This window comes from Pelagibacterium montanilacus (assembly GCF_003992665.1).
Lineage (GTDB): Bacteria > Pseudomonadota > Alphaproteobacteria > Rhizobiales > Devosiaceae > Pelagibacterium > Pelagibacterium montanilacus.
This window is the reverse complement of the sequence record NZ_RZMX01000008.1, coordinates 1-54460: the sequence shown is the minus strand read 5'-3', so window position 1 is coordinate 54460 and position 54460 is coordinate 1. Positions and strand designations below refer to the sequence as shown.

General features: G+C 64.5%; 61 protein-coding genes, 1 tRNA gene and 1 pseudogene (1 of these 63 cut by a window edge). 45 read left to right on the top strand and 18 right to left on the bottom strand.

The features are described from left to right. The 4 genes from EO136_RS02435 to EO136_RS02420 all read left to right on the top strand — a co-directional run. Positions 1–642, top strand: partial view of a pyridoxine 5'-phosphate synthase gene (locus tag EO136_RS02435; protein WP_127142884.1) — the 3' portion only. It extends 102 nt beyond the left edge of the window; only the last 642 of its 744 coding nucleotides appear in the window; the start codon falls outside the window, past its left edge; the stop codon is at positions 640–642. 33 nt (positions 643–675) lie between these two features. Further along, the gene (locus EO136_RS02430) at positions 676–2019 is read left to right on the top strand and encodes an MFS transporter (protein WP_127142883.1); all 1344 of its coding nucleotides are present in this window, start codon (positions 676–678) and stop codon (positions 2017–2019) included. A 56-nt stretch (positions 2020–2075) separates the two neighbouring features. Beyond that, positions 2076–2471: a hypothetical protein gene (locus EO136_RS02425; protein ID WP_246018245.1), complete on the top strand. Its 396-nt coding sequence runs from the start codon at positions 2076–2078 to the stop codon at positions 2469–2471. A gap of 226 nt (positions 2472–2697) precedes the next feature. Continuing rightward, on the top strand, positions 2698–3306 hold the full coding sequence (locus EO136_RS02420; protein ID WP_127142882.1) for an NADPH-dependent FMN reductase: 609 nt from the start codon (positions 2698–2700) through the stop codon (positions 3304–3306). 71 nt (positions 3307–3377) lie between these two features. On the opposite strand, the gene EO136_RS02415 is transcribed toward EO136_RS02420, so the two are convergent. After that, positions 3378–4691 carry a DUF2254 domain-containing protein gene (locus EO136_RS02415; RefSeq protein WP_127142881.1) on the bottom strand — a complete coding sequence of 438 codons (1314 nt, stop codon included), beginning with the start codon at positions 4689–4691 and terminating at the stop codon, positions 3378–3380. Between the two features lie 44 nt (positions 4692–4735). Beyond that, entirely contained in the window at positions 4736–5149 is a 414-nt protein-coding gene (locus EO136_RS02410; RefSeq protein WP_127142880.1) for a hypothetical protein, read from the bottom strand. A gap of 188 nt (positions 5150–5337) precedes the next feature. Here EO136_RS02410 and EO136_RS02405 point away from each other — a divergent pair, with 188 nt between their 5' ends. The 6 genes from EO136_RS02405 (at position 5338) to EO136_RS02380 (ending at position 10880) form a co-directional block, all read left to right on the top strand. After that, a complete protein-coding gene (locus tag EO136_RS02405) occupies positions 5338–5961 on the top strand; it encodes a TetR/AcrR family transcriptional regulator (protein WP_127142879.1) in 624 nt (207 codons plus the stop codon). A 35-nt stretch (positions 5962–5996) separates the two neighbouring features. Then, positions 5997–7016 carry a ketol-acid reductoisomerase gene (gene ilvC / locus EO136_RS02400; protein ID WP_127142878.1) on the top strand — a complete coding sequence of 340 codons (1020 nt, stop codon included), beginning with the start codon at positions 5997–5999 and terminating at the stop codon, positions 7014–7016. A 121-nt stretch (positions 7017–7137) separates the two neighbouring features. Next, on the top strand, positions 7138–7641 hold the full coding sequence (locus tag EO136_RS02395; RefSeq protein WP_127142877.1) for a heme-degrading domain-containing protein: 504 nt from the start codon (positions 7138–7140) through the stop codon (positions 7639–7641). After that, entirely contained in the window at positions 7638–8531 is an 894-nt protein-coding gene (locus EO136_RS02390) for a PhzF family phenazine biosynthesis protein (RefSeq protein WP_127142876.1), read from the top strand. Before EO136_RS02395 ends, EO136_RS02390 begins: the two co-directional genes overlap by 4 nt. Positions 8532–8549: 18 nt before the next feature. Next, positions 8550–8978, top strand: a complete 429-nt coding sequence (locus tag EO136_RS02385; protein ID WP_127142875.1) for a hypothetical protein — start codon at positions 8550–8552, stop codon at positions 8976–8978. A 339-nt stretch (positions 8979–9317) separates the two neighbouring features. After that, complete coding sequence (locus tag EO136_RS02380) at positions 9318–10880, top strand: 2-isopropylmalate synthase (protein ID WP_127142874.1); 1563 nt, start codon at positions 9318–9320, stop codon at positions 10878–10880. Between the two features lie 21 nt (positions 10881–10901). Here EO136_RS02380 and aat read toward each other — a convergent pair whose 3' ends face one another. Next, complete coding sequence (gene aat / locus EO136_RS02375) at positions 10902–11807, bottom strand: leucyl/phenylalanyl-tRNA--protein transferase (RefSeq protein ID WP_164730405.1); 906 nt, start codon at positions 11805–11807, stop codon at positions 10902–10904. A 162-nt stretch (positions 11808–11969) separates the two neighbouring features. Between aat and msrA the strand changes: the two genes are divergently transcribed. Both msrA and EO136_RS02365 read left to right on the top strand, forming a co-directional pair. After that, a complete protein-coding gene (msrA, locus tag EO136_RS02370) occupies positions 11970–12581 on the top strand; it encodes a peptide-methionine (S)-S-oxide reductase MsrA (protein WP_127142872.1) in 612 nt (203 codons plus the stop codon). Positions 12582–12700: 119 nt separating this feature from the next. After that, positions 12701–12776: transfer RNA gene (locus tag EO136_RS02365), tRNA-Lys, on the top strand. Positions 12777–12832: 56 nt separating this feature from the next. Here the strand turns inward: EO136_RS02365 and EO136_RS02360 are convergent. The 5 genes from EO136_RS02360 to EO136_RS02345 all read right to left on the bottom strand — a co-directional run bounded on the left by EO136_RS02360 (position 12833) and on the right by EO136_RS02345 (position 15167). Beyond that, positions 12833–13870 carry a tyrosine-type recombinase/integrase gene (locus tag EO136_RS02360; protein WP_127142871.1) on the bottom strand — a complete coding sequence of 346 codons (1038 nt, stop codon included), beginning with the start codon at positions 13868–13870 and terminating at the stop codon, positions 12833–12835. Positions 13871–14099: 229 nt separating this feature from the next. Further along, the gene (locus tag EO136_RS02355; RefSeq protein ID WP_127142870.1) at positions 14100–14348 is read right to left on the bottom strand and encodes a hypothetical protein; all 249 of its coding nucleotides are present in this window, start codon (positions 14346–14348) and stop codon (positions 14100–14102) included. Then, positions 14345–14512: a hypothetical protein gene (locus EO136_RS18515; RefSeq protein ID WP_164730404.1), complete on the bottom strand. Its 168-nt coding sequence runs from the start codon at positions 14510–14512 to the stop codon at positions 14345–14347. Before EO136_RS18515 ends, EO136_RS02355 begins: the two co-directional genes overlap by 4 nt. Next, positions 14509–14772, bottom strand: coding sequence for a hypothetical protein (locus tag EO136_RS02350; RefSeq protein ID WP_127142869.1), 264 nt, complete (start codon positions 14770–14772; stop codon positions 14509–14511). The genes EO136_RS18515 and EO136_RS02350 overlap by 4 nt, the downstream gene beginning before the upstream one ends. Beyond that, positions 14769–15167 carry a hypothetical protein gene (locus tag EO136_RS02345; protein ID WP_127142868.1) on the bottom strand — a complete coding sequence of 133 codons (399 nt, stop codon included), beginning with the start codon at positions 15165–15167 and terminating at the stop codon, positions 14769–14771. The genes EO136_RS02350 and EO136_RS02345 overlap by 4 nt, the downstream gene beginning before the upstream one ends. Positions 15168–15325: 158 nt before the next feature. On the opposite strand from EO136_RS02345, the gene EO136_RS19075 reads away from it, so the two are divergent. Then, positions 15326–15502 (top strand): superinfection immunity protein, encoded by a 177-nt coding sequence (locus EO136_RS19075; RefSeq protein WP_206513254.1) that lies wholly within the window; start codon positions 15326–15328, stop codon positions 15500–15502. A 4-nt stretch (positions 15503–15506) separates the two neighbouring features. Here the strand turns inward: EO136_RS19075 and EO136_RS02335 are convergent, their stop codons facing one another. Continuing rightward, the gene (locus EO136_RS02335; RefSeq protein WP_127142867.1) at positions 15507–16232 is read right to left on the bottom strand and encodes an XRE family transcriptional regulator; all 726 of its coding nucleotides are present in this window, start codon (positions 16230–16232) and stop codon (positions 15507–15509) included. Between the two features lie 1122 nt (positions 16233–17354). On the opposite strand from EO136_RS02335, the gene EO136_RS02330 reads away from it, so the two are divergent. From EO136_RS02330 to EO136_RS02315, 4 genes are all read left to right on the top strand, one after another. Continuing rightward, complete coding sequence (locus EO136_RS02330) at positions 17355–17855, top strand: phage regulatory CII family protein (protein ID WP_127142866.1); 501 nt, start codon at positions 17355–17357, stop codon at positions 17853–17855. Then, a complete protein-coding gene (locus EO136_RS02325) occupies positions 17852–18130 on the top strand; it encodes a hypothetical protein (RefSeq protein WP_127142865.1) in 279 nt (92 codons plus the stop codon). Before EO136_RS02330 ends, EO136_RS02325 begins: the two co-directional genes overlap by 4 nt. Then, positions 18130–19686, top strand: coding sequence for a Spo0J and IME4 domain-containing protein (locus EO136_RS02320; protein ID WP_127142864.1), 1557 nt, complete (start codon positions 18130–18132; stop codon positions 19684–19686). The genes EO136_RS02325 and EO136_RS02320 overlap by 1 nt, the downstream gene beginning before the upstream one ends. 579 nt (positions 19687–20265) lie before the next feature. Beyond that, a complete protein-coding gene (locus EO136_RS02315) occupies positions 20266–20748 on the top strand; it encodes a hypothetical protein (RefSeq protein ID WP_127142863.1) in 483 nt (160 codons plus the stop codon). Positions 20749–20777: 29 nt separating this feature from the next. On the opposite strand, the gene EO136_RS02310 is transcribed toward EO136_RS02315, so the two are convergent. After that, the gene (locus EO136_RS02310) at positions 20778–21866 is read right to left on the bottom strand and encodes a pentapeptide repeat-containing protein (RefSeq protein ID WP_246018253.1); all 1089 of its coding nucleotides are present in this window, start codon (positions 21864–21866) and stop codon (positions 20778–20780) included. Positions 21867–21976: 110 nt separating this feature from the next. Between EO136_RS02310 and EO136_RS02305 the strand changes: the two are divergent. From EO136_RS02305 to EO136_RS02295, 3 genes and pseudogenes are all read left to right on the top strand, one after another. After that, a pseudogene (locus tag EO136_RS02305) lies at positions 21977–22219 on the top strand (DUF2312 domain-containing protein); the annotation flags it as partial. 124 nt (positions 22220–22343) lie between these two features. Next, on the top strand, positions 22344–22751 hold the full coding sequence (locus tag EO136_RS02300; protein ID WP_246018252.1) for a GNAT family N-acetyltransferase: 408 nt from the start codon (positions 22344–22346) through the stop codon (positions 22749–22751). After that, positions 22748–23050 (top strand): hypothetical protein, encoded by a 303-nt coding sequence (locus EO136_RS02295; protein WP_127142859.1) that lies wholly within the window; start codon positions 22748–22750, stop codon positions 23048–23050. The genes EO136_RS02300 and EO136_RS02295 overlap by 4 nt, the downstream gene beginning before the upstream one ends. 77 nt (positions 23051–23127) lie before the next feature. Here the strand turns inward: EO136_RS02295 and EO136_RS02290 are convergent, their stop codons facing one another. Then, on the bottom strand, positions 23128–23937 hold the full coding sequence (locus tag EO136_RS02290) for a hypothetical protein (RefSeq protein WP_127142858.1): 810 nt from the start codon (positions 23935–23937) through the stop codon (positions 23128–23130). 323 nt (positions 23938–24260) lie between these two features. Here EO136_RS02290 and EO136_RS02285 point away from each other — a divergent pair, with 323 nt between their 5' ends. Together EO136_RS02285 and nusG are read left to right on the top strand one after the other, a co-directional pair. Beyond that, entirely contained in the window at positions 24261–25217 is a 957-nt protein-coding gene (locus tag EO136_RS02285; RefSeq protein WP_127142857.1) for a hypothetical protein, read from the top strand. A gap of 57 nt (positions 25218–25274) precedes the next feature. Further along, positions 25275–26042, top strand: coding sequence for a transcription termination/antitermination protein NusG (gene nusG / locus EO136_RS02280; RefSeq protein ID WP_127142856.1), 768 nt, complete (start codon positions 25275–25277; stop codon positions 26040–26042). 235 nt (positions 26043–26277) lie between these two features. On the opposite strand, the gene EO136_RS02275 is transcribed toward nusG, so the two are convergent. From EO136_RS02275 to EO136_RS02265, 3 genes are read right to left on the bottom strand one after another with little or no spacing between them, the layout of a single operon-like run. Beyond that, complete coding sequence (locus EO136_RS02275; RefSeq protein WP_127142855.1) at positions 26278–26550, bottom strand: hypothetical protein; 273 nt, start codon at positions 26548–26550, stop codon at positions 26278–26280. Positions 26551–26610: 60 nt separating this feature from the next. After that, entirely contained in the window at positions 26611–26847 is a 237-nt protein-coding gene (locus EO136_RS02270; protein WP_127142854.1) for a hypothetical protein, read from the bottom strand. 50 nt (positions 26848–26897) lie between these two features. Next, a complete protein-coding gene (locus EO136_RS02265; protein WP_127142853.1) occupies positions 26898–27146 on the bottom strand; it encodes a hypothetical protein in 249 nt (82 codons plus the stop codon). A gap of 175 nt (positions 27147–27321) precedes the next feature. Between EO136_RS02265 and EO136_RS02260 the strand changes: the two genes are divergently transcribed. The 11 genes from EO136_RS02260 to EO136_RS02210 all read left to right on the top strand — a co-directional run bounded on the left by EO136_RS02260 (position 27322) and on the right by EO136_RS02210 (position 37366). Then, positions 27322–27987, top strand: a complete 666-nt coding sequence (locus EO136_RS02260; protein ID WP_127142852.1) for a helix-turn-helix domain-containing protein — start codon at positions 27322–27324, stop codon at positions 27985–27987. Continuing rightward, the gene (locus tag EO136_RS02255) at positions 27980–30079 is read left to right on the top strand and encodes a phage terminase large subunit family protein (RefSeq protein ID WP_164730400.1); all 2100 of its coding nucleotides are present in this window, start codon (positions 27980–27982) and stop codon (positions 30077–30079) included. Before EO136_RS02260 ends, EO136_RS02255 begins: the two co-directional genes overlap by 8 nt. Before the next feature lie 9 nt (positions 30080–30088). Continuing rightward, the gene (locus EO136_RS02250; RefSeq protein ID WP_127142850.1) at positions 30089–30334 is read left to right on the top strand and encodes a hypothetical protein; all 246 of its coding nucleotides are present in this window, start codon (positions 30089–30091) and stop codon (positions 30332–30334) included. Beyond that, a complete protein-coding gene (locus EO136_RS02245) occupies positions 30331–31944 on the top strand; it encodes a phage portal protein (RefSeq protein ID WP_127142849.1) in 1614 nt (537 codons plus the stop codon). The genes EO136_RS02250 and EO136_RS02245 overlap by 4 nt, the downstream gene beginning before the upstream one ends. 12 nt (positions 31945–31956) lie before the next feature. Then, positions 31957–33546 carry a S49 family peptidase gene (locus EO136_RS02240; RefSeq protein WP_127142848.1) on the top strand — a complete coding sequence of 530 codons (1590 nt, stop codon included), beginning with the start codon at positions 31957–31959 and terminating at the stop codon, positions 33544–33546. 83 nt (positions 33547–33629) lie between these two features. After that, positions 33630–34307 carry a head decoration protein gene (locus EO136_RS02235; RefSeq protein WP_127142847.1) on the top strand — a complete coding sequence of 226 codons (678 nt, stop codon included), beginning with the start codon at positions 33630–33632 and terminating at the stop codon, positions 34305–34307. Positions 34308–34354: 47 nt separating this feature from the next. Next, complete coding sequence (locus EO136_RS02230; RefSeq protein ID WP_127142846.1) at positions 34355–35407, top strand: major capsid protein; 1053 nt, start codon at positions 34355–34357, stop codon at positions 35405–35407. A gap of 86 nt (positions 35408–35493) precedes the next feature. Next, positions 35494–35949, top strand: a complete 456-nt coding sequence (locus tag EO136_RS02225; RefSeq protein ID WP_127142845.1) for a helix-hairpin-helix domain-containing protein — start codon at positions 35494–35496, stop codon at positions 35947–35949. Positions 35950–35952: 3 nt separating this feature from the next. Then, complete coding sequence (locus tag EO136_RS02220; RefSeq protein WP_127142844.1) at positions 35953–36270, top strand: head-tail joining protein; 318 nt, start codon at positions 35953–35955, stop codon at positions 36268–36270. Next, complete coding sequence (locus EO136_RS02215; RefSeq protein ID WP_127142843.1) at positions 36270–36917, top strand: DUF6441 family protein; 648 nt, start codon at positions 36270–36272, stop codon at positions 36915–36917. The genes EO136_RS02220 and EO136_RS02215 overlap by 1 nt, the downstream gene beginning before the upstream one ends. Next, positions 36914–37366 carry a hypothetical protein gene (locus tag EO136_RS02210; protein WP_127142842.1) on the top strand — a complete coding sequence of 151 codons (453 nt, stop codon included), beginning with the start codon at positions 36914–36916 and terminating at the stop codon, positions 37364–37366. The genes EO136_RS02215 and EO136_RS02210 overlap by 4 nt, the downstream gene beginning before the upstream one ends. A 210-nt stretch (positions 37367–37576) precedes the next feature. Here the strand turns inward: EO136_RS02210 and EO136_RS02205 are convergent, their stop codons facing one another. Next, complete coding sequence (locus tag EO136_RS02205; protein WP_127142841.1) at positions 37577–37816, bottom strand: hypothetical protein; 240 nt, start codon at positions 37814–37816, stop codon at positions 37577–37579. Between the two features lie 137 nt (positions 37817–37953). On the opposite strand from EO136_RS02205, the gene EO136_RS02200 reads away from it, so the two are divergent. The 12 genes from EO136_RS02200 (at position 37954) to EO136_RS02145 (ending at position 51419) form a co-directional block, all read left to right on the top strand. Further along, complete coding sequence (locus EO136_RS02200; protein ID WP_127142840.1) at positions 37954–38934, top strand: phage tail tube protein; 981 nt, start codon at positions 37954–37956, stop codon at positions 38932–38934. Next, positions 38934–39356, top strand: a complete 423-nt coding sequence (locus EO136_RS02195) for a hypothetical protein (protein WP_127142839.1) — start codon at positions 38934–38936, stop codon at positions 39354–39356. Before EO136_RS02200 ends, EO136_RS02195 begins: the two co-directional genes overlap by 1 nt. Before the next feature lie 143 nt (positions 39357–39499). After that, a complete protein-coding gene (locus EO136_RS02190; protein WP_127142838.1) occupies positions 39500–39694 on the top strand; it encodes a hypothetical protein in 195 nt (64 codons plus the stop codon). Further along, the gene (locus EO136_RS02185; protein WP_127142837.1) at positions 39684–41933 is read left to right on the top strand and encodes a phage tail tape measure C-terminal domain-containing protein; all 2250 of its coding nucleotides are present in this window, start codon (positions 39684–39686) and stop codon (positions 41931–41933) included. The genes EO136_RS02190 and EO136_RS02185 overlap by 11 nt, the downstream gene beginning before the upstream one ends. Further along, positions 41933–42295, top strand: coding sequence for a hypothetical protein (locus tag EO136_RS02180; RefSeq protein WP_127142836.1), 363 nt, complete (start codon positions 41933–41935; stop codon positions 42293–42295). Before EO136_RS02185 ends, EO136_RS02180 begins: the two co-directional genes overlap by 1 nt. Further along, positions 42295–42867 carry a DUF1833 family protein gene (locus tag EO136_RS02175; RefSeq protein ID WP_127142835.1) on the top strand — a complete coding sequence of 191 codons (573 nt, stop codon included), beginning with the start codon at positions 42295–42297 and terminating at the stop codon, positions 42865–42867. The genes EO136_RS02180 and EO136_RS02175 overlap by 1 nt, the downstream gene beginning before the upstream one ends. Continuing rightward, the gene (locus tag EO136_RS02170) at positions 42867–43280 is read left to right on the top strand and encodes an NlpC/P60 family protein (RefSeq protein ID WP_127142834.1); all 414 of its coding nucleotides are present in this window, start codon (positions 42867–42869) and stop codon (positions 43278–43280) included. The genes EO136_RS02175 and EO136_RS02170 overlap by 1 nt, the downstream gene beginning before the upstream one ends. 15 nt (positions 43281–43295) lie before the next feature. After that, positions 43296–46589, top strand: coding sequence for a host specificity factor TipJ family phage tail protein (locus EO136_RS02165; RefSeq protein ID WP_127142833.1), 3294 nt, complete (start codon positions 43296–43298; stop codon positions 46587–46589). Continuing rightward, complete coding sequence (locus EO136_RS02160) at positions 46586–47389, top strand: hypothetical protein (protein ID WP_127142832.1); 804 nt, start codon at positions 46586–46588, stop codon at positions 47387–47389. Before EO136_RS02165 ends, EO136_RS02160 begins: the two co-directional genes overlap by 4 nt. Continuing rightward, the gene (locus EO136_RS02155; protein ID WP_127142831.1) at positions 47390–48259 is read left to right on the top strand and encodes a hypothetical protein; all 870 of its coding nucleotides are present in this window, start codon (positions 47390–47392) and stop codon (positions 48257–48259) included. It abuts the gene before it with no gap. Continuing rightward, positions 48256–50961, top strand: a complete 2706-nt coding sequence (locus EO136_RS02150; protein ID WP_127142830.1) for a LamG domain-containing protein — start codon at positions 48256–48258, stop codon at positions 50959–50961. The genes EO136_RS02155 and EO136_RS02150 overlap by 4 nt, the downstream gene beginning before the upstream one ends. Further along, positions 50961–51419: a DUF4376 domain-containing protein gene (locus EO136_RS02145; RefSeq protein ID WP_127142829.1), complete on the top strand. Its 459-nt coding sequence runs from the start codon at positions 50961–50963 to the stop codon at positions 51417–51419. The genes EO136_RS02150 and EO136_RS02145 overlap by 1 nt, the downstream gene beginning before the upstream one ends. A gap of 31 nt (positions 51420–51450) precedes the next feature. Here EO136_RS02145 and EO136_RS19070 read toward each other — a convergent pair whose 3' ends face one another. From EO136_RS19070 to EO136_RS02130, 3 genes are all read right to left on the bottom strand, one after another. After that, complete coding sequence (locus tag EO136_RS19070) at positions 51451–51849, bottom strand: class I SAM-dependent methyltransferase (protein WP_425466582.1); 399 nt, start codon at positions 51847–51849, stop codon at positions 51451–51453. 428 nt (positions 51850–52277) lie between these two features. After that, positions 52278–52985 (bottom strand): class I SAM-dependent methyltransferase, encoded by a 708-nt coding sequence (locus tag EO136_RS02135; RefSeq protein ID WP_127142827.1) that lies wholly within the window; start codon positions 52983–52985, stop codon positions 52278–52280. 206 nt (positions 52986–53191) lie between these two features. Beyond that, positions 53192–54412, bottom strand: coding sequence for an IS701 family transposase (locus EO136_RS02130; RefSeq protein WP_127142641.1), 1221 nt, complete (start codon positions 54410–54412; stop codon positions 53192–53194). Between the last annotated feature and the right edge of the window lie 48 nt (positions 54413–54460).

Genomic DNA, 54460 nt, shown 5'->3' with positions numbered 1-54460 from the left:
GCCGGAGCCGCTGGCATCACGGTCCATCCGCGCCCCGACGAGCGCCATATCCGGCGCACCGACGTCTTCGATCTCTCAGCCCTGCTCGCCGCCGATCACCCCGGCATCGAATTCAACATCGAGGGCTATCCGACCGATCAGTTCCTCGAGCTCGTCGAAACGGTCCGCCCCCATCAGGCGACGCTGGTGCCCGACGATCCGTCGCAGTCGACGTCCGACCATGGCTGGGATTTCGCTGCCCATTCCGATTTCCTCTCGGCCGTCACGGCCCGGCTCAAGGGCGCGGGCGCGCGGGTCTCGCTCTTTTGCGATCCCGATGCGGGTGTCGAGGGCATCGCGAGGGCGCAGAAGACGGGCGCCGACCGGATCGAGCTCTATACCGGCCCCTATGGCGCCTGTTATGCCGATTCCGCTGGCGCCGCGCACCAGCTTGCGCTTATGGCGGAAACCGCCGACGCAGCGCGGGCCGCAGGCCTCGGCATCAATGCCGGCCACGACCTGACGGTCTCGAACCTTCCCGCCTTCATCGCCCGCGTTGCCGGGGTCGACGAGGTGTCGATCGGCCATGGCATCACCGCCGATGCGCTGCTCATGGGCTTTCCCGAGGCCGTCCGCCGCTACAACGCAGCCCTCGGCAGTTGAGAACCGCAAGACCCTCCCGCGCGTAAGCGCTTCATGGCGGGAGATGGCAAGGCAATCGATTGGAAAGTGCTGGCGGCCTATGGCGCGCCGGCGCTGCCGATGGCCGCGCTGGCTCTTCCGCTTTATGTCATCGTGCCCACCTTCTATTCGGAAACCCTCGGGCTCTCGCTCGCGGCGGTTGGAGCTGCGCTGCTCTGGATCCGCATCGCCGACGGCTTCACCGATCCGCTGGTCGGCTGGCTGGCCGACCGGATCACGCTGCCCGCCGGGCGTCGCCGAAGCCTCTTTGCGCTCTCGCTTCCCGTCACCGCGCTCGGCGCCTTCATGCTGTTCAATCCGCCGCCCGATGCCGGCATTGCCTATCTGGTCATCTGGGGGCTCGTGGTCACGACGGGCTACACCCTGACCGGCATTCCCTTCACCGCCTGGGGCGCCGAGCTCGAAACCGCCTATGCGCGGAGAAACAGGGTGGTCGGCGTGCGCGAGGGGTTCACGGTGCTGGGAACCGTGCTGGCCATCGCCATCCCCCTTGGGGTCGGGGCGCTATCGGGCAGTGAGGCTCAGGGGCTCACCGTGCTGGGCGCAGCCGTGGCGGTGGCCCTTCTGAGCCTCGGTGCACTGGCCTTCCGTGTCGTGCCCGAACCGCGCCCGGTATCGCGGACCCGCGTCACGCTGGGCGCCGGGCTGGCGATCATGGCGGGCAACAAGCCGTTCGTCAGGCTCATCCTCGCCTATTTCGTCAACGGCCTCGCCAACGGCATTCCGGCCACTCTGTTTCTCTATTTCGTCTCGGACCGGCTGGGCGCGCCCGAGCTGCGCGGGCCGCTGCTGCTGCTCTATTTCCTGTGCGGTGTCGCGGGCATTCCTCTCGCCATTGCCGCCGCCGCACGGTTCGGCAAGCATCGGGCCTGGTGCGTGGCCATGGCTGCCGCGTGCCTCGTCTTCGCCGTGGTGCCCTTCATCGCTCCGGGCAACGTCGTGGCCTTCGCCGCCGTTTGCGTGGGCACCGGCGTGCTGCTGGGCTTTGATCTGACCTTGCCCGGATCGATGCAGGCTGACGTCATCGACGTGGACACCGATCGCAGCGGCGAGCAACGCTCGGGCCTCTATTTCGCCGCGTGGAGTCTCGCTACCAAGCTGTCCCTCGCGCTGGGCGTGGGCCTCGTCCTGCCGATCCTCGATGCCGTGGGGTTCGTGCCGGGGGCCGGGGCGCCCGACGCCCGACCGGCTGTCATTCTTGCCGGGCTCTACGCATGGTTGCCTATTGTCCTCAAGCTCGGAGCCATCGCGCTGATGTGGACGTTCCCGCTGGACGCGGCGGGTCAGGAGGCCTTGCGCCAGCGTATCGATCGGTGGAGCGAGGACGGCGAGACCTGATCCGCGGGGCGCTTCCCGCGTAGCATTACCCGACGTCGAGAAAACGGAGACCGCCAATGAACCTGTCCAGGTACAGCCCACTTCTGGCATCGCTTTGTCTCTTTCTGCTTTCTGCTGGTCCGGCGCTGGCCCAACAGCTCAGCGAGGCCGAGATCCGCTCCGAGATCATCGGCAAGCGCATCTATCTCGCCGCGCCGCTCGGGGGCGAATTCCCGCTCAATTATCTCCGATCGGGAGAGGTGAACGGGGATGGCGAGGCTCTCGGGCTCGGCGCCTTCATCCAACCGCGTGATACGGGCCGCTGGTGGATCGAGGCAGGCCGGCTCTGCCAGCAGTTCCAGACCTGGTATGATGGCCAGCCCCTGTGCTTTGTTCTGAGCTGGACCGGACCCGACAGCGTCACCTGGGTGGGCGACAATGGCGAAACCGGCACCGCCCGTATCGAGGGCTGAGTGGCCCGGACGCGTTCGGTAAAGGCAGCTTCAGTGTTTCCCATTGAACGACAGTGACGCTGACTGTTTTAGAAACCCAATTCAATACAAAGACTTGAAGGTCTTTTTGCAGTCTCTGATTCAAGCGGACGACACGGGCCTGTGTTGTCCCACCCCCTTGTGTGAGCCGGCATGCCCCACATATTCGGAACCATACCGAACACCGGCCCAGGAAGGGAATTTCAAAATGTCCAAGCCAAAAATTGGCATCATCATCTCCTCGACGCGCGACGCCCGATTTGCCGACAAGCCGGCCCAGTGGATTCTCGAAAAGGCGCGTGAGCGCAACGAGATCGAGGTCGAATTGCTCGACCTGCGCGACTTCAACCTGCCCTTCTTCAACGAGGTCGCCTCCAATGCCTGGGCCCCGACCCAGGACCCCAACGCCGTTGCGTGGCAGAAGAAGGTCGCCGAGTTCGACGGCTTCATCTTCGTGGTCGCCGAGTACAACCGCTCGATCACCGGGGCGCTCAAGAACGCGCTCGATCAGGCTTACGTCGAGTGGAACCACAAGGCAGCGGGCTTTGTCGGCTACGGATCGATGGGTGCATCGCGCGCCATCGAGCACCTGCGCACCATCATGGTCGAGCTGCAGATGGCTTCAACCCGCTCGGCAGTGCACATCGCCGGCAGCCAGTTCATGCAGGTTCACCCGATGGGCCAGAACGGCGAAATGGCGACCATCGAAGACGCTGTCGGCGGCAGTGCCAAGGACATGCTCGACCAGCTCGTCTGGTGGACCACGGCCACCAAGGCGGCCCGCGAGGGTGAGATCGCTGCCATCGCCGCCGAATAAACCGGCATTCGATTGAACTGAACAGGGAAGGGGGTCGTCCGGTGGGCGGCCCTTTTCTTTTGGTGCGCGGTCTACCGGTCGCGCCAGCGCGCGAGCTCGCCTCGGGCCGAGGCGATGCGCATGGCGATGTCTTCGCGATCGCATGGCGCAATGTTGCCAATCGATGCCGTCTGGCTGATCTTGTCGAGCTGGGACCGCAGTGCGGCGAGCGTCTGGGGCGTTCTGGCGTTTGGCGCGAGCCGTCCAATGGCATCGGCGATCCGGATCAGGATCGCCGGATGATCCACCGCGGCCTGCCGTATCGGATTGAACGCGGCGTCCACAACGCCCATGGCATCGCTTCGGTCTGCGATGACCCGCACCTCCCCGTCCTCGTCGCGCAATATGGTGGGACGGAAATGCCGGCTGAAGATCGCGTCGAGCGAAGAGGACAGCCGGTCCACCACCACTTCGGCGGTGAACGGGTCGTTGGTGCCCGGAGACAAGGCCCGTGTGCCGATTTCCACGAGCTGCCGGATCCCGAATTCCAGATCCTGCGCCGGCGTGCGCTGCTTGCCGATGGTGAAGGCCGAACGCAGAGCGCTGGCCAGTTCGCCGTCATCGGTCAGGCGCCGACCGAAAACCTCGACGTGATGGCCGCGGGTCTGGATGTAATGGCCGGGGCGCACGTTCACCATCACGATCACCTCGTGCTCGGTGGCCATGGTGCGCAGGTGGTTGTAGTCGATCACCTGCACATAGCCCTGACGGCCCAACCCGATCGGTGTGCTCGGTCCGTCCGGCCTGCCCGGATGGTGGGGTTCGTCGGCCTCTTCCACCCCTTCGAGGATCGTTGCAATATTGGCTTCCAGCTCGCCGGCGACCTCGCGCACGATGTTGTCGGCGACGATCGCATTGGCGACCTTGTGAATATAAAGCAGCAGAGCGAACAGGCAGAGCACCGTGAGCCCGCTGGCGACTGTCACGGCCAGGTGGGGCAGCCCGTCCGCGCCCAGATCCTGATCCACCGAGCGCAAGACAAGGATGAGATACAGGATCGTGCCCATGAAAAGCCCGATCACCGACTGTATCTGCCGATCCGCCACGAAGATCGAGATCAGGCGGGGCCCGAGCTGGTTGGCCGCCAGGGTCAGGATCACGAAGGTGACCGAGATCAGCAGCGAGGTCATGGTCATCATGCCCGAGAGCAGGCTCGAGAGCAGGTTGAGGGCAGTTTGGGCGTCTCCGCCATAGAGCCAGCTCAACTCGCCGGGCTCGGCCAGGAGCAATGTCTGGCCATGCACGATCATGCCATAGGCAAGCCCGGCCGCCGCGAGGCACAGGATGCCGGGCAGGAGCCAGAACTGGCCGTTCACATGCGCGATGAAATTGCGAATCCTGTCCATGATCGCCTCGATACTACATCCCGCTCAGGGACAGGGGATTAGGTTCAGCGCGGCATGTCCGGGCACACGAAGGGCACCGGCGCGGGCTCAAAGGTCAACAATGTCGTTTCCGTGGCAAGTTCGAGCTCATGTGCCATATTTGCTTCATCAAGGGTCACCACCCTCGCTGAGATCATCGCTCCATCTTCGTCCCATGACAGCCGATCATCGTCGATCAGGCGCCAACTGGAGAGGCGATATCCCTCCCAGCACGAGGTCGAGATCAGGGTGCCGTCACTGAGGAACAATTGCATCGACCCGGGAATCTGCGCCGCCTCATCGGTGCGCATCCAGATCGTGTCGGTCAGCGAAACGCCGGGTGTCGGCGCAAAGGTCGGCGCGTCCGTCTCCTGGCTCCCGGCCGGCAAGGCTACGGCGCAAGTCATTAAAATCGCTGTAAAAATCCGTGTCGTTCTCATAGCCTCAGCCTCCAACTGGGTGCCATCATAAACGCACTCCTCGCTCTGTTCGATCCCTTGTGCAAGCGAACAGTTTCAGCTTGCAAGCGCCCGAACCGTAACGTACGGTACGCCCGCTTCGGTCCGGACGGCCGCTTGCACCACCAGCCACCGCAAAAGCCCGGAAGTCGGCAACCTTGAACCCCTCGATGCTCGCCATATCAGACGACGCTCCCGGCCTCAGCGACAGGCAGCGGGATGTGCTCGACGCCGCTCTGGCCTTGCTGGTCGATGGGGGAGACGGGCTCACCATGACCGGTGTGGCGCGGCGCGCAAGTTGTTCAAAAGAAACGCTTTATAAGTGGTTCGGCGATCGCGAGGGCCTGCTGACCGCGACGGTCCAGTGGCAGGCAGCCAAGGTGCGGATGGTTCCGGTCGACCGGGAAACCATCGACATGCAGGCCCTTTCGATTGCGCTGGAGAAGTTCGCACGGGACCTCCTTGGCGTGCTGGCCGGCGATATCTCGGTTGCCCTCAACCGGCTCGCGGTCAGCCATGCGGGCCAGGAAAAGCGCAACCTCGGAAAGATCGTTCTCGAGAACGGCCGCTACGCCATGGGTCGCCGCCTCAAGCCCGTTCTCGACGCGGGACATGATGCCGGACTTCTGGTCATAGAGGATAGCGAAGAGGCCTTTCGTACCTTTTTCGGGCTTGTCGTCCGGGACGTTCAGATCAGGCTGCTGCTCGGGGACCGGATGGACCTGAGCGAGACGGTCATCGCGCGGGACGCCAGGCGCGCCCGCGAACAATTCCTTGCGCTCCACGGGGCGTAGGCAAACCAACGCACATACGACAACGGGAGAGACCAATGCGCGTTTACTACGATCGGGATGCCGATCTCAATCTCGTCAAATCACGCAAGATCGCGGTGATCGGCTATGGCAGCCAGGGCCGTGCCCATGCCCTGAACCTCAAGGATTCCGGCGTCACCGATATCGTTATCGGCCTGCGTCCGGGCTCGACGACCGCCAAGAAGGTCGAGGCCGACGGCCTCAAGGTCATGAGCGTGGCCGAAGCGGCCGGCTGGGCCGATTTCATGATGATGGCGACCCCTGACGAGCTTCAGGCCGACATCTACCGCGACGAGATCGCCCCCAATATCCGTGACGGCGCCGCACTGGCCTTCGCTCACGGCCTCAACGTCCATTTCGGGCTGATCGAGCCCAAGGATACCGTCGACGTCCTGATGATCGCGCCCAAGGGCCCGGGCCACACCGTGCGCGGCGAGTTCGAGCGGGGCGGCGGGGTGCCGTGCCTGATCGCGGTCCATCATGACGCAACCGGCAATGCCCACGACATCGGTCTGGCCTATGCGTCGGGCGTGGGTGGTGGCCGTTCGGGCATCATCGAGACGACCTTCAAGGAAGAGTGCGAAACCGACCTTTTCGGCGAGCAGGCCGTGCTCTGTGGTGGTCTGGTCGAGCTCATCCGCGCAGGCTTCGAAACGCTGGTCGAGGCCGGTTATGCACCGGAAATGGCCTATTTCGAGTGCCTGCACGAAGTGAAGCTGATCGTCGACCTGATCTACCAGGGCGGCATCGCGAACATGAACTACTCAATTTCCAACACCGCCGAGTGGGGCGAGTACGTCACCGGCCCGCGGATCATTACGCCCGACACCAAGGCGGAGATGAAGCGCGTTCTGGCTGACATCCAGTCTGGCAAGTTCACTTCCGAGTGGATGCAGGAGCACAGGTCCGGCGCCGCGCGCTTCAAGGGCATTCGCCGCAACAACGACGCCCACCAGATCGAGGACGTCGGCGCCAAGCTGCGCGACATGATGCCTTGGATCAAGGCTGGCGCCCTGGTCGATAAGTCGCGGAACTAGTGATCGGTACTTCTGCGTAGTCAGGAGCAGCGCTCATCGTTATAAATTGCTGTCGCCGCGGGGTTTCCACGCCCCGCGGCGTCGTTTATGCCAGTGGTCGGTCCATTGGTGTGGGGGCACGATGATCATCAAACCCGATCTCGAACAGGTCGTCGCGCAGGAAGCGACCCTGACGTTTGCCGCGTTCGACGAGGCAGCCGCTTTCTCGGTGGGCTCCGCCATCCGGGACATCGCCCTCGATGAAGGGCTCGGCGTCGTCTGCGACATCAGGTTCTGGGACCGACCGCTCTTTTACATGGCCTTGCCGGGCACCACGGCGGACAATCCCGAATGGGTGCGCCGCAAGGCGAACGTCGTCAGGCGTTTCGGCAAAAGCACATATCGGATGGTTCTCGAGCATGGGGCCGGGGAGGGGCGGCGCGCGCTGCCGGCCGATTTCGGCGCCAGGCCCGAGGAATACGTCCTGGCCGGTGGCGGCTTCCCGTTGGCGGTCGCGAGGGTGGGGATCATCGGCGCGATCACCGTTTCGGGTATCCCCGAACATGAGGATCACATGCTGGTCGTGCGCGGTATATGCAGGCACCTTGGTGTCGATCACAGCCAGATCGGAGCGCGTTGGAGATGAAGCTCCCCTATTACCTCATGGACGTGTTCACCCGTGATCGCCTCAGCGGAAATCCCCTCGCAGTGGTGCTCAAGGCCGACGGCTTGTCCACGGCCCGCATGCAGGCGTTGGCCGGAGAATTCAATCTCTCCGAGACCGTCTTTGTCCGCTCCCCCGAAGTGGCGCGGCACAATGCGCGCCTGTGCATCTTCACGCCCACAACCGAACTGCCCTTCGCCGGCCACCCCACGATCGGCGCTTCGGTGCTCCTTGGATTGACCACGCGGGTCAGCGCGGTGCGGCTGGAGCTGGAGATCGGGTCGATCACCGCCGTCTTTGAACGTGTGGACAAGCGGACCGGGCTGGCACGGATCGGGCTGCCCAGGTTGCCCGAGCGAATCTCGGACGGGCCCGGTGCGGAAGAGATCGCGGCTCGGCTTGGCCTTGCTCCCGAGCAGATCGGCTGCGGCCCGATCAAGCCCGCCCAGTTTTCGGCCGGCGTTCCGTTCTATCTCGTGCCGGTGCGCGATCCTGCGGCCCTGCGTGACATCGCCCTGCAGCGCAGGGGATGGAGCGAGACCTTCCCGGGCAAGCACGGGGCCGTCTACGCCTTCACGGCGACGCCTGACGAGCGTGGCAATGATTATGCCGCCCGCATGTTCGGCGCGGGGCTGGGGATCGGCGAAGACGCGGGGACCGGCGCCGCGGCTGCTGCCCTGATCGGTCTTCTCGCCGAGCAGGCCGAGATGGGAGACGGCCATCACAATCTCAAGCTGCGGCAGGGCTGGGAAATGGGCCGCCCCAGCCTGATCGAATTGCAGGTGAACATTGCCGGGGGCAAGCTCCAGCATGGTGGCATAGGCGGCGCGGCAGTCGTGCTGGCCGAAGGGATGATCGATCTGAGCGAGTAGCCAGTTGGGGAACGGGAAATGGATCTGCTGATCAAGTCATTGCTGTTTGTGCATTTCATCGGTCTCGCCATCGGGATGGGGTCGGGCATCGCCCTCTCCAATGCCGGTCGGATTTCGGCCGATACCAAGGAGCCGGTCGAGCAGGGCATGGCCAGGCTGACCGCTGCTTTGCGGCAGAACTCCCATGTTGGGCTCGTGCTCCTGTGGGTGTCGGGACTGCTCATGGTCTGGTTGAAATACGGGGGCGTGGCCGGCCTTGGCCTGTGGTTCTGGGTCAAGATGGCAGCCGTGGTCGGGCTGAGCGCCGCTGTGGGCATGGCCACCGCCAATTACAAAAAGCTGCGGGCGGGGGAGCAAGGCGCGGCCGAGAAGGGCAAGCGGTTTTCCATGGCGGCAGGGCTTTTCAGCATCCTTGCCGTCGGATCGGCCGTCATGGCCTTCAACTGACATGCGCATGGGGGTTGCGCCCGTGATCGGTTTGGCCCAAAGTATCCCGGTTATTTCGGATCGGGACAGGGCCGAGCGGATGCGCCGCAAAGACGCCATCGCAGTATCAGCCAGCCGCAGGCAGCATGCCGAGCGGGCGATTCTCATGTCCGGTCTCTTCCTGCTTGCCGCCAGCGCGCTAGCCCTCCTCCTTATCAGCCCCTGACCACCGGCAGTCCGTTACGCGGGCGGGTCGTCAGGGGATTGTGCCACACGCCGAACACAGAAATTGTCCGGCCGTAGTCTGCTGCCAACCCACCAAACAGCGCGCAGACGGCCGATAAAGAAGGATCCAGAGCCATGAGTACGGCAAGCTCGAACACCGACACCGCCCGCGTCTTCATTTTCGATACCACCCTGCGCGATGGCGAGCAGAGCCCGGGCGCGACGATGACGCTTGAGGAAAAGCTCCAGGTGGCGGAAATTCTCGACACCATGGGCGTCGATATTATCGAGGCCGGTTTCCCGATCGCCTCGAATGGCGATTTCGAGGCCGTGGCCACCATCGCCAAGCGCTCCAGGAACGCCGTGATTGCAGGGCTGGCCCGAGCCATTCCCGCCGACATTGACAGGGCGGGCGAGGCCGTGCGTCATGCCAGACGCGGGCGCATCCACACGTTCGTCTCGACCTCGCCGATTCATCTGGCCCACCAGATGAAAAAGTCCGAGGACGAGGTGCTCGAAATCGTCACCAACACGGTGACCCAGGCCCGTAACCTGATCGACGACGTGGAATGGTCGGGCATGGACGCAACGCGGACGCCGCTGGAGTTTCTCGCCCGCTGTACCGAAGCTGCCATCAAGGCCGGCGCCACTACGATCAACATCCCCGATACGGTGGGGTATTCCACTCCGGAGGATTACTACCAACTCATCCACGATCTGATCGAGATGGTGCCCGATTCCGACAAGGCGATATTCTCGACTCATTGTCACAACGATCTGGGCATGGCCGTTGCCAACTCGATCGCCGGCGTGCGGGCAGGGGCGCGGCAGGTCGAGTGCACCATCAATGGGCTGGGCGAAAGGGCAGGCAATGCCGCGCTCGAGGAAATCGTCATGGCGTTCAAGACCCGTGCCGACGCGCTGCCGTTCCACACCACTATCGAGAGCACCCATCTCGCCCGCGCGTCCAAGATCGTCTCGGCGGCAGCGAACTTCCCCGTCCAGTACAACAAGGCGATCGTGGGCAAGAACGCCTTCGCGCACGAGAGCGGCATCCACCAGGACGGCATGCTCAAGAACGCGCTGACCTATGAGATCATGACGCCCGAAAGCGTGGGTATCAAGTCGACCTCGCTGGTTATGGGCAAGCATTCGGGCCGCCACGCCTTCAAGGAGAAGCTGCGCGATCTGGGCTATGAGCTGGCTGACAACCAGTTCCAAGAAGCCTTCCAGCGCTTCAAGGAACTGGCCGACCGCAAGAAGCACGTCTACGACGAGGACCTCGTGGCTCTGGTCGACGACGAAATCGGTTCGGCAGCCGATCGGATCAAGCTGGTCGACATGAACGTCACCTCCAAAACCGGCGGTATTCACCGCTGCGAACTGGTGCTGTCGGTCGATGGCAGCAAGGTCGAGGTCAACCATGACGGCACCGGCTCGGTCGATGCCATCTTCAACGCGATCAAGACCGGTGTCGGCGCCAAGCCGCACCTGGTGCTCTACGCGGTCGATGGCGTGACAGGGGGCACCGACGCCCAGGCCAACGCCCATGTCCGGCTGGAAATGAACGGGCGCATCGCGTCTGGCAATGCCTCCGAGCCCGATACCCTGGTCGCTTCGGCTCGGGCCTATCTCAATGCTTATAACCGCCTGCTCATCGAGCGGGGTGCACCGGCGCAAGGCGCTTTGGCGGGATAGTGGTGCTGGCGTTCGTTTGCGTCAGCCTGAGCACCGGAGGTCTGCCGGGTTTTCCGGGAGGCTTCCGGACGCGGCGGTTTCACTGTTCGCCGGTTGCCATGCGGCCGTATCGGCGAGCGTGAACTTCGCCGCCCATTTCCCGACGGGCAGCTCGACGGCCCCCGGTCTTTCCAGCAGCAACGTGTATGCGTCTCGCTCCAGGGTTATGCCCCCGAGCGCTTCGACCCAGGGCGACATGATCTGGTGGTCAACCGCAAGAAAGCCAGCCTCGGCCAGGTGGTGATAGAGGCTGGCGATGGCGAATTTGGATGCGTTGTCCTCGGTGTGGAACATGGAGAGCGCGGAGAAAAACGGTCCGGACGCAAGCCCGAAGAGTCCGCCGACCAACTCACCCTCGGCAGAGAACACCTCCACCGAATGCGCATGGCCTTCCCAATGCAGGCGGCCATAAAGCTCCATCGCGTCGGGGGTGATCCATGTGAGGTGAATTTGCCTGTTGCTCCGGGGTTCGGCGCAACGTTCCATGACGGTAGCGAACGCCGTGTCCATGGACACCCTCATATCGCTGTTGCGCATGGTCCGCCGGAAGCGTTTGGCCATATGCACCGCGTGCAAGGGCATGACGGCCCGGTTCGGGGGCGACCACCACTTCATCTCGCCCCAATGGGCCTGGGGGTAAAACCCCCGGTCCATTGCGGTCAGCACAGTGTCGGTGGTCAGGTCGGGCGCCAGGCCGGCAAAGCCCGCCGGGCGGCGACGAATGCGTGTGTCGTCCGGAATCGCAGGTGGGGCGATCAGGCGGTCCTTGATCGTGCCGGCCAAAAGAAAGGGCAGGCTCGCCGTTCTGGGAGGGCGGAGCCAGTAGGCAAGTGCGAGAGTGAACTGCCTGGTCTTACTGACAAGGCCGGTGTCGCGTCGACGATCCATCATGGACCTCCGCTGGAGTAGGGCGTCGGTATACGCCTCAATCGTTTCACGGTCCTTATTGTTCAATCCCTGAAATGCCGAAACGCTTCGCTATCACAGGGCTTTGATTTGTGCGTGTTCGGGTTGGGCACGAATGTGAGCCCACGAAAATTGGAGGAAACCATGCGAGTTCCGCTTATCGCTGCAGCTGCGGCAATCACCCTGCTGGGGGGTGTTTCAAATGCCCAGGCGGCGACCGCTCTGTTTGCCGGTGGATGTTTTTGGTCGGTCGAGGCCAATTTCGACAAGGTCGAGGGCGTGACCGGTACCGTTTCGGGTTTCGCCGGCGGCAGCGTCGAAGACCCCACCTACGAGCAGGTCATCTATTTCGATACCGGCCATCGCGAGACCGTGGAAGTCACCTACGATCCTGAGGTCGTCGATTTCGATACCTTGATGACCGTGTTCTGGCACTCGATTGATCCCACCGATGCATCCGGCCAGTTCTGCGACAAGGGCCAGCATTACAGGACCGCGGTGTTCGCTCTCGATGACGAGCAGGCCGCCGCGGCCCAAGCCAGCAAGACCGCGATCGCCCAAGAGACCGGTTGGGACATAGCTACCGAAATCCTGCCCGAAGCCACATTCTGGGCGGCCGGTGACGAACACCAGAATTTCCACATCGAGAACGCTGCGCATTACCAGCGCTATCGGGTGGGATGTGGCCGCGACAATCGCCTGGCCGAGCTATGGGGCGACAGGGCTCTCTGGGGCACCAGCGAGAACCCCTTCTGAGAGCTCATGCCGCTGATATCCAGCCCTTTGCAGATGAACGTGAAAGGGCTGGACAGCGGGGCCGGCGTTTGTTAGAGACCTGCCATTCCCGGCGGGGCTTGCGCTTTCGGCGGTAATTGGGGTGTATAGCTCAGTTGGTAGAGCAGCTGACTCTTAATCAGCGGGTCCAAGGTTCGAGCCCTTGTACACCCACCATCTTCCTAGGGTTTCCGGGCCTTTCGCACTAGGCGTTTTACAATCCGGGAAATCTTTTACAGTTCCCGTGCCTTTTTGTTCCGCGCCTCGAGCTTTGTCACCGCGCCGTCGCCCGCCAGGTAGTGCTTGCGGATGATCGCCTCGGCATCCCTTTCGGAGTGTCCGGTGACCTCGGCGATCTCCTTGATCGATGCCCCGCTCTGGTAGGCGAGGGTCACGAACGTGCCGCGCAGGTCGTGGAAGGTCACGCCCTCGATGCCGGCGCGATCGCAGGCCTTGGCCCATGAGGCGCGCAGCCCGTCCGATGTCCAGGACCTCTTTCCGCGCTCGGTGGTGAGGATGGTGACGGCCTCGCGCTTCTGGGCGTCCAGCAGCGTCTTGAGGGTGTCGTAGACCTTCACGCGAACCCGTCGTCCGGTCTTTCCCTGCCGCAAGGTGATGTGGGTGCCGTCATAGGCGCTCCAGGGCAGGCGGATAAGGTCGCCCTGCCTCTGCCCCGTCCAGCGCGCCAGCTCGATTACCAGCCCCAGCTTTGCCGAGGCCGCGGTCTTGAACGCATCGACCAGCTCGGATGTCCAGATGGCGTCCCGGCGCGTGGCGCTCGAGAGCCGTCCGGCGCGCTCGAGGGGGTTGCGCGCCAGCAGCTCGCGATCGACCGCAAAGGACAGGATCCGGGCGAGAACCGATATCAGCAGATCGGCCTTGCGCGGGGTGTCGGCAAAGCCGTCACGCCACTCGAGGAACGCCGAGCGGGCACCGCGGTCCTCGATGGCGCGAATCGGCATGTCAACGAACTCGGCCTCGATCTCGTCTATGGCCCAATCGTAGCCGCGCCGGGTGCTGGGTTTGAGGCCGGTATACATCGGGCTCTGGCGGTAGGCGTAGACGAGCTCGGGGAAAAGCCCTTCGCGCTTGGCGTCGGCCCGGTCCCTGGTCAGTCGCGTATATTCCACGAGATAGGCGTGCGATCCGGGATCGGCCTTGATGCGCGGCCCGCCGCGCCAGGCGTAGTGGTATTCAGCAAGAGTGCCGCCGGCGAGCCGGACCTTAACGCGATGAACGCCCACCAGCCTGTGCTCCCGTCTTGCGGCCATCGCGCTTCGCCTTCCATTGGTCGAGCGCAGAAACCTTTTGTTCGGGTTCGAGCGCGTCAACGGGAACGAAGCGGACTTCGCGGCCTGTCACCACAATCCCCATAGTTATTCCGGCCGCGCGGGCTCCTTTCAGAATCCGCTGGACATCGGTCTGGGTGATGATGGCCGGGCGCGCTACCATGTCGACACCATGGCCGCGCGCTCGGGCATCGAGGGAGAGATGTTGCCCTCAGCCATTGGCCTTCTCCAGTCTGCGGTTGGCGGCGTTGATCCAGGAGGCGAAGGCCGAGGCGTAGCCCATGGTGGCGGTGCCGGCCGTTCCGGCCATGCGGATCTCGTATGTGCCCCCGGTGAAGCGTGCCACGCCGCCATTGCGGCTGGCGAAGTCCTGGGTGGCCGCGTCACCGGCGCCCTGGCGCTGGAGCGCTTCGGCCGCGCACAGGAGCACCGCCAAACGGGATGCGGTCTCGGGCCTCACTGCCTGTCCCTCTTGATCTTGCGGATCTGCGCCTCGGCATGGCGCTCGATGGCACGCATCTCGCGTTCGGCCGCGGCCGGGGTGGCGGCGACGATGCGGACGATCTCGCCGTCAGGATAGCTCTCGGACGGGGCCAGGTAGATCCGGAAGCGGGTTTGGCTCATCGCGCCCTGCCGGCCGGTCGCGGGCCGGCGATCTTTTTGACCACGAGCTTGGCGCGGACGCCCTCGGGCAGGCGCTCGAGGACATTGCGGAGCTGCTCGCGGGTGCCTTGCCAGGCATAGGCCCTGTGCTCGGTCAGGGTGCCGTCCTGGACGGCCTGGTGGAGATAGAGCCCGTCACGGGTTTGCAGCCGGAATTCGGGCAGCAAGGGCGCCTGGGCGTGCTTGGCCAACCGATGGCCGGAGACGTTGAGGGCGGTCATGCGTGCGCCTCAGTATCGAAGCTCTCGACGATGCGTGCGGTGGCCTCGAGGGTCGAGCAGCCGGCGCCGGAGCGCAGGCCTTGCCAGGCCTGGCAGATATCAGCGACGGGGATGGAGACCAGGAGGGTGCGGCGGGTGCCTTCCACGTCCTCGCGGGCGAGGTCGTCCTGGGCGGCCTCGTGGGCCTGGCGGACGAAATCGGCATTGGCGCGGGTGCGCGCGCCGACCCCATATAGATCTATCTCGAGATCGGAAAAGCCGTATTCGTCGCGCAGCCGATCACGGGTGGCGAAGTTGGGGCCCATGTCGCGGCAGGCATCGGCCATGCGCGCAATGATATTGGTCTCGGGCTTGAAATTGGGCCGGACGGTGCCGGGCTCGAGCGTGTGTAGCATCTCTGCCTCCAGTGGTGAAACTGAAGGGGATGCTAATGCGGTTTAAAAACCGCGTCAACTGATGCGGATAAAAACCCGCATATCCTGGCGACGGCCGCTACTTGCCTGCTCGCACGCAGTTGGTAGAATATGAACGATCAAACTTGGGGGGGGTAGCAGTGGAGATCGGTCTACTTTTGCTGGCATACTTTCTGCCGTCGCTCATCGCGGTGATGCGTGGGCATCAAAGCTGGGGGGCCGTACTGGCTCTTAATGCACTTTTGGGCTGGACAGTTCTTGGTTGGATCGGTGCATTCGTTTGGGCATTTGTGAGCGTGCAAAAGCCGAGCGTTTGAAAAGCTAGATGCCGAAGAGTTCGTTCAAGTCCATGACACGATGGACCGCTGTGACGAACTTGAGCGGGATCTCGATGGTACATGCAGGATTCAGTTGCTCCAGCAAGATTTTGTCAGCCGTCCGGCGGCGGTAGATCTTGATGTAAGCTTGGCCTGGGTCGTCGTTCCAAGACCGGGTCTGCACAATCACCGTGTCTCCTGGAGCGGCAGGATGCAGAGGGTGCACGAACCTTAGTTCGCCCGGATTATGGCGCGGAGCCATTGAATCGCCTTCCACCAATATTGCGTAAGCGTCTTTCACGTGCTCCAGCGCAGGAGGCCGTCGGACGTATTGGATGACGCTGCCTTCGATCTGAAAGCCTTCAACTTCTTTGCCATTGTCTTCAGGGTGAATTAGCGTTCCCGCTGCAGTGCCGAGTACGGGTATGTCCTGTCGCATCTGTTGTGCCATGGGGTAGGGCACGTCTGCTGGGCTAAACTCATCCGACTTTGCAGCGGGAGGAATGTGCGACTCGCCATCTCCAGTTCCCCAAAGCAGCCACTCACGCTGAACCCCGAGTGCGCGCGCAATCAGATTGATCGTTTCGGATGTGGGATTGGCACGATCCCCCTTCCTTAGAATTCCGCGTATCAGGTCGGGATTCGATGACACTGAAAGCGAGGCAGCCCGCGGGGAGAGCTTCAGTTGTGTCAGGCGGGATTCTATACGGGTGATCAGTGTTTCGCTCATGTGCGGTAATATAACCGCGCCACTTCTTTCATGGGCAGCGGTTTGTGAGCCGGGTTGACGCGGATTAAAAACCGCATCAGATTGCGCGCATGCTGCTAGCAAATCTCGTGACCCTCTTTGATGTGTATTGCGCCGCCACGGGCAAGTCCCGCGCTCGGGTGTCGACGCTTGTGTTCAACCAAGGCTCCAAGTTCGATCTGATTTGCTCGGGAGCTGACGTTTACACCAGGCGCTACGAAGCGGCGGTCACTTGGTTCTCCGAAAACTGGCCTGACGGCTGCGATTGGCCTGCATCGGTGAGCCGCCCGCGCGTGCAGGAGCCCGCTCAATGACCGCGCGCCACGCTCTGGCCTCAATTGCTCACAATTGTTTGACTGTCCCTTCTGCGGCGGACCTTCCCGTGGCGGGGCGGGGCCGGTCAGCTTCCCGAGCCCCATCTTTGGCGCTGACCGGTCCGTTTGCCGCTGCCGGGATATTTCCGGCGCTTGCTTCATTTCCGCTTTTCCTGACATATGCCGGTTCCTCCAAACTGGTGCACTACGCCGCCCTGGAGGCGAGCCGGCCGGGCCGCTGCGTCCCCACGTGCTCACCGGCCGGCTCATTTTCTGCCCGCAGGGCCCCGCACGGGGTTGCCCGTAGCCGCAGGTTCACTCAATTTCACCTCGCCCCTTCCGCGTGGAGCCTCCCACCGGCAGGGCAGGGCCGGCCGACCCTTGGATTGCCCTCTTGCGGGTCGGCCGGCCCGTTCTCGCGTGCCGCGCGACCCACTTTCCTTGCCTCGGCGATCCGTGTCAGCGACAATGGCCGCGTCAGGCACGGTCGATCCATACGTGTCGGGCGCGCGGGCCGGCCGGCCTTTCGGGTCTCCACTTGCGAGCTGGCCGGTCCGCACTCGCCCGCATGGTACAGTTTCCCAGCTTCCCGGGTGCTGCTGATTAACCTCCAGTGGTCCGGGAACCGGCCCTGCGCTCCTAACCGCGCCGGGTCGGGGCGTCGGCGGATTTCCATGCCCTTGCCGCCGGCGCCAGCCTCTGGTTTCGCACCGCGCTGGCACGCGGTCATGTGTCTTGTCTCAGCAAGTCTGACTCATCGCGGCCTGTGCAGGGCCGGGGAGGGGATCGCATGAAGATCCCGCTCTGGCTCAAGGTCAAAGCCGCCACGGCCGAGTCGATCACTGATGCCGGCGGCAACAAGGTGTGCGCCGCTGCGGTGACGCGCATCGACCGGGTGGCCACGTTTTCCGACTATGCCAATGACGCCGAGATCAAGCGCGTGATCGCGCTCGATACGGCCGTCGAGCTCGACGCGTTCAACATGCGCGCGGGGCGCGCGCCCCGCCTGATCGCCTTGGCTGCGCGCGAGCTCGACCATTTCCTGGTGCCCATGCCGCGTGCGGGCAAGGGTTCGGCTCTCCTCACCCGGCTTTCGGCAGAAGCGATGCGCAAGGTCTCGCAGGTCTTCGCTGACCTTGGCGCAGCGCTGGAAAATGATGGCTACATCAGCCTGGCCGAGGACGAGCAGCTGCACGAGGCGATCGCCGAAGCCCATGCGGTTCTGGCGGCGCTGGACGAGCAGATCACCGCAGACCGGATGGCCGCAGAAGCGAAGCAGGGCGGATCATGAGCCTGCCCCGGTATGCCCGCATGCGCGCGGCCCGGCGCGCGGCGCAGTCCACGCTGGCAGCGATGGACCGGCCGGTCTCAGGGCAGCTGATCCTGCGGCCCAATGAGGATCATTGGGTGCGGATTTCGGTCAACGGCATCGAGGTGTTGATCCATCGGGCCCAGATGGACCGGCTCGAAGCGCTTTTCGGCGCCGCGCGGCGGGAGATCGAGGCGGACGAGTACCGCTCGGGCGATCGATTGCGCATGCACACGGTACAGTTGGGGGGCTTTTGATGCTTGAGTTCCATCCGCTTGCCGACCTGTTTCCGCTGATCGAGGGCAGGGAGTTCGACGAACTCGTCGCGGACGTGAAGGCGCATGGGGTCCTCGAGCCAGTCGTTATCCACGATGACAAGATTCTCGACGGGCGCAACCGCTATCGCGCGGCCCTTGCCGCGGGCGTCATCGATGAGACGGCGCCCCCCGACTATGGCGGCTGGGCGCGGCCCTACGGGTTTCAGGTCTATGGCTGGCCCGAGCCGTCATCGCCGCTCGCCTGGGTGCTGGCAAAGAATCTGCACCGCCGGCACCTCAATGAAAGCCAGCGCGCAATGGTGGCGGCCAAGATAGCGCGGCTTGAAAGAGGCCGCCCCCGGACCCAGGACAAGCCAGCACCCGAAAAACCGGCAGATTTGCCGGTTTCCAAAGATGCATCGATCAAACAGGCCGATGCCGCTGACGCGCTGCATGTTTCGGAGCGCTCAGTGCGCACGGCCCGGCAGGTAATCGAGAGCGCTGCGCCTGAAGTGGTGGCCGCAATCGAGCGTGGGGAACTGACGGTGTCGGCGGCCGTCGACCTTGCCAGTTTGCCACTTGCGCAACAGCAGGAGGCGATCCGGAACGCCGATCCCGCAGCGCTCTATGCCGTCATCAAGCAGGAGCGGGCGAAAAAGCAGGAGGACAAAAAGCGCCGCCGGGCGGAGCGGGAAGCCGAGTTGGGGCGGCGCCAGATGGCTTGGCCGGAAAAGCGCTATGGCGTGATCCTGGCCGATCCCGAATGGAAGTTTGTGGTCTGGAATGAGGATTCGGGTTCGGACCGGGCGGCCTCGAACCACTATCCGGTCAGCGATACCGAGGCGCTGCTCAAGGACCGCGCGGCGATGATCCGCGCCATAGCCGCGCCCGATAGCCTGCTTTTGGTGTGGGCGACAGCGCCGATGACCGAGCATGCTTATGCATTTGCGCGCGCCTGCGGGTTCGTGCCGAAAACCCACTTCGTGGGCGTCAAGCCGCATGCGGGCACGGGGTATATCGCTCGGAACCGGCATGAGTTGCTTATCTACGCGACCAGAGGCGACATTCCCGGGCCCGCCATGGGCGAACAGTACGATTCCGTTTTCGAGTTTCCTGTCGGCGTCCACAGCGAGAAACCCGATTTCGCGCACCAGTTGGCGGAAGCGTACTTCCCCAATCTGCCCAAGATCGAGCTCAATGCCCGGGACGCGAGACCTGGATGGGACGCGTGGGGGCTGGAGGCGCCGGATCAAGATGATCGGGGATCTCTTTCCGGTGGAGAGAGTACAGCGCACCAAGGCGCTGAGGTGGCGGCGGCGAGGTATCGAGCCGAGCTGGAGCGGATCGGTGATCAGTTCGGCAATCTCTCCATGGCCGAGGCCACGACAGCGCTGCGCCTGGGGCGCGAGGCCGGTGTCTCGCCTTACGCGATCGCCGAGGATCTCGGGCACCCAGTGGGGACCGTCAAGACCTGGCTCAACCGGCTGGGGCTAACCGATCTCGGCCGTATGAAGGCGATCAATGCCAGGGCCGCAGCGAAATGGGGGGCGGCATGATTTCCACCATCAAGAGATGTGCAGGAACCCATGGCCCGGCATTGCGCGGTGAACGGTGGCTGGCGCTCTGGTTCGTCATTGGGCTTGTTTGGCGGCACGTCACGCTCGGGCTCCTTGAGCGGTTTGCGCTTCTTGTGGACCGGGGGGATGCCAGTGGGCACGTCCTGGTTAGGGATGCCCTCCGGCACTTTGGGCGGCCTGGGGGGCTTGCCCGGTGGGATATCGGACATGGCCAGCCGCTGGGGCGGATTGTGCTCGTCGGGGTTGGGGACGGGTTCATCGAGGGGCGGGATGTCCTGCCCCGGTTCGCGCACCGGTGTGTGGTCCGGTTCGTCTTCTGGCGGCAGATCCTCATCGGGTGGCGGCATCGGGATGGGCTGGTCGGGATCGGGAATATGCGGGGGCCGTTTGGGCGGCTCGCCCGGTGGGACCTGGGTGGCGTGCATCACAGTCATGACGTGACTCCTCTTGCCTATTGCAGGACCAATGACCCGGCAGCCGTCGGGGTTCCGCAGTCCAGGCCAGGAGGGCAGGGCAGATGACGGGCACCATGGCGAAAAAAGCGCATGGAGCGGCGCCATGAGCTTTGCCAACCTCATCCCGGTCCAGAAGGTGGTGCGCGAGCGCAATGGCGGGGTCGCGGCCTCGCTCCAGAAGCTCGGGGGATCGCCGGCCAAGCTGCACCTGACGTTCAAGGCCGTGCTGCTCCAGGAGTTGCGCTGGCGCTATGACGACCGGTTCGCCGTGCTTCTGGGCCAGCGCGAGGATCTGGGGCGCATCCGGCTGCGCGCGGACCCTGACGGCTCGGCGGTGCTGGTTCGCCGGCAGATCCGGTGGGACCATGATTTCGGGGACATCAATCTCGGGATCGTCTCGGTGTTTCCCGACCGGAAAGAGGCGAGCGCCAATTGCCGGCTTTTGCGCCTGCCCGAGGGGTGGGTCGAGATCGTGCTGCCGCGCTGGGGCCATGCCGGCGGCGGCGCGCGGCGCGGGCCGGGGCGGCCGCCCAAGGCCAGCACGGACACCACCAGCCCAAGCGAAACGAGCGAGGCATTGCCATGAGCGATATCGGGATCGGGCGCGAGCAGCTGTCAGGCTGTGAACGACTGAGTTTCAAAACCGCGAGATGTTATCGGCCCTGGTTTGGCTCTCCGGGTGCTGAACAGCTTTGCGGCAGGCAGTTCGGGAAAACCAGTGGGTCGAAGGTTGTCCAAGTACCAACACGCTTCGATGGCGGGCAACGGGTTTTGCAGCAGAGTACATTGCGTCAGGTCGCATTCAATGAACTCGATGTTCTCGCAGGCAAAAGTCGCGCGGGCGAGATCGCACTGAGCAAACCTGACGATATTGTGGGACAAATGGCCCCGATCGGCGCCTGGAAGGTTAAACACAGCGCCGGAGAGTTCGCAGTCGACAAACTGCGCCGTGTCCAGCCTGCAAGCCACGAACCGGGTTCCCTCGAGGTTGCCTTCCAAGAAGATTGCTCCGTGGAAGAAGCACTCTTCGAAGTGAACGCCTGCAAAGTAGGCTGGCAAGCGCCGACGGTCAGTCCATATCGCCACTCTGGACAGGCTGGCCCCGCGTGCCGGCACGTTCTGCTGAGCCATGGACTCCAAGACCTCAGAGAATGCCTCGAGGGCAAGGCACACATCATCTGGGGTTATGCCGCCCGGCGGAGGAGGCTCGGCTACGAACCTACCGATCGGCATCTCTGCTCGCGTCTTCGATCCTCCGGTGTAGTATTGACGTTGCTCCTCCCAAGAGGCGGAGGTCGCTCTCGCCATGTACGAAGAGAGAGTCCGAAGCACATGGTCGCCATAGAGCGACGGTGCGGCCCGCCCGACATCACGAAGGATCAGAACGCCACCGATGCAAGCGGAAATTCCTTCGCGATCAATCAACTGAAGGCCCTTCTCGAAGCGGCCTGCCAGTTCCGTGGTCCTGCTCTGCTCGAGTGCGAGCTGGCCATTTCTTACCGCTTCAAGGGCCGCAGCAGTATTTCTCTCGGTCGCTCTCGTCCGGACGTAAAGCAGCCAAATCGCCCACACGCCCAACAGGCTCGCCGGCAGCGTCACTGCAAGATCGTAAATGGTCGCGTCAGCCGGGAACGCTGGGAGCTGGTGCCGAAGGCCGACGTGGACAATCACCACCACCATCACTGCCAGCGCCGCGATCAGCACGAGCAAGGGCCGGTCAATCCTACGTCTTTTGTCGTTCCCCATCGGCGCCCCCCGAATGACATCGGACGCAATAGTGGGTGCCGGCATGTGCAGGTCAAGAGGTGGGCGTCATGAGCGATATCGGGATCGGGCGCGAGCAGCTACGGGCCTTTATCGAGCGTATCGAGCGGCTCGAGGAGGAAAAGGCGGCGATCGCCGACGACATCAAGGAGGTCTATGCCGAGGCCAAGGCCACCGGTTTCGACACCAAGGTGATGCGCCGGGTGGTCAAGCTGCGCAAAGAGAACGCCCAGGAGCGGGCCGAGTTCGAGGCGATCCTCGATCTCTACATGCATGCGCTCGGGATGATCGACGACGCGGCCGTTGCCGATCCGGAGACGGGCGAGGTCGATGGCGAAGATCTGCGCGAGCCCACGCGGGCCGCGCGGCATGGCAGCCCGGTCGGGTTCGATCTCGGGCCCGGGGTCTGACGTGACCATGCCCATCCGCCATATTCCGCTCCTGGGCGAGGACGATACCGCCTGGCGCTATGTCTCGGGCATGTTCCGGTTCGGACAGGACGCGGGGCATTTCGATCGTCATCGGCCAGAGCCCACGGGCGACGAGCAGGCGATGCTGGCGCAGACCTCGGCCGGCGTACCGGTGGGGTTCGTGACCTATTTCTACCTCGACGAGGGAAAGGTCTGGATCGACCTGGTGTTCGTCGAGCGCGAGCACAGGCGGCTGGGGCTTGGCAGCGCGATGCTGGAGGCGGTGCTGGCGCGCAGCTCCGGCCGCAAGCTGATGCTGGGCACCTATCCGGGCAATGCGGCCATGCGGGCGCTGGCGGCGCGCGCGGGCTTTGGCGTCGATCATCTCGTTTACCAGTGCGAGGTGGACGTATGAGCGCCGACAAAGCCCAACGCGACGAGCTCGTTTCGCTCGAGGTGTTCGTGCATCGCCGGACGCCCGGTGACAAGGGCGGGCTGCTGGTTTCGCCGGACGGCAATGAGGACTTGGCGCGCTGGATCCCCAAGAGCCAGGTGACCGAGGAGAGTGTCGAGCGGGCCGGGCAGCCGAACAGGGGCGGGCGCCTCGTGGACTACATGGCCGTGCTGACCCTGCCGCGCTGGCTCGCCGAAAGCCGGGGGCTGGACCCCGAGCACCGGGCCAAGGGCACAGACGATCTGTTTGGGGGCACGTGATGCGCCGGCGCCTGGAGAACAGGAAGGTCATCCGACGCTCGACTTTGGCAGCGGCCGGTCGGCCCGGGGGCCCAACGTCAGAGCTGGGCGTGGTGGCGAGCGATATTGGCTACTGGCCAGCCGGTGCGCAGGTCGACACAGTTCATGATACGGCCGCAACGGAACTGTCGTTCTGCATTCCTGAGGTAGCACCACGCGTCGATATGCTCACCGGAGTCATCGACCCCCATTACGAAGATGTCGCGTTTGGATATCGCGCCGACATTGTCGGCGTACTCGATCCGATACTCGCGGAAATGGCCCTCGGGGGGGATATCGTTCCGAGTCTCCGGATGGACCTGCCATTCGAGCGCGTCGGCCAGATAGTCTACCGCGTCGCCGAGCTCATCTTCAGCCTCGTGAACCAATTCGCGGAGGATATTGGCGCGCTCACCAGCTGCGTCAGTGTGGAAGTGCCACAGTTCGAACAGCTGCATGAAGTTCTCGCGCCAGCGCTGCGCTTGGGTCAGCATGCTGCGGGCGTTGGTGAGATCTTCGGGCGCGACGTCTGCCATCTCGATGGCACGGAGCCGTTGGGCCTCCATGGTCACCTCCCGCGCATGTGCGCGATGAGGTTCGGCAAATGCATTCCAGTCGTCGGCGGTTCTCTCAAGATATCGGGACTCTTCTGGGCCGCCATCAACGCGCATCACCCCGACGGGCCGGCGCTTTATCTGCCTTTGTTGCGCCTGGACCTCGATAGGAGAGTGAGCCGGCGCCCGGTAACTGGTGGAGGCAGGCGAAGCCTGCTCTGCGCTTCGGACCTGCCGCGCTTCCCGCTCTTTGGCTGGCCAAAGCCAGAAGGCCAGTGCAGCAATCGGCCCGCCCGATGCGGCCACGCCGATCATGCGAGAAGTCATGTCGCCATCTACTGCGAACCCCGCAGCGAGAATGGCTATCACCATCATAGCCGCCAAAACGGCAAGCAGCCTTCGAACCGTTCGCATGGAGCCCCCCCATGTCGGCCTAGATTGCCAACACGCGCGGACAGGCGCAAGTCCTTGCGGATGATCGCCGAAGCGGGGTCGGCGTGACCCGACCAGGCCCTGCAACCATCCTTTTCGATGAGCTGACCGCCGCAGGCGCAAGCCCCAGGACGATCCGCGCCGCGCTTATGCGGCTTGATGCGTGGTACGCCCAACCCGCTGGCGAACGCGCTGAGAGCGACCTGTTGGCCATCAATCCCGACGCTAGCAGCCCCCAACCGTCGGCTTTTGTGCAAAACCCGACGGTTGGGGACGAAAACCCGACGGTAGGCGCGCAACCGTCGGGTTCAAAATTCGTGGCCGACGGCAGGATGCACGACTGGGCCGACCCGGACGCTCTGGCCCGTAAGCGCGACCCAATGCTCTTGCGCCGCGCCATTGAAATCGTGCCGGGTTTGACGAGAAAGCGACGCGCGGCCGGCCTCGCCATTGTAGACCGCTACAACAGGAAAACCGGGCGCTGTGACGCTGCAGCCGAGACATTTGCCGGCGATGCCGGGATCAATCGGGACACCGTTTTTGCGGCTCTGCGCGTGCTCAACTCGCTTGGTCTGGTGGGGCGGGTCACCTATGGCGGCAATCACCACGCAAACGCCTATTTCTTCGGCTGGGCGGAAGCGGCCCATATCGTCAAAACGGGGCAACCGTCGGGAACCGGGTTCAAACAACCGTCGGAAACCGACACAAACCCAGTAAGTATATATAACCTCTCTGCCACTGGAGATGCTGCAGGGCGCGCGAGGCCGGCGCCATCGGTGCCGCAGGCCTGGCGCAAGCGGGCAGGGCGGGGACCGGACCGGCTGGCAGGCCAGCGCGAGCTTTCGATCCTCGGTGTGGCCCACGGGGCCGGGCCCGTCGCTCCGGCTGTGCCGCTTGCCGGCGGCGTCGCGCTCAAAAAGGCCCGGGAACGCGTGCACCGGGACTGGAATGGCCAGCACAACGGGCTCGGGCAGACGCCCGGCATCCGGCCCCCGGCAGAGCTCTGGGAGCGGGCGGTGCTCGCTGAACGGGACAGGCCCGGCTCGGGTATTCTGCTTCTCAACCAGGCGCTGGAGCCCAAAGCCCGGGAGGAGCGCGGCGCGATCGAGGTCTCGCCCCAGCTGGCAAACCTCCTCCGACGAACCGGGACCGGGCCGCCCTAGCGCAGCCAGTCCCGCGCTTGCCCTTTCTCGCCAGATCTCGTTTCCCCAGGACCGACCATGCCGACGCTTCGTCACCGCACTGCCATTGCCCGCATCAAGGCCGACGCCCATCGGCTGACCAAGCGCGAGCGCGAAAAGCTGGGCCTGCCGGCCGAGCCGGTGCGCCGGGCCGATGAACCGCCCGCGTTTCCGGCTGACCCTGCGGGCTATGCCTGGTTCGCGCTGACCACCTTGCCCCGGCAGGAGGCCGCCGTGGCGCGCAAGCTCGCCCGGATGGGCTATGCCGCGTTCAATCCGGTCGAGATCGTGAAGGCGCGCAGCTGTCGGCAGATGAAGTATCGGCGAAAGGCGCGAGAGCGGGCGATGCTGACCTCGATGGTGCTGGCCGGGTTTCCCGGGCGCACCGTGGTTCGCCATCTGCCGGCGCATGAGGTGGCCGACCAGTGCGGGGGCAGGCGGATGGTCGCGGCGCGGGAGCGGCGGACGGTGGTGGCTGACGTGCCCTGGTTGTCGATCCTCGATATCCCCGAGGTCATTGGCGTTGTGGGGATCGGCGGGGTGCCTCGGCCTGTGCCCCTCGGGAACATCCTCGCGCTTCATGCTGCCGATGGTCGGCGCGGGACCACGCGCAACTGGCAGCCGGTAGAGGGCGACATCGTCGAGCTCGCGCACGGACCGTTCGCAGAAATTGCCGGGAAAATTGTCGAGCTTTCGGAGGGCAAGGCCAAGGTCGTGCTGTTCGGAAAGGGCCTGTTTGCGGGCAAGTCGGCCCCGATCGAGGTCGCCGAGAGCTGGCTCAGGTTGACCGCCAACGTTGACGCCTAGGTTGACCGGTTGACACTGGGCCGATTCCCGACGAACTTTGGCGTCGACCCTCGAAGTCGACCGCGCCGGCGCTGCCGGCCAAGACCGACGGAACCGCTTGACGGAAGCCCGCGGACTTCGATGTGGACCCGGTGCCCGAATGCGCGAGAGCGCAGGGACTCGACAAGGGTGCCGGGAGGCTTGTGTCCGTAGCCACGGCATGGCCTAGGAAGTGCGCGAGGCACCAGCTTTCAGATCAGCGCGTCAGTGTGCCCCAGCTGGGATCCCACTCCACGCCTGGCTCAAGCTCAACGTAGACAGCTTGGCCGGCATCTTGACCTTCCAGACGGCTTTGGGCCAGCTGGAGGGCTTCGGCAGCCGGCATTTCTTCGCTGGGATAGTAGGCTTCCGGATCATCTTCGGCCTCGATCTGCCGCACGGTGCCCTGCACCTGGTCACCACTGCGCACCAATCGGACGACAAAGGCCCGGGCCGGGGCCGGGAAGCTGTATTCGGTATAGCGAGCCATTTGCCCTCCATTGATCGGCTTGATGTCTGAGGCGTGCGGTTCAGTGAGCAGGCAACTGGCTCAGTTCCGCACCCTCTGGGTCGCAGGAGGGTGTGCCTCGAGCCGGTCCAGGGCTTCGCCATATTTTCGAGCGACCTCCAGATCGAACTCGTAATCGACGCTGGTCATCTCGTAGTTGTAGACCTCTTCAGGCGTCAGGCCAGCTTCGGCGGCGAAGTCATCGACCTCCATGCCTAGCGACAGGCGCCGGTTATGGTCGCCCTTGGGCTGGCGGTCTGCTGGGTCTACCGGGGTCATTGGAGGTCTCCTGGGTATGGAATTGGGTGATGAGCGATGGTGCGTGAGAACTAGTCTCTGCGACGATCCTTGTCGTCGTTCTCGATCATCTCCTCAATCGCGTCGTTGGCGCTGTTGATGCCCTCCTCCGCATCCGACGGTTCGGCGGGGGAACGATCGCGCGGGGAAGGCTTCTGCCGGTCTGGTTTAGCCGGGTTCGTGCCCTTAGAGCCGGGGGTTTGGCCGAAATGCGTACCACCGAGATGTTCACCAGTGCTGGTGTTCTCGAGGCGCTGCTCTTGCCAATCTTTTTTGGCCATCTCGCATAATCCTTTCGATGGGTTCGAGATGGTCCAACGTTGCAAGCGGCCCCTCGTTCCTTACCCCGGGGGCGACTTAACACCCGTTGCCGGGCAGGGCGCACCCATCCCGAGCGGGTCCTTCCCCGACCCCCAACCGCATGCGGGCGGGCTGAGTGCGGGATTTTTCTGAGTTTTGGCAAAATTGACAGGGTTGACCGAGTTGACGGACGCGAGCGCGCCAGTTGACGCCAACGGCCTTTGGGTGTCGCTGGCCGAAGCGGCGGCACATCAGAAGGTGAGCCGGCAGGCGGTGCACAAGCGGGTGAGCCAACTGGTCGAGGCGGGCAAGCTCTCGACCCGGCCCGGGCCACGCGGCACGCGGCTCGTGAACCTGGCGCTCTACCTGCGTGCGGTCCGCGAGGAAACGGATCCGGCCCAGTACCTGCGCAACCGGACCGACGCGCCGCTGCTCGAGCCCGATGAGGACGACGAACCCGAGCGCGCAGCGCCCGAGCCCGGGCGGGACGGCAAGGCAGGCGGCAAGTCCACCGGGGCGACCTATCACGACGCGCGAGCCCAGCGGGAGGCGTTCAACGCCGAGAACGCGCGGCTCGACCTCGAGGAGCGCCTGGGCCGGCTGATCGACAAGGCCGACGTCGAGGCGAGCACGATGACGGTGTTCCGCCGGCTGCGCGATCGCCTGCTCTCGATCCCCTCGACACTAGCCGATCGGCTTGCCGCGCAGCCGGACGCACGGGCGGTCCGGGTGCTGCTCGATACCGAGCTGCGCACCATGCTCGAGACGCTCGCCACCGAGCTCGACGACCTGGGCGAGGATGAGCCGGGCTACGATGCCTGATCTCGAAGCGGCGAGCGCAGGACGGATTGCGGGCAATGGCCGGATCGTCTTTCGGGGGGCCGCGGCAGGGCTGAGGCCGGACCCGCGCGAAAAGGTCTCAGCCTGGGCCGAGAAGCACCGGATCGTTCCGGACATGGGCTCGCTGCCCGGGCCCTGGCGCAACGGCACGGCGCCATACCTGGTCGAACCGATGGACGCGCTTTCGCCGGACGATCCGTGCGAGCAGGAGGTCCTGATCAAGCCCGCCCAGTCCGGCGGCTCGGCGGTCGCCGAGAACTGGATCGGCTACATCATGCACCGGGCGCCTGGCCCGATCATGTATGTCCAGGCGACGGTCAAGGCCGCAAAGGACTGGTACCAGGAGAAACTCGGGCCCACGATCGATGCGACGCCCGTGCTCAGCCCGCGCCGCGGCGGGGTGGTCCTGCCCCAGCGCACCCGGCTGGGCGAAGGCTCCACGGCCGAGCGCATCCGGTTCAAGAGCGGGTTCATGAACCTTGCGGGGGCCAACTCGGCCGCATCGCTGCGCCAGCACTCGATCCGCTACATGGTGCGCGACGACCGATCGGCCTGGACCGACAACGCCGACAATGAGGGCGATCCCCGCGATCTCTCGGACAAGCGCCTCAAGACCTACAAGGTCTTCGGCATGGCCAAGGTCCTTGATGTCTCCTCGCCCAAGTTCGAGGGCGCGGACATCGATGCGGACTTCAAGCGCTCGGACATGCGGCGCTACTACCTGGCCTGCAAGGCGTGCGATGCGCTGACCGACTTCGAGTTCGAGGACCTGGTCCACGAAGGCAAGCCTCCCTTTCGGGCGCGGCTGGTCTGCCCTGGCTGCGGGGCCGAGCACTTCGAGGCCGACAAGCCCGAGATGGTCGCCCTGGGCCGGGCTGCGTGGATCCCGACGCGCCCCGACCCCGAGACCGGGGAAGTCCCGCCAAAGACCATCCGTCGGTCGGAGGTCGATGACTGGCGCAGCGGTTGGGAGGCCGGGCACAACGGGGTCAAGGGCTTCGCGATCACCGGCGTGATGAACACGTTCGACCGCTGGGACAATCTGCTGGCGCTGGCAGCCGATGCGGGGGACGATCCGGTCAAGGTCCAGCCCTTCCAGAATTCGGACCTGGGGCGTCCCTACAAACCCAAGACGGACGTGCCCGAATGGGAGGTCCTCTCGGCGCGGCGCGAGGGGGACTGGCAGCGGGGCCTGGCGCCGGCCGGCGTCCTCTATGTGACCCTGACCGCGGACGTCCAGGGCGACGGGATCTACTGGACCTATCTGGGCTGGGGTCCCAACAAGCAGTGCTGGCACCTCGACTACGGGTTCTGCGCCGGCCCGACGGATGTCGCGCTCGAGGGGGCGTGGCCCAAGCTCGACATGATCGCCGATCGCGGCATCCGGTTCGGGTCGATGCGGCTGGCGCCCGACATTGTTGCCGTCGACTCCGGCTATAACGCCGAACCGGTCTATGCCTGGGTCCGGCGCCGGCAGAACGCCCTGGCGGTCAAGGGTGACGATGGCTGGTCCAAGCTGCCGATTTCGCGGGCCCAGAGCCCGGAGATTCGCAAGCATGGCCTGTCGGCCGGCAAGGCCCGCAAGTTCGGCATCAGGGTCTGGATGGTGGGGACCTGGGGCATCAAGGGCGCGCTGATGAACTATCTGGCGCGCGGCCCCCGCGAAGGCGAGAGCGGCCTGCCGACGGGCTTCCAGCATTTCCCGGCCAATGCCGAGGAGGAGTATTTCCGCCAGCTCGTGAGCGAGTATGTCGCGACCGAGGAAAAGAACGGCGAAAAGCGCCGGTTCTGGAAAAAGCGACACGAGAACCACTGGCTCGACTGCAACGTCTATGGCTGGGCGCTCACCCACTATGTGGGGCTATGGTCCTGGGATGAGGCGCGCTGGGAAGAGCGGGCGCGCGAGCTCGCCGAGATGAGCGCCGAAGCCGAGCCCGAACTCTTCGGCCCGGCGATCACCTCGGCCCCCGGCGTCCAGCCGGTCAGCGAACCAGAACCGGCCAAACCGGCCCGTGCCCTGGGCGACAAACCGCGCGACGATGGCCTGGACGCCCTGGCCAACCTCAACCGCTAGGAGAGAGCGATGCACCATCGGCCCATAGCCGAAATCGAAGCCGATCTTGCCGCGCTGCGCACTGCCCGGACCAAGCGTCTGGTCAGTGGTGCCCGCACCGAGGTGAGCTATGCCAGCGGGGGCATCAAGCGCGAAGTGGTCACCCTCGAGGAGGTCAACCAGGGGATAGCGATGCTCGAACTCGAGCTGGCTCGCGCAACGGGCAGGCCCTCGGGCCTCGGGCCCATCCGGGCCGGTTTCGGGGGTCGCCTGTGACCAAGCCTGTCGTGCGTGTGAAGGCGGGGGACGGGGCCGGGGACAGCGCGCGGCTGATGGCCACGGTTGCCGTGCCGCGCTCTGCCTATGCGGCCGCCGACCAGGGCCACCAGTCTCTGGCCGGCTGGATGCCGCCCATGCAATCGGCCGATGCGGAATGGCTGCGCGATCGCGATGTCTCGGTGTCGCGGATCCGCGATCTCGAACGCAATGACGGGTGGGTCTCGGCCGGCATCGATCGGCAGGTCGACATGCTGGTCGGGGGCGCGCTGCGTCTCAATTCCAAGCCCGACGCCGATGCGCTCGGGATCAGCCATGAGGCGGCGCACGAGCTGGGTCGGTCGATCCAGACGGTCTGGCGCGACTGGGCCGACGATCCGATCTTTCGTTCCGACGCCGAACGCCAGCAGACCTTTTCGGGGCTTGCCGGCATGGCAGCGCGCGAATTCGTCGGCATCGGGGAGGCGCTCGGCGTCCTGCGCTGGAAGGAACGGGCGGGCTGGGACTTTCGCACCGCGCTCCACATGGTCGATCCCGACCGGCTCTCGAACCCCTATGGCCAGCCCGACAGCGAATTCCTGCGCAAGGGCGTGGCCAAGGACGAGGATGCGGCCCCGATCGGGTACTGGATCCGGCGCGGACACCCCTCGGATGTCTTTGGCATGAACTCGGACCCGTTCACCTGGGACTATTTCGAGCGCTGGCACGAGACCGAGCTGGGCTGGCAGCGTCCCGGCGTCGTGCACCTTTACGACAAGCGCCGGCCGGGTCAGTCCCGCGGGGTCTCGCGGCTGGTCGCAAACCTCGTCAAGACGCGCATGTTGTCGCGCTATTCGGAAAGCGAGGTCAGAACCGCTGCGATCAACGCCTCGATCATCGGGGCGATCTACACCCAGCTCGGATCTGAATATGCGGCCGAGCGGCTGGGCAATGACGATTCCAATGTCGACTGGTCGGGGTTCAATACCCAGCGCGCCGAGTTCTACAAGAACCGCCAGGTGCTCGATGAGGCGCGGTTCCTGACGCTGTTTCCGACCGACAAGCTCGAGATGAACACCGAGCCGCGCCAGACGGCTGGATATCCGGCCTTCCAGCGTGCCTTCCTCCAGGGGCTCTCGACCTCGCTCGGGATATCCTACGAGCAGCTCTCGATGGACTGGAGCCAGACCAATTATTCCTCGGCCCGGGCGGCGCTCAACGAGGTCTGGCGCGGGGTCCAGCGCCTGCGCTCGATCCTCATTTGGGGCTTTGCGATGCCGATATTTGCGGCCGTGCTCGAGGATGCGCTCGATCGTGAGCTCGTCGACGTGCCACGCGGTTGCGCCGACTTCTACGAGCGACCTGCGGCCTGGCTGCGCTCGCAATGGATCGGCCCGGGGCGGGGCTTCATCGATCCGGTCAAGGAAGCCCAGGCCAGCGCGCTGCGGCGCGCGGGGCGGATTTCGACCCTCGAGCGCGAGGCGGCCGAACAGGGCGAGGACTGGGAGTTCCTTCTCGAACAGATCGCCCGCGAGGATGCCGAGTTCGCGCGGCTTTCTGTCGATCCGCCCTCGACCGACACCAAGATCATGAGCCGCACCGACCTCGGCAACGACCAGCGGCCAGACTAGGAGCCCATCATCATGACCGATCTCGACCTGGCGCTGCGGCGTCCGGGGCAAGTCCTGCTGCTCGAGCGTGGCGCGGCCTCGGCGCTCCTCGAGCGCACCCTTGCTCACCAGCGTCCCGGGCGCGGGCTGTTGGGTGGGGCGCTTGCGGCCCTCGGCCTGGGTGCAGATCGCGGCGAAATCCGCGAGGAGCGGCCGCGCGTTCTGGGGCTGCCCTCGCTCCGCTGGACCGAACCGGACGATTATGGCGATGGCTATGCGATCGTCGACGGGGTGGCGATCTTCGACGTCCAGGGCGTCCTAACCCCCGAGGGGTACTACGATTGGTGGGAAGACCGCTGGGCGGGCGGGTATGCCCAGATCGGGGAAACCTATGCGGCGGCCCAGGATGACGAGCGCGTCCGGGCGGTGCTGGGGCGGGTCAATTCCCCCGGTGGCCTCGTTGACGGGTGTTTTGACCTGGCCGAGGATCTGCGGGCGCGCAATGGGGCCAATGGCGGCAAACCCTTCTGGGTGCACGCGTCGATGGCCTGTTCTGCCGCTTATGCGCTGGCCTCGAGCGCGGACAGGATTCTGGCGCCGCGCGAGGGCGATGTGGGCTCGATCGGTGTCGTGGTCATCCACATGGAAATGGCCGAATGGCTGGCCGAGATCGGGATCAAGGTCGAGGCCATCCAGTCCGCGCCGCGCAAGACCGATGCCGCCGGCTGGAAGCCGCTTTCCGAGGATGCGCGCGCTCATCTGCAATCGGTTGTCGACCAGGTTGCCCGGCGGTTCGTCGCGGTCGTCGAGGCCGGCAGGGGGCTGAGCGCGGATGATATCCAGGCCACCGAAGCGCGCTGGTTTCTTGCAGAGCACGACGATCCCGTGATGTCGGGGCTGGCCCTGGGGCTGGTCGACGAGATCGCCAATGAACGCGCGGCCTTTGCCGCGCTTGTCTCTTCCCTCGAGCTTTCGGGGGCTCCCGCGGCCGGGGCCGCATCCATCCAGACAGAGGAAACCACAATGTCTCTCCAGGACGAAATCGCGGCCCTGCGCGCCAGGGCCGCCAAGGGCGATGCCGGGGCCAAAAAGCGCCTGCGCGCGCTCAACATCCCGATCAAGGCAGCCGCCGATGACGAGGAGGCGGAAACCGAGGACGAGGACACCGAGGCCGAACGCGAGGAGGAAGACGCCGAGGGCGAGGACAAGGACAAGGCAAAAAAGGGAAAGAAGGGCAAGGCGGCCGAGGACGATGAAGAGGCCGAGGACGACCCCGAGGACCCCGAAGCCGAATCCGGCGATGACGAGGAAGAGGCCGAGGACGACGAGGACCGGGAGCCTTCGGCCAGGGCCGTGGGCACCAAGGCCGGGTTTGCGTTGCTCAACTGCAAGGCAGCCAGGGGCCGCGACGGGCTTGCACGGCAGCTGGCGGCCAAGGTGGCAAACAAGAAGCTGACCTATGGCGAGGCGAAAAAGATGCTCGGCGCGGCTCCGCGTGGGTCGCGCCTGGGCAGCGCAATGGACGGTCGCGACCGCAATCCCGGCGCTTCCCATGGCGGTGCAAAGTCGGGCCAGGGCCTGGCGGCCGCCGTCGATCGGCTGAATTCCAAGCGCAAGCGCTAACCCGCGCCCGCCCGATCTTCGGGCGCCCGCGCGGTGCGGACGCCCTCCTTCATCAATCCGAAACATTGCAAGGAGGCTGAGCCATGCTCGGCAAATCGTTCACGGTGGGCGCACCCAAGCTGCTGACCGCGTTTCTCAAGTTCGAGACCGACCCTCAGTTCTGCCGTGAGGAGCTCGTTCTGCTCGCCGGCAGCTCCGGGCCCCGAAAGATCGAGATCGGCACGCCCCTGGGCCTGGCGACCGATGGTGACCCGGAGGCCTCGGCGTTGGCCGGCAACACCGGCGATGGCACGATCGCGCTGGCCGACCCGGCCCTGGGCTCGGGCGTGGTGCCCGGCATCTACCGGGTGCTGTGCATGGACGTCGGCACGCCCGCCGTCTTCGAGGTCTTTGATCCGGCCGGCGTGTCGCTCGGTTCGGTCGATGCCGGCGATCCCTTCGACGACGTGGTCAAGTTCACGATCACGGCGGGGTCCGAGGCCTTCGCTGAGGGTGATGGGTTCGAGATTGTCGTGCCCGAAGGCACCAAGGCCAAGGCGTGGGATCCCGAGGCGACCGACGGCAGCCAGATCTTCCACGGCTTCGCGCTGGTCCGAACGGCCGCGCCCGAAGGCGCGGACAGCCGCATCCTGGCCCTCGAGCAGGGCCCAGCGGTCGTCCTCGAGGACGAGATCGTCTTTCCCACCGGCCTGCCGGCAGAAGACCGGCTCGCGCTGATCACGGCAGCCAGGGCCAAGGCCATCAAGGTCCGGCGCGGCTAGGGCGCCCCGGCCATCCCATTTCTGACTGACAAGAAGGAACGGCGATCATGGATCCCGAAGATTTCAACTTCTCTTATACCGCGACGGACCTCACCGAGCAGGTCAACCGCGTGCCCAACACCTATGGGCTGATCCTGGCCCTGGGCATCTTCGATACCGAGGGCGTGATCTCGACGGTCGTCGAGATCCGCATTGAGGACGGGGTGCTGCGCGTCCTGCCGACCAAGGAACGCGGGGCGCCCGGCACGCCTGGGGCACGCGAGACGGGCAAGACCATCTATATGGAAGTGCCCCACTTCCCCGACCAGGACCTGATCACACCTCAGGACATCCAGAACATGCTGATCCTCGTGGGCCGGACCAAGCGGCCCGCGACGCTCGACGATGAGATGGCCAAGCGCCTCGCCAACATCCGGCGCAACCATGACATCACGCTCGAATATCTCCGGATGAGCGCGCTCAAGGGGCTGCTCAAGGATGGCAACGGCCAGACGATCTACGACCTCTACGATGTCTTTGACAGGCAGAAAAAAGTCATCAATTTCGACCTGACCAATGCCAACACCGACGTCATCTCCAAATGCGACGAGGTCTTTGGCCACATCGCCGAGAACCTCAAGGGCGAGACGATGTCGGGCGTCGAGATGCTGGTCGACAACAAGTTCTTCAACGCGCTGATCCAGCACGAGAAGGTCGAGAAATACTGGACGTCCAATCAGCAGGGCATCGCGGCGATCGCCCAGGCGGAGCGCGAGAACCTGGGCGGCCAGTACGGGCGGATCTTCGATTTCCAGAACATCCGCTTCCGCGAGTATTACGGCTCGGCGCCGGTCCGGAACGCCAACAATGAAGTTGTCAACGAGCGCTTCATCGAGCCCTTCCGGGGCCATGCCTATCCGATGGGGACAATGGACACCTTCAAGACCTGGTTCGCGCCGGCCAATGACATCCGGTTCGTCAACACGGTCGGGGCCGAGATCTACATCTCGCCCGAGATCCTCAAGCACGGCAAGGGCGTCGAGCTGCAGTCCGAGTCCAATCCGCTGGTCGTGCCCAAGCGCCCCGAGGTTCTCGTCGAGGTGCGCGCCAACGCCGCCTAGCCAGAAGCGTCCCGCGCTCTGGCAAATGCGGGTCCCGGCGCGGTGCCGGGGCCCTCTTCGTCCCGTTTTCCAAGGATTGAACGATCATGACGGACATCAAGACCATCAACGGTATCGGGCCGGCGACTGCCGCAGTGCTCGCGGCCAAGGGCATCGGGTCGATCGCGGCATTGGCGGCAGTGACCGATCCCGCCAGCGTCCTCGACACCGACCATTACACGCTCGAGCGGCTGAACGGCTGGATCGAGGAGGCCAAGGCTATCATGGCAAAAGCGCCAGCCGGTGCCCCTGAGCCAGCCAAGGCTCCCAAAGCCAGGGCGCGGTATGGAAAGGCCGGGCCCGGCAAGGGGGCGCGGAGTGCACGTGCCGGGCACAAGGGTGACCACAAGCGATCGGTCGTGCTCCTGGTCGATGAGGACGGGCTGGGCCGGCGCGGTGCCGTGGTCCGGGTCGCGCCGCGCCAGGCCGAAAAGCTCAGGGCTGCCGGCAAGGCCCGCCGCGCGACGCTGGACGACTTCCCCAGTGCACGGTCGAGGGCCTAGGCCATGCGCCGCGATCTCGTTCTCGAGGTGCTCGACGCTGCGAGCGAGGAGCTCTTCGAGGACGTGCTCTACACGCCCAAGGGCGGTGCGCAGGTGCCGCTGACCGGTGCGATCTTCGGGGTGGAGGTCGGGGCCGAGCGCTTCGAGATGTTCGGTGAACGCATGCGCACCGCCACCCATACGACCCGCGCGCTGCGCGCGAAGTTTCCCCAGCTTGCCCGCGGCGATCTGATCGATGACGGGCGGGCCTGGCGGGTGATCGATTTCGAGCCGATCGGGGACGGCCGCGAAGAGCTGATGATCGCGCTGGAGCAGGTCTGATGCGGTTACGCGCGGCGCTGACCGGCGATCTGGAGGTGATTGTCGCCCAGGAGCAAAAGGGGGCGGCGTCCGCGCTTTCGGGCGGCACCCATCGCGCCGCCGAGGCGCTCAAAGATCGATTGCGCCAGCTGGTGATGTCGACGCTCGGCTCGCGGAAGGTGGCGATGGCCTGGCGCAGCGCGACCTATCCGCGGCCGCCAAAGACCTCCATGGGGCCTGCGGCGAGCGTCTGGACCAATGCACCCAAGATCATCGACGCCTTTTCCAAGGCCCGGCTTGTCCGATCGGACAACGGGTTCTTTCTTGCGATTCCGTCACCCGACGCGCCCGAGAGCTACATGGGCCGGCCAGTGACGCCGTCGAATTTCAATGAGGAGCGCTATGGGCCCCTGCGCTTCGTCTATAGGCGCACCGGTCCCAGCCTTCTGGTCGTCGACGCGGTCAAGCGCACGCGAACCGGTCGCGTCGGCCGCCGCATGGCCAATGACGGGATGACCAAGACCGGGCGGTACCGCAAGGGCTACACATCGGTGGTGATGTTCTTTCTGGTCCCCTTCGTGAAGCTGCGCCAGCTCTGGGACCTCGAGGCCGAATTCGACCGCGCCCAGCACGAAATGGTGCGCTTCGTCATGGAGGCCTGGCAATGACCGAGCCCAGCAAGCGCGAGGAAATCCTCGAGGCCCTGCGAGTTGCGCTCGAGGGGTCACCGGTCGATCTGGCGCGCAACCGGCCCCTGGGGGACCTCAAGAGCACGATCGTCTCGCTCAACGATGGCGAGACCGAACTGGTCGAGGAGTATTTCAATCCCTCGCGCTACGAGTTCGTCCTCTCGGCCACACTCGAGATCGTCGTCGCGTCCTCTTTGCCCGAAGCAGGAGAGGCCGCCGAAAAAGGCGCGCGCGACGCTGCGCTCGATGCGCTGATCGAGACGCTTGTCGCCCGGTTCGAGGCCATCGAGACGATGCCCGATCGGGTGACTGACTGGCGCATGCTGCCCCCCAGCTTTGGCACCCAGGCGCTTCTGGGCGCAGCCGGCATGAAGGGCTGCGAGCTTGAAATCGAGATCGACTACTGGAGCGACCGCTCCTCCGGCTAGCGCCGGCTATACGTGCAACAGGAGTTATCGGACATGCAGGCCGACCAATCTTCGCTGCCGCCATGCGGCGCGGACTACACCGTTGATCCGGAACGGAGTCTCCCCCTCCCCAAGGAGAACTGGAAAATGTTTGTCGATGAACGCGGGCAGGTCTTCGCCCAAACATGGTTCGCGCCGGCCATTGTCTATGGCTGGGCTCGGATCGACCCTTCAGACCTTCCAAACGATCAGATCACTGCTTCTGATCTTGAACGTTTCGGGGTTACCGTCCACCGGGTCGACGGGGTCGCCGTTGCCGAGCAGAAACGTTGATGCCGAACTGGCCCTGCGCAGCCGCTCATTGCCAGTCTCCATCAGCGTCACGACAAACTCGGCATATTCTATGATGGTATGCTTGGCACCGCTTTCGTCGGTTGCCACGAACCGTCTGATCTCGCGCTGCTCGCTCATGTTCTCCTCCTTTGTGCTGGCTCGGCATCCAAGCAGGTCGCATTCACAAAGTCAGCGGGAACAAAGCCAGACTCGGCATTCGTGGTCCCTGACTCATCCCCTTCCACAATGCTCATGATTTCCGAAAGGATCTGACCATGTCCAAGATTCGCGCCGTGGGCGCCGATGCTGTTCAGCTGATCGGCATCGAAACAGCCTATGGAACCGCGCCTGACGGCTCGGGTGGCGGGGTCTATGCCCGTCTGCCCATGCGGTCTTACGGGCTGTCGCCCGAAACCAGTCTCGAGGAGGACCCGACCTGGAACCGGGGGACGCCCGATGCCGGCGATCCTGTCGAGGGGCCGATCGTCGTCCAGGACAACATGACCATGCCCATGTGTGCCCGGGCGATCGGTGCGGCGCTCAAGCTGGCGCTTGGCGCACCCGACACGACCGACAACGCCGACGGCACCTGGACCCACATCTTCACTTCCGGAGAGGTACTGCCCAGCTTTGCGATCCAGGCCGGCCATCCCACGCTGGCCACGCCCAAATGGCGCACGGTGCTGGGCGTGAAGGCCGGTGGGCTCAATTTCGACATGAGCCGGACGGGACGGGCGCTCATCGAGATCCCCCTCATTGGCCAGCGCGAGGTCAAGGACACGACCGGCGCACGTGATGCCGAGCCGGTCACCTATGACTATCTGCCGCTCGACAACATGGCCGGGTCCATCACAGTGGGGGGCGATGCGCTCGCCAGTGTCACCGCTGGTCGGTTCAGCTTCTCCAATACGCTCGAGCCGGTCGAAACGATCCGCGACGACGGTGTGATCGACGGAATCGACGAGGGTGAGCGGACCTGCTCTGGCGGGGTCGATGTGCGGTTCGGGGTCGACGAGACGCTCGAAGATCTTGCCGACGCCAAGGAACCCGCAGCGCTCGAGATGGCATTCACTTCACGCGCCAAGCCAGACTTCCATCTCAAGTATCAGTTGCCACGCACGTTTTTCTCGAACCCCAAGCGCCCGATCACCGGGCCGGGCGGCATATCCCAGTCCTGGCAGTGGCGCGCGGCCCATGATGGTGATGTGGGTTCGCTCCTCGTCGTCGTGCTCACAAACGACGTCGAGGCCTACTGATGCGGGTCGCAACGCAAAAGTCTGCCGAGGCGCGCGCGATCCCGCTCTATGACGGGGGTGTGGTGACCTCGCGTCCGGCGGATGCTGCCTCTGTCTATGCCGCGCGGGCGCGCGCCGATGCCCTTGTGGCGGCTCTTTCCGAGGCCGGCCATGCTGTCTCCCGGGCAGGCGGCGAAGTGCAAGGGGTCCCCGATCTTTCGGACGCTGTCGAGCGCCAGGGCGTCTGGGATGCCATGTTCGCGCTCTCGCTCGCCGAAATGCTGATCACCGGCTGGAGTGGCGTTGTGGCAGAGAATGGCGAGGCTCTGGAGTTTCGTTCCGATCGCGTGGTCCATCTGATGCGCGATGCGCGCGCCGCCGATCTCTATGTCGGCCAGATCCTCGAGCCCGAGCGGCGCAAGGCCGCGGAAAAAAAAAGCTAGAAGCTCTGGCGCTCTGGCATTTCGGCAAGGGACGCGGTGCCGACTATTGCGCCGGCTGCGCCCAGGTCGGCGCGCCGTGTGCGACCGACAGGCTCTCCCTTTGCAGCTATGCCGCTCACGCGCCCCGAACCGATGCGGGGCGCATGGCCTGGGGCATCTTCAAGGACATGTGCTGGCGGGTGCGCAGCGCCGGCTTGGGCGTCGTGGGCGTCGAGCTTGGCCCTGCGGTCGAGAGACTGGTGAGAGCAGGGCTCGAGCCTGAGGATGCAGAGGATCTTCTGATGGCGTGCGAACGGGGCTTTGTGGCGGCCGTAAACGAGAAAGACGATGAGCAATAATCGCAAGAACGTCGGCATCAGGCTTTCGGTCGAGGACCGCGAGATCGCGGTTCGCGCCCTCCAGCAATTCGGGCGCGAGGGCAAGGGCGCTCTCGAATCGATCGAGAAGGCCGGTCGCCCGGCCAGCGACGCCCTGCGCGCCGTCAATTCCGGGGCCGGCGCTGCCCAGGACGGGTTGCGGCAGCTCTCAGGCGAAGCCGGGGGGCTGGGCCGGCTGCTCTCGCGCGGGGGGCTCCTGGGCCTGGGGCTCGCCGGGCTCGTTGGGGGGCTGGCCATGGCGACGCGCCATGTGGTGCAACTGGCCAACGAACTGGGCGAGCTCAATGCGGACGCGACGCGGGCAGGGCTCGGGGTCGAAGCCTATCAGGAGCTGGGCTGGGCCGCGCAGAACCTCAATACCGACCAGCAGTCGGTAGCCCAGGGCTTTCGGGACATGACCGTGCAGGCATCGGCCTTTGCCAGGGACGGGGCCGGCTCGGCCGCCGATGCGTTTCGACGGCTGGGGTTCAGCCAGGTCGAGGTACGCGAGGGGCTCCGCGATACCGATCAGCTCTTCACGGACATTATCGCGCGCATGGAAGGGCTGGCCGCATCCGACCGCATCGACATTGCCCGCACGATCTTCGGGGATTCGGGCGGCGAGGCGTTTCTCACCTGGATCGAGGCCGGCACCGACCGGATATCGGCCCTGCGACGCGAAGCCCAGGAGTTGGGTCTCGTCATCGGCCAGGATGTCTTTGATCGAGCCCAGGAGGTCGAGGACAAGTTCAAGACCCTCAGCCAGGTGATCGACGTGCAGCTCAAGACCGCGTTCATGGATCTGGCGCCCGTGGTCCTCGGGATTGCAGAGTTGCTGGCGACGGTGGCACGCACGGCCGCCGAACTGATCGACGGGTTCAAGGCGGTCGACCAGCTCTCGGAACGGGGTCTGGCCTCGCGCGGCGACCAGATCCGCGCCAACATGGCCGAGATCCAGGCCGAGATTGCAGATCTCGAGCGGGTGCCGGCGAGGCTTCGGGGCGGAACGCCGGAAAACGACCCGCTTCAGGCCCGGCGCGACCAGCTGCAGGCCATGCAGGACCAGCTTTCGGAAATCGACCAGCAGGTCCTCCAGCGCGCCGTCAACCGAAAGGCCGAGCAAATGGCCATGGGTGCCGGCGGCCCCGGCCCCGAGCTCCTGCCGCCAGGCACTGGGGCCGAGATCGACCAGCTGGCGCGACAGGCAGAGCAGCTCATCGCGCGCCTGCGGTCAGCCGGTGAGGAATATGCGGCCACCATGGAAAGCCTCAACGCCATGCTTGGGCGGGGCCTGATCGACCAGGAGACCTACAATCGCGCCGTGGGCGAGGTGGTGATCAAGCGCGCCGAAGCGAGCGCCACGGAAGCCGAATATGCCGAGGCGCTCGATCTGGTGAACGACGCCCGCGAGCGTGGAATCCTGAGCGAGCAAGAGTATACGCGGACAATCGAGGATCTGACCCGGCGACGGCTGGAAGCCCAGAACGACTGGGCGGCGGGCTTCCAGCTCGGGATGATGAACCTTGCCGGCCGCAACCGGGACTTCGCCAATGACGTGGCGAGCGCCTGGACCGACGCGTTCTCCTCGGCCGAGGACGCGATCGTGAGCCTCGTTCAGACCGGGGAGGCCGATTTCAAGTCGCTCGTGGATTCGATCCTTGCCGATTTGCTGCGGCTCTCGATCCGCCAGGGCATCACCGGACCGCTCTCTGGCATGCTTTCGGGCCTGATGGGCGGGGGTGGCGCGATGATCGGGGGGCAGAGCGTCGCCTATACGCCCGGGCTGGGCTATACCCCGGTCGCCCATGCCGGATGGATGGTGGGGCGGGGCAATCCCCCGGGGATGCGTCCGGCACAGACGGCCGGGCTCGATCGGTTCCATATCGGCGGGCTCAACCGCGGCGAGCGCATGGTTGTGGCCCAGGACGGGGAGGGCATCTTCACCCCCCGGCAGATGGACAATGCCGATGCCATGTTTCGCTCGATGATGGCTGTGGTCGAGAAGCTGGCAAGCCCGGTGCGCGCCGGACAAGGCGGTGCCGCGCCCAGGATCGAGATCCACAACCATTCCGGCCAGCCGGTGAGGACCGAGACGGGCCGGGATGGGCAGGGCATGGATTTCACCCGGATCATCGTGGGCACCGTCGCCGGCGCGATCGGGGAGGGCCGGCTCGACACGGTGATGGGCCAGACCTACGGCCTGCGCCGGCAGGGGGTTTGATGATGGAGACCTGGCCCGAGAGCGTGCCGCATGCGCCGCTGGCCGGCACATTCGAGGCTTCGCCCTTTCGCGAGCCGCTGGCGACCGAGTTCGAGGACGGCCCGCGTCGGTCCCGGCCGCGCGGAACGCTGCGGGTCGCCACGGTCCGCTTCACGATCCGGATGAGCAATGACCAGTTCGCGATCTTCAAGGACTGGGTGGATGGGCCGCTCGTCCAGGGCACCCAGCCGTTCCTGATGCCGGTCTGGTCGGCCGGCGCCTATCGCGAGCGCCAGTGCAGCTTTTTTGAGCGCTACCGCGAGAACCCGGGCCATGGCCTGCGCTACCGGGTCTCGGTCGTTCTCGATGTGGTGGACTATTGATGAGCGACCCCTGGTCTGCAGCCCTGGCGGAAGCCTATGCATCGGCTCCGGCCGACGAATATCCCGTCTCGACCCTCGAGCTGATCCATCCCCAGTTCGTGGACGCCGAGGACAACCAGGACACGATCAGGGTGGCGCTCGACGAGAGGAGCTGGGCGCTGACCTATGAGGCGACCGCTCCGGTCTTTGCCGGCCAGACCAGGACCTTCGAGCCGCTGGCCATGCGGATCAGCCTGCCCGAGCAGAGCGAAGCGGCCTTTGGGACCCTCGAGCTGTCGCTGGACAACGTCCCGCGCACCATATGGCCCAGGCTGCAGGCTGCGGCCCGGGTTCGCGCCTCGGCCAAGGTGATCTTTCGCCAGTGGATTGCAGTGCGCGATCTCGAAACCGGGGACTATGCGGTCTCGGGGCCGCCCGACATGATTGTCGATCAGCTGACCATGAAGATCGTCAAGGCCTCGGTGCTCCAGCTCTCGGGCAGTGCGGGGTTCGTCGACCTTCTCAACCGGGCGTTTCCGCGCCGGCGCTTCGATCGTGACGACTTTCCCGGATTGCATGGGGTGAGCCTGTGATGAGCCTGGGTCGCGCCGAGCACATCAACCGGCTGATTGGCCGGCCCTACCACCTCGGGGCGCAGGGCCCCGATTCCTTCGATTGCTACAGCCTGACCCGAACGCTTCAGGCGGGTCTGTTCGGGCGCGAGATGCCGGCCTTCGCCGCGCCCGCTCAGGCGGGCCGCATGGCGATCGCGGCGGCCGTTGCCATCCATCCCGAACGCGGCCGTTGGCAGGAAATGCCCCATCCCCAGGACGGCGCGATCGTCACCATGGCGCGGCACCTGCAGGGCTATCACCTGGGCACCTTCATCGCCGAGGATGGCGGGCTGGTTGTCCATGCCCTGGAAGGCACGGGCGTTGTGGCCAGCCGGCTCTGCGAGCTCGAGGCCGAAGGCTGGCGCAAGTTCCGATTTCATATTCCGCTGTAAAGATCTGAAAAACCCATGACTTCCAACCTGCCCGTATCCTGCTCGGGCGGCCGCGTCCTGTTGATGACCGGCCCGTTCGGCACGCCCGATCGCGAGATTGCGCTCGACCGGCCGATGGCGATCGGCGAGGTAATTAAGCGGTTCGGCCTCGCCTTTCGCCTGCCCACGATCGCGGTGCTCGACGGGGAGCCCGTGTTGCGGGGGCAATGGGCGGTGCGCCGGGTGTGCGCGGGTCAGGCCATGGCCTTTGTCGCGGTGCCCGGGGGTGGTGGCGGCTCTGGCGGCGGCAAGCAGGTGCTGGGCCTTGTCGCGGCCGTGGCGCTGGCCGTTGCCGCACCGATGATCGGTGGGTTCGTCGCCACCAACTTTTTCGCCGGATCGGCGATTGCCTCGTCCCTGGTCACCGGCTTGGTCCTCGCCGGCGGGTCGTTGCTGCTCAATGCGCTCTTTCCTCCGCCTGCCGAGCTCGATGCCGGAGCGCCCGACGCGGTCTATTCGGTCCGCGCCGCGTCCAACCGCGCGACGCCCTTCGAGGCTGTGCCGGTGCTCTATGGCCGGCTCGACTTCGCGCCGCGTTTTGCCAGCCGTCCCTATTCGGAATTTGAGGGCAACGACCAGTATCTCTACCAGCTCTTTGCCGTCACGCTGGGCAAGGCCGACGTCATGCGCGTCCGGATTGGGGAGACCGAGGCCTGGACCGCTGCGGGCGGCTACTCGGCCAGCTTTTCCGATCTCGAGATCGAGATCGTCCAGCCGGGCGACGACGTGTCCCTGTTTCCGGCCAATGTGGTGACGGCTGCCGAGGTGGCCGGGCAGACGGTGCCGGACCCACCCGAGATGCTGGGGCCGTTCGTCGTCAATCCGGCCGGCACCGAGATCGACAAGATTGCCATCGATTTCGCCTTTCCCGCCGGGCTCTTTAGGTTCACGAGCGAGGGCAAGATCGCCCGCCAGTCGGTTTCGCTCCGGGCCGAATATCGCGCAATCGATGATGCGGGCACGCCGGTCGGGATCTGGACCGATGTCCTCGAGGAAACAGTCTCGCGCTCGACACGGACCCCCCAGCGCATCTCGAGATCTGTCGCGGTGCCAGCCGGGCGCTACGAGGTGCGATTGCTCGCAACGGCTCCGTTCTCAAGCTCCGACCGGGTGTCCGACAGCGTGCAATGGGTGGGGTTGCGCGGGTATCTGACGGGCTATGTGACCCCACCGGGCTGCACGCTGCTCGCGATCAAGATCCGCGCCAACGAGCAGCTGAGCCAGGCATCGGCCAGCCAGGTGCGGGTGACGGCCGAGCGCTGGCTTGACGTCTGGGATCCGGACGCGGGGGACTGGGCCCTGCAGAAGACCCGGTCCATCGCCTGGGCCGCCGCGGACCTTCTGGGCAACAGCGACTATTCGGTGGGACTGGGTGCGGACCAGTTCGATCTGGCCGAACTGGTCCGGCTCGACGCGGTCTGGGCAGCGCGGGGCGACAGCTTCAACGCGATCTTTGATCGGGACTGGACGCTGTCGGATGCGCTGCGGGCCGTGCTGAAGGCCGGACGGGCCCAGCCGGTGCGCCTGGGCGGCCGTATCGGGTTCACCCGGCTCGAACCCCGGCAGATCAAGCGCGCGGTGTTCACGCCGCGCAATGTGGTGCGGGGCAGTTTCACCCACGAGCTGGTGCTGTTTGACGAGGACAAGCCCGACCATGTGGTCGCCGAATATATCGACGAGGCGGTCTGGGATACGCGCGAGGTGCGGGCCTCGCTCTCGGCGATCGGAGCCGAACAGCCGGCGCGGCTGCGCTATTTTGGGATCACCGACCACGATCAGGCCTGGCGCGAGGCGGTGACCGACGCGGCCATCAATGCCTATCAGCGCGAGATCGTGGGCTTCACCGCCGAATGGGAAGGCAAGCTGCTGGTCCGGGGTGATCCGATCCTTGTCGATCATCCGTTCATCGAAGCGGTCGAGACGATGGGGCTTGTTGGTCGGGCCGGGGACGCATTGACCCTCGATCGGGATCTTGGCGCCGGCATGGGGGACGGGGACTTCCATGTCATTGTTCGGGGCCGGGACGGCCGCGAGTGGGGGCCGTGCCGCGTTCAAGGAATGGAGGAGCGGACCCTGGAGCTGGACCCGTCGGACCGCGCCACGGTCGAGGGCCAGATGGGAGCGCTCGGCGCGATCCTGCCGGGCATCCGCTCGGAGCGGGCTCATGTGATCGTGTGCATGGGCGAGACCCGGCCGTTTAACGGGCTTGTCGTCTCGGCCCGGCCCAACGGACCCGACCGGGTGGATGTCGTGGCGGTGATTGATGCGCCTGAAGTCTATGCGGCCGATGCCACCGAACCGATGCCCGCGCCCTGGACGCCGCCGGCGCTCCCGCCGGTCATCCCGACGCGCCCGTCGATGGTCGGGCTGACCGCGGCGCTTCACCCCGGAGACCCGGGTCTGGTGCTCGATTGTGCGTGGCAGCCTTCATCGGGCGCGAGCGCGTACCTGGCCGAGGTCAGCTATGATGATGGGGACAGCTGGGTGCCGGTCTATGCCGGATCGGCGAACCGGTTCTCCGCGCCTGTGCTGCCGCAGGTCCTGATCGTTCGGGTCGCCGCGGTCGGGGTGCTGCAGGGGCCGTGGGTCACGCGGGAATTTGTCGAAGGACAGTTGCCCAATATGTTCCTGCCGCCCGAATGGGTCCATGATCTGGGTATCCCGGCGCTCGGCCAGGAGTTGCGCAACGCTCATGGGCTGGTGACTGCCCGCGATGCGGGTTCGCTCCAGGCGCAACTGGCCGAGCTCAAGGCCATGGGCCAACAGCTCGCGCTGGCGGTGATGGATCTCGACGCCACGACCAAGGGTAAGATCGAGATCATCGACGTCCATGCCGGCTCGGCCTCGGCGGCCGTGGTCAACCTCCAGAAGGTCGTGATCGAGCAGGGCGCGGCCTTCGCCCAGCAGATTTCCGAGGTCGCGGCTTCGATCGGGGACAATCTGGGCAATGGCTATTTCTCGCTCACTGCTGCAGTCGACGAGGAGGAATCGAGCGCCGTGGTGTCCGCAGGCGCGCGGGCCGTGCGTGACGGGGAGGTATCCCCGGCGGCCTGGCGGCTGCGGGCCTCGATCAACGAAACCGGAGAGATCGTCTCGGCCTTCGAGGTCCTGGCCGACAGTTTCTACCTCTTCAGTGGCGAGGGGGAGGAGGTCGTCTCCCCCTTCTCGTTCGTGGACGGGGTCATCCGCGTCAACGCCCTGATCGAGGGCGAGCAGATGGTGATCGATCCCTTCACCGGGTTCTTCAGCTTCGGGGCGTCGTCGTCATGAGCGTGTTGAGGGGCTTTCCAGCGCAGGGCGTTGTCGCGGTGTTCGATGAGGCTCCGGGCGGCGGGGCGATCGGCAATTTCGATGCGCCGCGCAACGCGCCGGCCAAGGATCCCGGTCAGCACACCGACCGGGTCTACTGGCATTCGGCGTTCTTCCAGTACCAGCTCGCCATGCCGATCCAGACGGTGACCGTCGATCATCCGGCCTTGTCCGGGCGGCAAACCTTTTGGGGGCCGTCCCCCTGGTTCAACCGGCAGGATTCGCAGGTCTATTCCGGTCTTGCCTATGCCGTGCCCGGGCGGACCCAGGCAGCCGAGCATACGCTGGTCACTCACGATCTGGGCTTCGTGCCCCTGGCCTTCGTCGCCTGGGACGATCGGATGGTGATGCCGGGCGTTGCGGTGCAGACGGCATCGGGCGGCCGCAACCGGTTCGTCGCGCCCTTTTCGACCAGCTCGATCGTCGGTCTGCGCGAGGTGTTCAACGCGTCCAACAACAGCCTTGCGGCAGTCTCGCGAACCTATCAGGTGCTGGTCTTCAACGTCCCCGAGGCCGATGCCGAGCTGCCGCTCTTTGGCAGGGTGGGCGAGACCATCGTCCTCGGCCGCGGCAAGGTCGACACCAGCCATTACTATCTGCGCCAGCTGGGCAGCGGGGACAGCCCCTTTGCGATCGATATCGGCCGGACGGTGGACATCGACAACGGCCGCGCCCGGATCGTCACCGCAGGCGAGACGGTCACAGAGGACGGCTATGGCGGCAGCTTTGCCGGATCGCCCTTCGTGTCGGTGGGGCTCTAGATGGGCAGGGTCTACAACAACCCCGAAACGGGTGACGTGTTCGTTGCGGCCGATGACGCCAGTCTCGTCTGGTCGACCCTGCGCGCGCCGGTCAATCTCCTGGCCGAGGGCGACTGGCTGACGATCGAGGGTCAGGAGATCGCGTTTCCCGACTTCGCCAAGTTCATCAATTACGGCCATCAGCGGGCGTTCAACCCTCCCCCATCGTCGAACCCTTGGGCGCCAAGTTTCTCAGGGGACACCTGCCAGACGATTACCATGATTGAGCCCGAGGAGCGCGTACTCGAGGAGATCAGCCTCGGCGAGGTCCCTTCGGGGATCAGCTACCTCGACGTTCGGATCAACATCACCCGCACCAAGGCACCCCATCCCTATCTCAACGATCCCGTGCCGCCGCTTGTCGCGGACGGAGAGTGGGTGCATCTGCCGGGCGGATCATGCCTTGTGGAGGCAACCGCAATCTGGCGCCGGCTCTTCGAGGTGGTTCTGGACGGCAACCAGGTCAAGCTGCGCCGCTACCAGAGCGTTGCGCCAGTGACCGATGAAGAAGAGTCGATCCACTTCAATCGAGGGTATAGCGGGCTCAGTGGTGCCGGCCAGGATCCGTGGGGCCAGTCGAGCTACACCCGCTGGGGCTGGACCTTCGGCAGCTCAGACTGGCAGAGCGGTACGCGCCTGGGTCATGCCGCCGCGCATATCCAGACCAAGGAATTCAGCACCAACCCTGGCCACGGGGTGCCCGGCTATGGCGGCAAGCACATCCGGCGTACCAACCGCTGCTCGATCGACAACTCAGCGCATGACTTTTCCTCCACTTATGCCGGCACGATCGTGATCCGGCCCGGCTATATCAGGGGCGCCAACCCATGACGACGATCTATTCCGCCACGGCCGATGTCGAGACCGGCTCGACCAGTGTTGCGATCAACACCGGCGGGCCGCTCTCGGCGGCCGTTGCGCCGGCCGGCTCGCTGGTCGCGATCGACGGGGAGGTCTATTTCCTCTCAGAGCTGATCGACACCGCCACATTCGAGCTGACGCGGCCCTATGCCGGGGCGACGGCCGATGATGTCCCCTGCGAGATCTGGCCGATCAGCCAGTCCAGCCTGGACATGATCGAGACGGCCCGCGTGCTGGCCGCGACGCGCGCGGCGATCAATGTGCTCGACAAGAACAGCCAGGGGCTCTTTTACCGCCTGGTGGGGCAGACGGGCGATGCCGACCCCGGGCCGGGCAATCTCGCGCTCGATGCGGCCGATCCCTCGGCCGTCACCGAGATCTATATCGACGACGTGGATGCCAACACCCGCCAGGTCGGCCCGCTTGTCGACCTCTGGTCCCCGGGCACGGTTCTCGTCATCCGCTCGATCACCTCGACGGCCTATCTCGGCGCGGTGGTCGATGAGGTGGAAGACGCCGGCGGCTACCGGCGCGTCCTCGTCTCCTATGTCGCCCATGACGGGGTGCTGGGGGCAGGCGAGCAGATCTCGGTGGCCTGGTCCCGGCGCGGCGCAGCCGGCGATGCGGCCGAGCTCGGCATCCCGTCGGGCGCCTGGGTGTCGGATACGTCCTTTCCGCTGCGTGCGCTGGTCGAACACGAAGGGTCGCTGTTTCTTTCGAACATCGCGGACAATCTGGGCAATGAGCCGGTCCTCAACGAAGGTGCGCCGGCCTCGAGCGCGGAATGGACGTGGATCCCTGCGCTGCAAGGCCCACAAGGTCCAGTCGGCGCCGGCATTAACTGGCAGGGCCCGTGGGAGGCAGGCGCTTACGAACAGTACGATGGGGTTGAGTACGAGGGTTCGTCCTACCTGGCCAACACCACGACCACAACCCAGCCGCCAAGCGCCGATTGGGACCTTCTGGCAGCTAGAAGTGAGCAAGGGCCACAGGGGGATGTCGGCCCCGAAGGCCCGCAAGGCCCCCAGGGCAAGAGCTTCACCGTTGACGCGACGGGATTGCTATCCGAGCGCTCGCCATACGATGCGGAACCCGAGGGATTTTCCTTTCTCGCTACGGATGAGGGCGAGCTCTACATCCGCGAGGGTGTCTCCGGGTGGTCTCAGGGAATTCCGTTCGGTCAAGGGCCACAAGGCGAGGAAGGGCCGGAGGGTCCTGGAGGTCCTCAAGGACCCGAAGGGCCACAGGGCCCCGAGGGCCCTCCGGGTACTACCGACTATAACGAGCTGACCAACCGTCCTGCCCTCGGCGCATCGGCTGGCCTTGATGTTGGTACCACGTCCGGCACTGTGGCGGCGGGCGACGATAGCCGCATCACGGGGGCTATACAGGCCAGCGTGCTCACGACCGATGGCGACATCATCTATAGGGATGCAACTGGCCCGCAACGGCTCGCCAAAGGCACCCAAGGTCAGGTGCTAACCATGGGGGCGTCTGGTCCCCAATGGAGCAGCCCTACGGGAGGGCAAGTCGGCGTCGAGATATCGCAGATAGCCCTGAAGTTGGCGGAGCTGGACGGTGCCGCATGGGCCTATGGCGGAAACGGGAATGGGTTCGTGGACCATTTCGACACTCTCGACTACGTCGATGTGGCAGGTGCGACCAATCTCGACACGTCGGAAGCCGGGTTTTTAAAGCCGACCACCCAGAGCAACGGCATTGATCAGTACACGGTGCTATTGCTTCACGGCGACGGCGCAAACGGCTCGACAACGTTCACCGATGATTCCGGCACGAACAAAAGCCTGACTGCGAGCGGCAACGTGCAGATCGACACAGCGCAATCAAAGTTCGGCGTTGCATCTATCCAGTTTGATGGCTCGGGAGACGCCCTCAGGGGTGATGGAGGCGCGGACTACGTTTTCGGTACTGGCGATTGGACAATTGATGCCTGGGTGCGGTTTGCCTCTGTCGGCGGCACAGTAGTAGATTTCCGAGATACTGGCACTGGTCCCTTTCCATTCTTGGGCATCAATGATGGTCGATTCAGTGCCTACATCAACGGTTCGTGGCGCTTTGGTGGTGGGCCGTTGCTTGCAACTGGCGTCTGGTATCACGTCGCTATGGTTCAAACAGGCGGCGCATTATCCCTCTTTGTAGATGGATCGCTGGCGGGCACGTGGTCGAACGGCACCAACTATGGTTGCGCGAGCAACGGCCCGTTCATTGGCAGTTTTTACAATGGCTCCACTACGCTCAACGGGTGGATAGATGAACTTCGCCTTTCGAAGGGAGTGGCCCGATGGACCTCCAGCTTCTCGCCGCCGACCGAGGCGTATTCACTTCCCTCGGCCGACAACCTCACAGTTGCATCCGAACCCCTGACCGCCGACGCGCCCCCTGATGAAATTCAGATCCTCGGCTTGGTCGAGGAAGCTCAGAGCCCAACCATCAACACGGACTATCAGATCGAGGTCACACGCGATGGCTCAACCTGGTCTGCCGTCACCCTTGAGTACGTCCTGACCGACACGCTGGGGAGAAAACAGGTGCGGGGGGGGGCCGATGTTTCCGGGCAGCCCACCGGCACCGCCCCCCAGTGGCGGTTCAAAACATCTAACAACGTCATGTCCCGTCTTCATGCGGTCGATACATTCTGGAGGGAGAGTTGATGGGGTATCTTCGAAGCCCGCGGGCCATCCATGTGCCGACCACGGCTGACGACCTCCGCGCATCCAAGATCGCTGCCCTTGCCGAGAAGCGCTGGCGGGTCGAAACCAGCGGCGTCACCGTTGTGATAGGCGAGGATGAAATCCCCGTCAGCACCCGGCGCGGCGATGATCGGGAGGCCCTGCACGTCGCGTTCTCTGCGATCAATGCGGGCCTGCGTCCCGATGGGGCCACCTTCAAATTCGCTGACGGCATACCCCGCGCCATGCCAAACACCAACATGATCATGTGCGTTGCCGCTGCCCTTGCTCATGTTCAGGGATGCTTTGACCACGAGGCTGGGCTGATCGGGCAGATTGAAGATGCTGAGGACGCTTCTGCCCTCCACGCAATCGACATTGAGGCTGGATGGCCCTCGACGGCCTATGGACGCTGGCAGCACAGCAGTTCCGATGAATGATGGGCGCGATGGTACCCAACACAGATCAAGGCTACTCTGGCTTTCTCATTAGCATTGAGAAGCCAGATGCTGTGCTATTAGGGTCGTTCCAATACGTCGCCCTGTCTCTGACGGCGGCGAGACTGCTGGGGTAATAATCCGTTTTCACTACCTCCATGCCTTCGAACAAATGTACCATCCCGCTGGGTGTTGACCGCCAATGGTCACCATAATACGGCCCCTCGTGGACAGGGTAGAACCAGGGCATGGCGATATATAGGTAACCCCCAGGACGCACCAGTCTCATGATGTTTGGTGCGGCCACCCATGGCTTATCAATGTGCTCGACCAAGGACATCGCTAGAACGAGGTCGTACTGACCAATGTCTTCCGGGAGCGCCATAAGGTCAACTTTTCGGTGCCTTGGGTGGTCCGCCTCACCTAGATCCATCGTCTCAAACCTAGAGGTAGAAAAATAGCTCTCATAGGACCGCCCTTCTTTGTCCGGGGCATCTGGCTTTGCCCCGAGATTCAGAACATCCCTCGGCGCTAGCATCTGCGCATACTCGCGCAGGTATTTGTTCTGGTGTCGACGAAATATAGATGCGCGCCCTCGCTGTGGTATTACAAGCATCGTTCCCTCTAGTGTATGCTGGCACCCCCTCAATTGAAGAGATTGCCATCCCGTTAGGTTGGATTTTCATCATCCTACCACATTCCCCGAAAATAGGAATCTCCCCTCCATCTACCCCCCCTAATCCCATAGCACCCATGCTGGTCGATCAAAGCACAAGTCGGTGGAGAATTTGCTTTTCCGGGGACGTTGCTTCTGGGAACGATCTATTATTTTCCGAGAACACGGTTGTTCTTTCCGGGGCGTTAGGAAGAGTTAGATTTCGCGCATGGACGTATGATAAGTAGGTAGACCTTGGAGCCGTCCGGCTTCGCAAAGGATGGTTCCAGAACCTCTGTTACAGAAAACTTTCCGCTGGACCACTTCGCGATCAAGAACGGAATGATTTCCGCGCGCACACCCCACGGGTCCATAGCGCGGGAACCTGCCCGGTGGTGAGCGTCGGTATGTTCGAGCACAACGCACCCACCTGGCGCCAGTTGTTCCACCCACGTCGAGATTGATTTCGAAGGATCATACGAGTGGTCGTGTGAATTGCTGTAAACGAAGTCAAAGGCACTGATCCACTCAGGCTTTTGCTCATGAAAATCCCATTCGACGGTGCTCTCGAACTGATCCGCAGTGTCGGATATCTCTGTTCCGATGACCTTTGCGCCCGTGAACTCCGCAAGCCAGCGTTGCTCTACTCCCCTGCGGGTGCCGTGACAGATCCCGTTTCTAAGTGTTCTTGTGTTTCGCCTCAAATAGTCAGCCACGAACTGCAGTGTTCTCTCGTCGGCAAAGACCTTCGTAATTTTTGCCTTGTTTCCTTCCACCTGGGCATTCTTATAGCCCTCGTAATCAAAAGAACCGTCCGATCGGGTAAAACTGAATACGTGCGACTGAAGTGGATCGGCCAAGCTCGTTCCACTAGGTTGGCGGGTTCGGCGCAAAATCTTCTTTACTAAGTTCATTGCTCCTCCAAACTTGAGGCGGACCCAGTTTTCCCGTCATGACCTGACCTAGCATTACAGTTGCATTTTCGATTTGAGTTGTGCGCGTTGAGCGGCGGCCTGATGTGCTCGTCGCCAGAGCGACCATGCGATAATGGATGATGGATCAATGTGCGCGCGAGCAAGGCGGGTAGCGATGCGCCGGATTTCCTGAATCGACCATCGGATCAACTGTCGATCTTGCGCCTTGCGGGCCGCATCGTTTTTGGGGGCGGCACGGCGTTGGCGCGATGGCGGATAACCGCCACCATCGCGAAGGCGAGCATGACGAGCGATACATGGCGATGCCAGCCATGCCAGGATCGGGTCTCATTGTGGTCGAGGCCAAACTCGTTCTTGGCGGTTTCGAAACTGTCTTCTATCGCCCAACGGTGCCCCTCCACGGTGACCAATTTCTCCAGGGTCGTCCCAGCCGGACACCAGGTGGAGAAAAAAGCGAGGTCACCATCGGCGATGTTGCGGCGGATCATCAGCCCGCGGGTCCAGGTGCCGGCAAAGTCCGCGTCGAAATCATCGGCGTCAAGATCGGCGAGTTCGAGATAGGCCCAATCATGCAGTCTCGCGCCTTTGCTTCCCTCGCCTGCCGACAGCCGTCTCCAGGCCTCCTCCGGCAAGGCTTCGGCGATATCCTTTGCCGTTCCAGCCACGGCCAGCGACTTGTCCCATGAGCGGAAGGAATGGGTGGCGTTCACGCCCAGCACATAGCCCTTGCCTGCTCGTTTGAGGGCCATTTCGATGTCACCCACGCCATAGACGCTGTCGGCCGCCACCCAGGAGAACGGCACATTGCCAGCGATGGCGTGCTCGATCATGGTGAGCGCCAAGGCGGGTTTGGTGGCAAAGCGGACGTGTTCGGGCACATGCGCTGCCGCCAGACGATCCCGGTCATCCGTCCAGACTTTCGGCAGATAGAGCGCCCGGTCGATGAAGGCATGGCCGTGCCGGGAGACGTAAGAGGCGAACACGCCGATCTGGCAATTGGTGATCTTGCCTGCCGAACCTGTATATTGCCGACCGACCCCGCAGGACGCTTTGCCCTGCTTGAGAAAGCCGGTCTCATCAAGCACGAGGACGGCATCAGGATCCGCAAGCGTTTCGAGCGTGTAATCGCGTACGATGTCACGCAACCGATCCGCATCCCAGCGCCCCCGGCCCAGAATTGCCTGTTGCCGCCATGGACCAGGATCGCCTACCGCTTCCGCGCGCATCCAGCCCGTCTTGCGTCTTTCGTCCCCCAGCAGGCCATCCAAAAACTGCCCCGCTGAAGCTGCCACACGCTCCTGGGTGAACAACGGGCGCAGCCGTGCCTTCACTTCCCGTAACGAAGACGCCCAAAGTTCAAGCGTTGTCTCGACCGATGCACCTGTCATCCATGACCTCCGAATCATGGAAACTCATGGATTCAGATGTCAACCGAAAATGCAACTGTAATGCTA

Bases quoted from the DNA above. Each gene is read 5' to 3' on its own strand.
- EO136_RS02430 (WP_127142883.1), top strand. From the start codon at position 676: ATGGCGGGAGATGGCAAGGCAATCGATTGGAAAGTGCTGGCGGCCTAT.
- EO136_RS02425 (WP_246018245.1), top strand. From the start codon at position 2,076: ATGAACCTGTCCAGGTACAGCCCACTTCTGGCATCGCTTTGTCTCTTT.
- EO136_RS02420 (WP_127142882.1), top strand. From the start codon at position 2,698: ATGTCCAAGCCAAAAATTGGCATCATCATCTCCTCGACGCGCGACGCC.
- EO136_RS02415 (WP_127142881.1), bottom strand. From the start codon at position 4,691: ATGGACAGGATTCGCAATTTCATCGCGCATGTGAACGGCCAGTTCTGG.
- EO136_RS02410 (WP_127142880.1), bottom strand. From the start codon at position 5,149: ATGAGAACGACACGGATTTTTACAGCGATTTTAATGACTTGCGCCGTA.
- EO136_RS02405 (WP_127142879.1), top strand. From the start codon at position 5,338: ATGCTCGCCATATCAGACGACGCTCCCGGCCTCAGCGACAGGCAGCGG.
- ilvC (WP_127142878.1), top strand. From the start codon at position 5,997: ATGCGCGTTTACTACGATCGGGATGCCGATCTCAATCTCGTCAAATCA.
- EO136_RS02395 (WP_127142877.1), top strand. From the start codon at position 7,138: ATGATCATCAAACCCGATCTCGAACAGGTCGTCGCGCAGGAAGCGACC.
- EO136_RS02390 (WP_127142876.1), top strand. From the start codon at position 7,638: ATGAAGCTCCCCTATTACCTCATGGACGTGTTCACCCGTGATCGCCTC.
- EO136_RS02385 (WP_127142875.1), top strand. From the start codon at position 8,550: ATGGATCTGCTGATCAAGTCATTGCTGTTTGTGCATTTCATCGGTCTC.
- EO136_RS02380 (WP_127142874.1), top strand. From the start codon at position 9,318: ATGAGTACGGCAAGCTCGAACACCGACACCGCCCGCGTCTTCATTTTC.
- aat (WP_164730405.1), bottom strand. From the start codon at position 11,807: ATGGATCGTCGACGCGACACCGGCCTTGTCAGTAAGACCAGGCAGTTC.
- msrA (WP_127142872.1), top strand. From the start codon at position 11,970: ATGCGAGTTCCGCTTATCGCTGCAGCTGCGGCAATCACCCTGCTGGGG.
- EO136_RS02360 (WP_127142871.1), bottom strand. From the start codon at position 13,870: ATGGCCGCAAGACGGGAGCACAGGCTGGTGGGCGTTCATCGCGTTAAG.
- EO136_RS18515 (WP_164730404.1), bottom strand. From the start codon at position 14,512: ATGAGCCAAACCCGCTTCCGGATCTACCTGGCCCCGTCCGAGAGCTAT.
- EO136_RS02350 (WP_127142869.1), bottom strand. From the start codon at position 14,772: ATGACCGCCCTCAACGTCTCCGGCCATCGGTTGGCCAAGCACGCCCAG.
- EO136_RS02345 (WP_127142868.1), bottom strand. From the start codon at position 15,167: ATGCTACACACGCTCGAGCCCGGCACCGTCCGGCCCAATTTCAAGCCC.
- EO136_RS02335 (WP_127142867.1), bottom strand. From the start codon at position 16,232: ATGAGCGAAACACTGATCACCCGTATAGAATCCCGCCTGACACAACTG.
- EO136_RS02330 (WP_127142866.1), top strand. From the start codon at position 17,355: ATGAAGATCCCGCTCTGGCTCAAGGTCAAAGCCGCCACGGCCGAGTCG.
- EO136_RS02325 (WP_127142865.1), top strand. From the start codon at position 17,852: ATGAGCCTGCCCCGGTATGCCCGCATGCGCGCGGCCCGGCGCGCGGCG.
- EO136_RS02320 (WP_127142864.1), top strand. From the start codon at position 18,130: ATGCTTGAGTTCCATCCGCTTGCCGACCTGTTTCCGCTGATCGAGGGC.
- EO136_RS02315 (WP_127142863.1), top strand. From the start codon at position 20,266: ATGAGCTTTGCCAACCTCATCCCGGTCCAGAAGGTGGTGCGCGAGCGC.
- EO136_RS02300 (WP_246018252.1), top strand. From the start codon at position 22,344: ATGCCCATCCGCCATATTCCGCTCCTGGGCGAGGACGATACCGCCTGG.
- EO136_RS02295 (WP_127142859.1), top strand. From the start codon at position 22,748: ATGAGCGCCGACAAAGCCCAACGCGACGAGCTCGTTTCGCTCGAGGTG.
- EO136_RS02290 (WP_127142858.1), bottom strand. From the start codon at position 23,937: ATGATCGGCGTGGCCGCATCGGGCGGGCCGATTGCTGCACTGGCCTTC.
- nusG (WP_127142856.1), top strand. From the start codon at position 25,275: ATGCCGACGCTTCGTCACCGCACTGCCATTGCCCGCATCAAGGCCGAC.
- EO136_RS02275 (WP_127142855.1), bottom strand. From the start codon at position 26,550: ATGGCTCGCTATACCGAATACAGCTTCCCGGCCCCGGCCCGGGCCTTT.
- EO136_RS02270 (WP_127142854.1), bottom strand. From the start codon at position 26,847: ATGACCCCGGTAGACCCAGCAGACCGCCAGCCCAAGGGCGACCATAAC.
- EO136_RS02265 (WP_127142853.1), bottom strand. From the start codon at position 27,146: ATGGCCAAAAAAGATTGGCAAGAGCAGCGCCTCGAGAACACCAGCACT.
- EO136_RS02255 (WP_164730400.1), top strand. From the start codon at position 27,980: ATGCCTGATCTCGAAGCGGCGAGCGCAGGACGGATTGCGGGCAATGGC.
- EO136_RS02250 (WP_127142850.1), top strand. From the start codon at position 30,089: ATGCACCATCGGCCCATAGCCGAAATCGAAGCCGATCTTGCCGCGCTG.
- EO136_RS02240 (WP_127142848.1), top strand. From the start codon at position 31,957: ATGACCGATCTCGACCTGGCGCTGCGGCGTCCGGGGCAAGTCCTGCTG.
- EO136_RS02235 (WP_127142847.1), top strand. From the start codon at position 33,630: ATGCTCGGCAAATCGTTCACGGTGGGCGCACCCAAGCTGCTGACCGCG.
- EO136_RS02230 (WP_127142846.1), top strand. From the start codon at position 34,355: ATGGATCCCGAAGATTTCAACTTCTCTTATACCGCGACGGACCTCACC.
- EO136_RS02225 (WP_127142845.1), top strand. From the start codon at position 35,494: ATGACGGACATCAAGACCATCAACGGTATCGGGCCGGCGACTGCCGCA.
- EO136_RS02220 (WP_127142844.1), top strand. From the start codon at position 35,953: ATGCGCCGCGATCTCGTTCTCGAGGTGCTCGACGCTGCGAGCGAGGAG.
- EO136_RS02215 (WP_127142843.1), top strand. From the start codon at position 36,270: ATGCGGTTACGCGCGGCGCTGACCGGCGATCTGGAGGTGATTGTCGCC.
- EO136_RS02210 (WP_127142842.1), top strand. From the start codon at position 36,914: ATGACCGAGCCCAGCAAGCGCGAGGAAATCCTCGAGGCCCTGCGAGTT.
- EO136_RS02205 (WP_127142841.1), bottom strand. From the start codon at position 37,816: ATGAGCGAGCAGCGCGAGATCAGACGGTTCGTGGCAACCGACGAAAGC.
- EO136_RS02200 (WP_127142840.1), top strand. From the start codon at position 37,954: ATGTCCAAGATTCGCGCCGTGGGCGCCGATGCTGTTCAGCTGATCGGC.
- EO136_RS02195 (WP_127142839.1), top strand. From the start codon at position 38,934: ATGCGGGTCGCAACGCAAAAGTCTGCCGAGGCGCGCGCGATCCCGCTC.
- EO136_RS02190 (WP_127142838.1), top strand. From the start codon at position 39,500: ATGGCCTGGGGCATCTTCAAGGACATGTGCTGGCGGGTGCGCAGCGCC.
- EO136_RS02185 (WP_127142837.1), top strand. From the start codon at position 39,684: ATGAGCAATAATCGCAAGAACGTCGGCATCAGGCTTTCGGTCGAGGAC.
- EO136_RS02180 (WP_127142836.1), top strand. From the start codon at position 41,933: ATGATGGAGACCTGGCCCGAGAGCGTGCCGCATGCGCCGCTGGCCGGC.
- EO136_RS02175 (WP_127142835.1), top strand. From the start codon at position 42,295: ATGAGCGACCCCTGGTCTGCAGCCCTGGCGGAAGCCTATGCATCGGCT.
- EO136_RS02170 (WP_127142834.1), top strand. From the start codon at position 42,867: ATGAGCCTGGGTCGCGCCGAGCACATCAACCGGCTGATTGGCCGGCCC.
- EO136_RS02165 (WP_127142833.1), top strand. From the start codon at position 43,296: ATGACTTCCAACCTGCCCGTATCCTGCTCGGGCGGCCGCGTCCTGTTG.
- EO136_RS02160 (WP_127142832.1), top strand. From the start codon at position 46,586: ATGAGCGTGTTGAGGGGCTTTCCAGCGCAGGGCGTTGTCGCGGTGTTC.
- EO136_RS02155 (WP_127142831.1), top strand. From the start codon at position 47,390: ATGGGCAGGGTCTACAACAACCCCGAAACGGGTGACGTGTTCGTTGCG.
- EO136_RS02150 (WP_127142830.1), top strand. From the start codon at position 48,256: ATGACGACGATCTATTCCGCCACGGCCGATGTCGAGACCGGCTCGACC.
- EO136_RS02145 (WP_127142829.1), top strand. From the start codon at position 50,961: ATGGGGTATCTTCGAAGCCCGCGGGCCATCCATGTGCCGACCACGGCT.
- EO136_RS19070 (WP_425466582.1), bottom strand. From the start codon at position 51,849: ATGGATCTAGGTGAGGCGGACCACCCAAGGCACCGAAAAGTTGACCTT.
- EO136_RS02135 (WP_127142827.1), bottom strand. From the start codon at position 52,985: ATGAACTTAGTAAAGAAGATTTTGCGCCGAACCCGCCAACCTAGTGGA.
- EO136_RS02130 (WP_127142641.1), bottom strand. From the start codon at position 54,412: ATGATTCGGAGGTCATGGATGACAGGTGCATCGGTCGAGACAACGCTT.